We start from the raw sequence: 56,842 nt of genomic DNA, 5'->3' as shown, positions 1-56,842 counted from the left end.
GGAATATAAAGAAGACATAATGTTTAATGTTGTTTGGAGATGGCGAGATACTCCACCGTTGAGTCCGAAAGAGATAAGTGGTTTTTGTATTAATTGTCTCACTAGATTAGTTTATCAAAATGATGTCTTTGATAGTGAAACAGTCTTCATTTGCGAAATATGCAAAACACGTTCTGAAAAATTTGATGGCAATTTAAATTATGCTCTCAGTAAAGTTTGGAGACAAATTGAACGAAAAGTTAACACTGGTGAATGGAAACGAGTGGTAGAGAAGAAGAAGAGAATGAACGAGTGAATAAGAGTTATGCCCATCATCGATCGTAAACTCCGCGTCTTCCTCTGCCATTCCTCGCAGGACAAGCCCATTGTCCGCGAACTCTACCAGCGACTCAACGCCGAAGGCTGGATTGATTGACCCTTGGCTGTAGATAAGTTCGAATCTAAAATATTTTGTTTCGGAGCGTATTGGGATGTCTGGCGATAAGGAAAAGGGATAGAAGGCATGCAAGCAAAGATACTTAAGTTTATTCAAGAATATAATGATGCACACGGACAATGCCCATCTGTTGACAAAATTATGATTGAAATGGGAATGGCTTCTAGCTCCCTTGTAAATGATTATTTAGTGCAACTAGAACAAGCCGGTTATATCCAACAAAATCGCTTTGGCATAAAACTTGTAGAGCCAGTGTTATCGAAAGAAGCTTTAGATAATAGTCGCAAACTTCGTGTTTTTCTTTCTTATGCAAAAGAGGATTTTGAGGCTGTACATGAGATATACGATCTTTTAAAGAAAGAAGGGTGGATTGAGCCTTGGCAAGATAAATCTGAACTGTTGCCAGGTGAACATTGGACTGCCGCAATAAAGCGGGCAATTGATGTGGCCGATGCTGTGATTATATTTTTATCGGATCGCTCAATAAACAAAGAGGGTTTTGTTCATTTTGAAATGAACTATGCTTGGGATCGTTCTTTGCAAAAGCCACCAGGAACAATCTATCGAATTCCAATTCGGTTAGATGATTGTAAAGTGCCAGGTGATTTATACGAATTAGATGCAAGACAATGGGGTGATTATTTTGGCGAGGAGAAACAAGAGACCTACAAGAAATTGTTAAAAACTTTGCAGAATCGATTTTATCAAAAAGAGCGTATTGAAGCAAAAGAACAAGCTAATGTCGGTTTACCAAAAAATACTTTACCTAAAGGCAAAGTAAATGCATTATCGCCAGCTCAGACTCAAGACTTTATAATTGGCTTAAGTAAATTCATCAAAATTGAATCTTCGACAGATGCGAAAGTCCCCCGGCCATTTTGGATTGGGGAATATCCTGTTGCCAATGTTCAATATGAACGTTTTTTCAATTCAGCTGATTATGTAAGCTCACTATATTGGACTGAATTCCCTAAATTTGACGAGAATTGTATGCAAATAGGAGATTGGGAGCAAAAGGGATTTGAGTGGCTGCAGCGAGAACTTAAAAAACTAAAATCAACAGTGTTAAAGCCACCACTTTGGGATGATAAGAATTTTGGAGAGGTAAACCCCGATCATCCTATTGTGGGAATCTCATGGTATGAAGCTAATGCTTATTGTAAATGGTTGTTCCAGAATTGGAGTGACTTGCCAGAAAGTTTAGCCAATCCTGGATTAAAGCCTTCAGCTATTCGATTGCCTTTAGAGGCTGAGTGGGTAATTGCTGCAGGTGGCGAAATGCCCAAAGGACGTTACCCTTGGGATGAGGCTGGAATAATTACTAGTTCAATGAAAGAAGTTTTACGCCGCGCAAATACAGAAGAAAGCGTAATTGAACATACTACCCCAGTTACTGCATATCCACTTGGGAAAAGCCAATTTGGTGTGATAGATATGGCTGGTAACGTTTCGGAATGGCAAGCAAACTTTTATAGTAAGAATCATTCGAAGTTGGTTGTACGTGGTGGTTCATGGAATGACAGTCATAAGTCTAGTCGTGTGTCATCTCGTTATGCAGCTCCACCTGGATATAGTTTTTATTATGATATTGGATTTCGTGTTGTTGCCTATTTTAGTGAGTAAATTTTCGTGTTGATGTAGACTTTCTTCAGTATCGCTTCTATTAGTTTTTTCTGCTATATAAAATCGGATGCCATTTGGCATCCGATTTTATATTTACTTCCCTAGCCTCTCCCGTTCCTCTTCAACCACACTCTCCTCCAACTTCTTAAACAGCGGACCAGGTTGATTCAGCTTCTTCCCAGGTTGTAAGTCGCTGGGTTTCCATTGCAATCCTTCAATGCCTTTATATCTCAACACCTGATGCTCGCCGAGTGAGTCCTTGACTGTCTCGGTGTATTGCTCACCGAAGAGCGGAGTCTCGTAATTGAAGAAGCCGTGCAGTTTTTCGCAGGTGAAGGGTAAGAAGGGAGAGAACATCACCTTGAGCGAGTCAATGGCTTTGAGGGCGGTGTAAATGGTCTTGCCTGCTTCGGTCTTGTCCACTTTGATGGCGGACCATGGCGCATTGACATCGAGGTATTGATTGACCACTGTGGCGAGTTTCATGGCTTCGCCCAATGCAGAGCGCAGGCGCACGGCTTCGAGTTCCGCGCCAACAGTGTTGAATCCGTTTTCGATGGTCTTCAACAATTCAAGGTCTGCAGGTCGTAGGGGCGCGGTCTCCGCGCCCTTTTCTCCATCTGTGCCCTCGGGCGGGGCGACCCCGCCCCTACCCATATCTTCCAACGATGGCACGTGCCCATCCCAATTCTTATAACAAAACGCCAGCACGCGATTCGCAAGGTTGCCCCATGTGGCCACCAGTTCGTTGTTGTTGCGCGCCACGAACTCAGCCCAATCCCAATCGCTATCCTTCGCCTCAGGCATGTTGACGGTCAGGTAATATCGCAGGGCATCAGGGTCGAAGCGCGTCAACGCGTCGAGTCCCCACACGCCCCAGTTACCCGAGCCGCTGATCTTCTTGCCTTCGAGGTTCATGAACTGGTTGGCGGGCACATCGTACGGCAGGGTCAAAGGGACTTCCTCACCCGCGAAGATTTCCATGAACGCGCTGCCCGCGCCCATTAATTCAGCGGGCCACTGGGATGTGTGGAAGAAGATGTTGTCCTTGCCAATGAAGTGATATTGCTTCGCTTCGGGATTCGTCCACCAATCGCGCCAAGAATCTCGCGCAGCGTGACCTGATACCTGCGCCCACTCAATGGGGGCGGAGAGGTAGCCGATGACTGCTTCGAACCAAACGTAAATGCGCTTGCCTGCTTCCGTCCAGCCTTCGATGGGAATCGGGACTCCCCAATCCAGGTCGCGCGTGATCGAGCGGGCTTTGAGGCCTTCGCTTTCGATCTTGCGCAGCGACTCACCGATGACGGTATCGCGCATATGCGGGGCGCGTTCCTGCAAAAACTTTTTCACATCAGGCTCGAGCTTGGAAAGATCGAGATAAAAATGTTCAGTGTCGCGTAATTCCAGCGCACCGTCGCCTGTCTTCGCACGTGGATTCTTCAACTTCTCAGGTTCGAGCACATTACCGCAGTTATCGCATTGATCGGAGCGTGCGCCTTCGAAGCCGCAGATGTAGCAGGTTCCTTCAACATAACGGTCAGGCAGGAACTTGTCCGCGCTAGGGGAGTACCATTGCTTGCTGAACTGCTTGAAAAGAAAACCGTTCTTCTGCAAAGCAAGGAACATGGCCTGCGAGACCTTGAAGTGATTCTCGCTGTGCGTGGTGGTGAACATATCGTAGGTGATGCCGTATCCCTTGAAGACCTCGATAAAAGAATCGTGATATTTCTTGTAGACTTCCTCGACCGGTTTGCCTTCCTTATCCGCGGCGAGCACAACAGGCGTGCCATGTGAATCCGTCCCCGATACCACCAGGACTTTATTTCCCTTGAGGCGATGGTAGCGCGCGACAATGTCACCGGGTAAATGGGAGCCTGTGATATTCCCAACATGGATCTCGGCGTTTGAATATGGCCAGGCAATGGCGATTAATATATTTTCAGGCATGATTTCTCCTTCGGAGAGCATTCAGCCATCAGCTCTCAGCTTTTGGCTGTGGGGTTCAAGATTTCGCTGACGGCTGATAGCTAATTGCTAATCGCTGCGTCAGCTCTTACAAACAAAAAGGCCGTCCGCGAAATGGACAGCCCGTTTTCATTCAGGTGTGTAAACCTAACGTGCTTTCCACTCGGCGCGGCAGAACATCTCCATTCGCATTTGCATGGCCATGGTCATTGTCACCATTGGGAAGGCAGGTTTCAAGTTCATACTCTCAAGTTTACTATGTCCGCTGGCTGATTGCAAGTGGGTGAAAACTATTTTGTATCTGAGATCATCATAGAGATGCTTACCATGCGGGCACGATGTCGCTATGCTCAGCATGACACTCCGTAAGGTGCATTACGAATTTAATTGTCAATACGGGGAATCCCTACTGCTAAAACGTTACTTAATTGTAAGATATTCAAAACTTTCCCCATGCTATACTGAAATTAATTAAGCTAGTTAATCCGTTCTTTAGTGTCATGGAGGTACCCATGAAGTGGTATAAAAACCGCACAATGTATTTGTTCGCTTTCATGGGGTTTCTCGGAGGAGCGATATTCCTCGTTGCAGGCATCTGGCTTGAATTCAATCGTCAGCACCTGCCGCCTGCGATATGGTCCTTTTTATACCTGCACAGAACCGAACCCATGATATTCATGCTCGATTTTGCCCCGCTTATTATGGGGGTTTTGGCTGGGCTGATTGGCTTACAACGCAGCCTCTCCGCGACGATTACGCAGGCAAAACAGGAATGGGAGGTCGTTTTTGACTCCTTTTCAGACCCCATATTTGTGATCGACAGACATAATCTCATTCTTCGCTGCAACCATGCTGTTGTTGACCGCCTCAATACAAATTTCAGAAAATTGCTGGGGAAGTCCCTTCTGGATGTGATCGGCGTCGATCAGTTGGATTCCCTAAAAACTGGTTCAGAATTTCTTTGGCTGAATCGTTTATACGACGTTTCTGTTCATTCGATCCAGATTGCAGGCCTGGAACCGCAAACACTCATTATTTTTCATGATATTACCCAACAAAAAAATATCGAACTGGAGATCAAGCGCCAGAAACAGTTTTATGAGGCGCTAAATTCCAATAGCCCCGTCGCCATTGTGGTTTTGGATACCGATGAAAAGATAAATTCCTGCAACCCTGCTTTTGAAAACTTATTTGGCTACAAAAGCGACGAGATCATAGGGGTATTGCTGGATACACTGATCACAACCGATGAAACCCGATTGGAAGCTCAAAAATATACGCAGCAGGTTATGAATAGCACCGTTCATGCCTTTAGCAAACGCCGCCGTAAAGATGGCTCTTTAGTGGATGTTGAGATTTATGGTGTGCCTGTATTTGTAGAAGGGCAGAAGGTTGGCGCACTGGCGATCTACCACGACATATCCGAAATTGTCCGCGCCCAGCAGGAGGCCGAAGAGGCTAACCGCTCAAAGAGTGAATTCCTCGCCAATATGAGCCATGAGATCCGCACCCCAATGAATGGTGTGATCGGCATGTTGGAGCTGGCGCTCGATACATCTCTAACCAACGAACAACAGGATTATCTGCAAACATCCCTCAAAAGCGCAGAGGCGCTGCTTTCCCTGCTCAACGATATTTTGGATTTCTCAAAGATAGAAGCAGGCAAACTCGAACTGGAAGCCATCAACTTTAACCTTCGCAATACGATTGAGGATGTGGGTTATACCCTCGCCAAACGCGCACAGGATAAAGGCCTCGAACTCATCTGTTTGGTGCACCCGGATATTACACATTCACTGCATGGCGATGCGGGTCGTCTGCGTCAGATTTTGACCAACCTGGTTGGTAATGCAATCAAGTTCACCCATCAGGGAGAGATCGTGATCCGTGCTGAAATGCTTGAGGAAACAGATACCCATTCTCGCATCCACTTTTCTGTGCAGGATACAGGCATAGGCATCCCATCCGAAAGACAGCCAGCCGTCTTTGATCGATTTACTCAGGCTGATGGTTCCACCACCAGAAAATATGGCGGTACCGGGCTTGGCTTAACCATCTCCAAACAATTGGTTGAGGCCATGGGTGGTGTCATGGGGCTAAAGAGCGAGGCAGGCATCGGAAGCGACTTTTGGTTTGACGTCACATTCGAAAAGAGTGACGCTGAACTCGAACCAGAGATACAGGTTTCTCTTGCATCTGTCGATCTTCGCACCGCACGCATCCTGGGTGTGGACGATAACCAAACCAACCGCCTTGTCCTTTCAAAAATGGTGGAGGGATTTGGCTGCCGCATCGATACCGCTGCCAGCGGCGCGCGCGGACTCGAAATGCTTCATCACGCCATGCGCAGCGGCGACCCCTATCACGTGGTGTTGCTGGATATGCAAATGCCAGGCATGGACGGCGAGCAGACCGCACGTGCAATGAAAAGCGACCCGCTTGTCAAAGATGTCAAGATTGTCATTCTCACTTCCATGGGCAAACGCGGTGATGCTGTCCGTTTGGAAGCTTTGGGTTGTTCGGGTTATTTGCTAAAGCCAGTCAAGCAGCAAATGTTGAACGAGGCGCTGACTGCAGTGCTTAGCCGCACGATTGAAAATGATTCAAACATCGTCACGCGCCATGTCATCGCTGAAAAACATGCAGGCGATAAGCGTCTGTTACTTGCTGAGGATAATTCGATCAACCAAAAACTGGCTGTTGCCCTTCTTCAAAAAGCAGGCTATTCCGTCGATGTGGTGGACAATGGGTTACAGGCATTTGAGAAAGCCATCTCAGGCGGGTACAGTGCCATACTCATGGATGTCCAAATGCCAGAACTCGATGGATACGAGGCCACGCGCAAGATCCGCGATTGGGAGAGTGCGCATGACCAGCACATCCCCATCATCGCCATGACTGCCCATGCCATGAAAGGTGACCGCGAAAAATGCCTTGATGCGGGAATGGATGATTACGTTACCAAGCCGATTGATTCGCGCATCCTGCGCAATGTATTGGATCGCTGGCTTGAAACTATGTCAGATGAAAATAAAGACCAGCCGCAAATGGCATCTTTTGATGAACAAAAATTTTCACTCACTTCAGATGATGGACTGTTCGGAGATGAACCAGGCCCCGCCTCACAACCGACCGAAAAGCCTGCTCCAACACCCCAAACATTTACTCCCCCTGAATTTCCCATCAATCTCGAGGCAGCCCTGTTCCGTTTTGATGGAGACCGCCAGTTTATGCTCGAAATGTGCACCGATTTTCGAGACCATCTGCCTGTTCGTATTGAAGAAATTCAATCGGCATATAAAGACGGTGATATCAATCGCCTCGCACGCCATGCACATACCCTCAAAGGTGTTTCCCTGAATTTTGACGCCACCTTCCTCGCGGAACTTGCCGCACAACTGGAACAAATTTGCAAACTCGAAAACCTCACCGAGGTACAGAATTTAATAAACTACATTGAATCTGAATCCCACAGGGTTAGGGAATATCTTCTCCAGCATACTTAAGGAGATTTACCATGACACATATTTTGGTCATTGATGATGAACCTATCTATTACCAACTGATCACCAAAGCCCTCGAAGCGCTTAATTGCCAGCTCACCTTTGCAGAAGACGGTACAAGCGGCATCGCTCGCGCACGCACTCTCAAGCCTGACCTTATCATCACCGATGTAATGATGCCTGATATTACAGGCTACGAAGTAACTCATCAATTGCGGCGTGATGCTCAATTTATCTCCACGCCTATTCTTGTACTTACCGCCCAATCTGGTTTGCAGGATAAGCTGCGTGCCTTTGAGGTTGGCGCGGATGATTATCTCAGCAAGCCTTTTGAGCCAGCCGAACTCGCAGCGCGGGTAGCATCCCTTGTGCGCCGCGCAGAAAAGGCTCCAACAGTCACTTCTGCCAAAGACCCATCACAGCTTGCGCGCATGGTTGCCGTCCATAGCTTGCGAGGCGGCACGGGTTGTTCCACACTGGCGGTCAACCTTGGCTTATCCCTGCACAACCTATGGGAAAAGACCATTCTGCTTGACCTCACCATGACGGCAGGCCAGGTGGCTCTGATGCTCAATAAAACCCTGCGCCGCACCTGGGCAGATATATCCCGCTTTAACGCTGGTGAAGTGGATATCGACTCCATCAGCAGTGTGATTAGCACACATGAAAACGGGTTATCGTTTATTGCCGCTCCTACATTTCCCGATGAGGGCGAAGGTTTGCGCGGCGAAACACTCTCAACCGTTATTTCCCTGCTCAAAGAAAATTATCAATATATCATTGCCGATCTGCCGCATGATTTTAGTGAAACCGCGATCAGCGCGCTTGACTTGGCAGATACCATACTTTTGGTAAGCACCCCTGATATGGCTTCTGTCCGTGCCACTGCCGCCGCGTTGGACGCCTATAAAAAACTTGGTTATCCACCTGAAAAGATCAAGCCTTTGTTGAATGCCACCTTTCAGCGTTCCAGCCTGGCACAGGAAAAGATCGAAGCCGCCATGGGAATGGAATTTGTTGCGACTATTCCATACGTGCCAGATACTGTGGTGGAAGCCATCAACCTGGGCCGTCCGCTTGTGTTGGATAAACCGAAAGAACCCATCTCAGCCTTGCTTGAAGATTTCGCCTTCTTCCTCAGCAAGAAGGAACATAAAAAATCCAAACCTGAAAACCCGACAGAGACATGGAAACGAGTCTACAAACGATTTCAGGATAAGAAGAAATAAGATGATTACCCCCAAACTTAAGGATTCAGCCACAGATTGCACGGATGTCACGGATTTTTGAATTAAATGCCTCGAAATGAGCTGAACAATAAGCCAACACATTGGACTGTGTTGGCTTATTTTGTGTAAATCAGCGCCATCGTGCCCGAAGGGTAAATCCGTGGCTAAATGCTTGAAAGATTAAATTCAGGGTGCGCCATGTTTCAACACCTTGTTACGGTGATTATCTTCAAAACGGATAACCTGTAATATGTTGTAAGGGTGGTTACCTAAGCGCGAAATTCACGCTGGCAAACATCACGATCAGAAACAGGATGCCGAAAGACCACAGGACAATATGCCTGCCTTTTTCCATGATCTCGTATTTTTCTTTCCCATAACCCCAAATAAAGCCAGAGGTGGGTCCGAACAGTGTACGCGTGATCTGTGGGTTGAAATTGAACAGCGATAAGGATAGGCCTATTGAGATCACCAACACGGCCGTGAAAGTCACCGCAAGGTAAGAGTAAAGCGAAAAAGGATCAGCCAGCCAGAGATCGATTTGCCCAAAGTGGAGTCGAAAAGCGTTGACCAGCAGAGCCAGCGGAATGGCAAACAGCCAAAAGAGCATGATAGGTATGCGTTCGCCCGCTGGCAACCTATGGATCTGATCTTCGAACCTGTCAATATAGTCATTGGCCCATTTTCGATCTTCCGAGCTGATCCGCAGGTTGATCTTGTCGTGGAAAGCTTCCCAAAAGCCTCTCTGGCGCAGTGTGAACATCACGCGGATGTTCCAATTTTCGCGCTTTCCTGATCGGATGACATCGCCTTCGATGCGAGGCGGCTCTTCAACAAAGTCCGCTTCCATGGCGAGTTGGAGGATGCTGCGATCCTGAACTGCTGGGTCATGCAGCACATCTTCAAGCCTTTGTGTTTCGAAGTAGCGATAGTCGGAGGTGAGTACGGTATATACGATCTCAGCAGGGGCAGGGAAACGCTGGGCGGCATTTTCCATCAGCTTATGGAATTCCTTTAAGCCATCCTCTGTAAGCACAAAACTCTTGTAATATGTTTCATCCACGCCGTGTGTTAAATTCATAATTTTCTCGGTCAACAGGTATCCTCTGTATATTTGTATTAAAAAATTAATCCAGTAAGTCTTTCAACTTTGCAAACGGTGAATCGGATTGTTCTGGGCGATGGCCGCAATCCTTCTCGTTCAGGTTCTGGCCGCATTCAGGGCAAAGTCCCTTGCAATCAGGTTTGCAGACTGGGCTGATGGGGATTTCAAGCAGGGCATACTCACGCAGAAGTTCTGCAATATCCAAGTGGGCATCTTCAGGCAAAATGAGCTCTGATTCGGTTTCGGAACGTTTGTCGAAGGCGTACATCTCGGTGAAGGACCAATCCAGTGCATGATCGAAATCTGTCAGGCAGCGCACACAGTTAAGCGTGGTTTCAGCGGAGAAGTCTCCTTGCAGGATCAGTCCCTGTGGCGTTTTGCCGACATTGGCAATCCCATCAAAATTGCGCATTTCAAGATCATCAAGGATGATCTTGTCAAATGCAAACGGGAAGTCGTGGTTATAGCCGACCTCTTCATGGATGATGAAGCCGACATTAAAGCGGAAGGGTTTTTTAGGGCTTGGCATGGGGAAAGGCTCTTTACCGCCAAGAGCGCGAAGTACGCAAAGAAAAAAACAGTTTTGCTTCGCGCTCTTGGCGTGCTTTGCAGTTTAAGGAATTAAACTTTTCTATCTACGATATATCTCGCGAGGTTTTCGAGCGCTTCGCGTTCGGCGCAAGGCTCTATCGAATCGAGTCTTGCAAGGGCGCAGTCGATATGCCTTTCGGCTTCGAGCATGGCCTTTTGGGCCGCATCGCTCGCGCGGATGTTATCTACAAGGCGGGTCATGTTGTCATTATTTGTCCAACCGCCATTGGGCAGGGATAGCACGTCAACGTCATTCGGATGGGATTCAGCGTAGTAAATGGCTGGCAGGGTCACCAATCCATTCAACAGGTCAGACCCGAGCGGCTTGCCGACAGCGGATTGTTCACCGGTGAAGTCGAGGATGTCATCCACGATCTGGAAGGCCATGCCGATCTGATATCCGAAATCACGCATGGATTCAATCGTCTCTTCGCTGGAAGGGCTGACCATAGCCGCGGAACGTGATGTCATTTCAAATAAAGATGCGGTCTTTGCATAAATGCGTTTGTAATAGTTATCGCGGCTGATGAGTCCGCGAGAGGTGAACATTTGCGTGAGTTCGCCGTTGACGATGACCGCCAATGTTTCAGAAAATAATTTCATCAGGGGCAGGTGATCGGTTTCGGCGGCGAGTTTGGCCGCGCGCGCGAACAGATAGTCGCCTGTTAACACGGTGGCGGGCGGCGACCAGCGCGCGTTTAGAGTTGCCATACCTCTGCGAAGCAATGCGCCGTCGATCAAGTCATCATGCACCAATGTTGCGGTGTGAAGCAGCTCCACTGCCGCGCCGAGTGTGATGAGTTTTTCAAGGGGCGCACCCAGCATATTTCCGACGAGCAGGCCGAGGGTAGGGCGGACGCGTTTACCCCCAGCCGCGAGCAAATGCTCCAAAGCGGCACGCAGGTCAGGATGAGATTCATCCGCCTGTGCCCGCATTCGGTCTTCAACCAATTTAATTTCTTGTGTTACAGGTGAAAAAAAAGTTACCGCGCTCAAATCAGTCTCCCCATGCAAAGAGCCGCGCCGCATTGGCGGTTGTAATGGCGGCGATCTCCGCAGGGCTTTTGGAATGGATTTCTGCTATTTTATCAGCAATATGATGAACAAAGGCAGGTTCGTTTCTTTTGCCACGAAACGGCACGGGAGAAAGAAATGGAGCATCAGTTTCGATGAGAATTTTGTCAAGTGGAAATTGTCTGATGATTTCGCGCTTTTCATCCGCTTTTTTGTAGGTTACAGGGCCTGTGATGCCAAGATAAAAATTGAGCTCCAGTGCCTTTTGCGCGGTTTCGAGATTGCCGTTGAAGGAATGAAGCACACCAGGTCTTTCTGCGAGTGCGCCTTGCAAACCGTTTTTCCATTCTTCTAAAATTTTCAGCAAATCTACAGAAGCCTCGCCAAACCAGGCATCGTTTTCCTCGCGCATATGGATGATGACAGGCTTGTTGATCTCTTTTGCGAATTGCAACTGCTGTTTTAGAACTTCACGTTGAAATGCCCGCTGGTCACTTTCCTTCACCCAGTAATAGTCAATCCCAATTTCGCCGATGGCAACCACTTTTGGATGCTTCGCCAACTCTTTGACCTCTTGAAAAGTGCTTTTGGAGAATTCCTCCAGATCAGTTGGATGGAAGCCGACCGCCGCATACACGCTGGTGTTTGTCTCTGCCAACCGCACCGCCTCTTTGCTGGATCTGTGATGGAGTCCCGGCACGAGAATCCGAATCAACCCTGAATCATTTGCGCGCTGGATCACATCCGCGCGGTCAGAGTCGAATTTGTTGTAATCGAGGTGACAGTGGGTGTCGGTAAGTTGCATGATTTTCATAAATGATATACTATTTTACTGATCTTGTTCAACGAGATTTAAGCGCATTTCAAGGAGTGTGAGTTATGTCTAACCATCGAAAATTATCGACGCTGGCTGCTGCATTTTTATTGGTTGCCATGCTTGCCTGCGGCTTTCCAAGTGGAACAAACCCTGAAAGCGAAACTCAACCAACCGTACAGGCCCTTGCAAATGCCAGTGGAATTGGTGCAGCATGTGACAACGCTCTTTATCCCGTTGTTGTCGGCGCAACCTGGAATTACTCAATGAGCGGTGCGGCGCCCGGAAACTTTACCCGATCCATCACGGCCATAACGGCAGATGGTTTTACCGATCAGGATGTTTTTGATAGTGGCGTTACCCGAACGGGCCAATGGAAATGCGATGCAGGGACGTTGATCGCCCTGGACCCGGGTGCAGGGGCGGGCGCATCTGCAAGTGTACAAACCACCAGCACTGATGCAAATTTCCAGACGACAACCATGGATGGAATTTCTTATCCCGCAGTTGTAAACCCTGGAACAACGTGGACTCAGAACTTTACCATTGAAGGCATCCAATCCATCAATGGACAGGATATTCCCTCAAAGAACCAGACTTCCTTTAATTGCACTGCCGGCGGGACAGAATCAATTACGGTTCCAGCAGGAACATTTAACGCGGTGCGCATTGATTGCCAGATAAATATGCTTATCACAATAACAATGAATGGGGTGGATATTCCAACCGATGTCAGCTTCACTTCCACAGCCTGGCACGCACCGGGAGTTGGAATGGTAAAAACAGACTCTGTACTAACCGACGGCTCAACGACCAGTATTGAATTGATAGCTTACAATATTCCCTAATTCACAAATATGACAAGGTGAAGATGTGATGAAAAGAATAATTCCATTTTTGGCTGCTGTCTTAATTCTCGTATCTGCATTTCCATCCCAATCAGTCCATGCAGATGTTGCGCCGCCTGAGGCGCCCCCTGGCACAAACCTGATTCCTGGGAATGAGACAACCCAGGTCCGCATGGTGGCTGAGACGGTGACACTGACCATCTCCAAAGACCCAGCGGATGCTAACGGTGCAATCGCCAGAACCGAAGCAATTTTCACCATGCGGAATCTCGGCACAACCGAAGAGAAAATGCAGGTACGCTTTCCGCTCTCATTCTTCAACGGCAATTCGGACGGGTTCGGAAATTACCCCGAGATTGCGTCCATTACTGCGAAGGTAAATGGCAAAACCGTTTCCACCAGGCGCGAGATTCAGCCGTTTTATGATAGCGAATTTTCCTATCAGGAACGCGATGATCTTCCCTGGGCTGTGTTCGATGTGAGTTTTCCTCCATCGCAGGATGTGATCATCGAGGTGGCTTATACCGTCAATGGATATGGATATTATCCCTACGAGACCTTCAAATATATTTTGGAAACTGGTGCAGGCTGGAATGGCACAATTGGCAGCGCCGATATCATCGTCCACATGCCGTATGAGGCGAACGACAAAAATATTTGGGTGAGCGGTGAATCCGGGTATGGCGAAACAACTCCGGGCGGAGTCCTGAGCGGGAATGAAATCCGCTGGCGTTTTGATGATTTTGAACCGACCCGGGAGAATAACATCCAGATCGTGCTCGTCACACCTTCTTTGTGGGAATCTGCTTTGAAGGAAACAGACACAGTCACAAAAGATCCAAATGATGGCGAGGCATGGGGCAGGCTTGCGAAGGCATATAAGGAAATTGCTCGCCAATCAAAGGGGTGGCTGCGAGATGATCCCGCTGGTCGCGAAATATACGAGTTGAGCGCGAACGCATACAAAAAATGTCTTGAGTTGTTGCCAAACGATTCACTCTGGCATTATGGCTACGCCGACTTATTATGGTCGCATTATTATTCTGATATTCATGGGGTAAGCAAAGGTGACACCGAGGGCATCCTGCCGACTCTTTTAACTGAGCTTCAAACCGCCCTTGCGCTCAACCCAAATAATCAACAAGCAAAGGATCTGCTGCTGGAGATAAGTTATGCAGTTCCAGAAGCTGTTCAAGTGGATGGAGATGATTACATGTTGTTGGGTTTGACGGCTACGCCGATTCCGCCTACCCCATACCTGTTTCCGTCCGAGACGTCTACATTGACGCCGACAGAAGTTATCCCAACAGGACAAGCCACCATCCTGCCAACGGATACTTCATCATCGCAGCCCGCTGCGGAAAATCCGCTTTGTGGAAGTGCATTTCTATTGCCTGCCTTGTTTGGCGTAGTTTTAGCTCTGAAACGTAGAAGATAAAAAAGTATTATTTCTCAATGATGCTGGCAAATTAAAAAGTTAACAGGTTGGAACGTTCAAACGTTCCAACCTGTTAACGTGTAAACGATTATTTTATCCCCGCTACCTTCAAACCATCTTCCAAAATCGCCTTTACTTTATCGCCATGTCGCGTCTCGCAGTACACACGCAGGATGGGTTCTGTTCCACTAAAGCGGATCAACATCCAGCCGCCATCTTCGAGTTTGAATTGAAAGCCATCCACGGTGACAAGCTCGGTCACTTTCAAACCGCCAAGAGTTTTGGGGTTGTTGTCCATGATGATCTTCTTGCGTGCTTCAGGGTCGCCGCTGAATGGACTATCCACACGGTCGTAGAAATATTCTCCGCCAACTTTTGCGAATAGATCTTTCAACAACTCAGTGGGTTTCTTGCCCGTCTTCACCATGAAATCGAGCATATACAGGCCAGCCAAAATCCCATCACGCTCTGGGACGTTCCCACGGAAGGCATAGCCGCCGCTTTCCTCACCGCCGATGAGCGCATTGGTCTCGGTCATCTTTGGAGCGACATATTTGAATCCCACACCCGTTTCATGAACGGGCACGCCATAAATCTCGCCAAGTTTATTAAGCATGTTGGTTGTGGAGAGAGTCTTCACAATATCGCCACGTTCGCCGCGAACTTCAAGCAGATAATATGCAAGCAGAGCGTACACGCGCAATTGATTGATAAACTCGCCATTCTCATCGCCGATGCCACAGCGGTCTGCGTCACCATCAGTAATCAGGAGCACATCGGCTTTGTTATCCACAGTAGCTTTCAAGCCAACATCAATATTCGGCTGAATGGGTTCAGGCCGCTTCATTTCTGGGAAGGATGGATTGCGTTCGTTATGAATTTCGATTACACGAGTTTTTCCGCCCGCTAGCAGGCGAGGGAACCAGCCCGCGCCATTACCCCACATCACATCAACCATCACGGTCAGACCAGCATCCTTTATCGGTTTTAAGTCAATCAAACCATCGCGCGTTAAGTGTTCAATGTACGGAGTCGCTGCATCGAATTTAACGATCTCGCCAGCGGCTTCCGCTTCTTTATAAGTTTTTCGCTTCACATCTTTAATATCATCGGGGATTCCGCCTTCGATCTGCTTCAACCCTTCAGGGTCGATTGCGCCACCCGTCTCATTGCGGACTTTGAATCCATTATCAGTGGGTGGGTTGTGGCTGGCAGTGATGTTCACTGCACCTGCTGCTTTTTTATCCACAACCGCGTAGGCGATAACGGGCGTAGGCGTGGCACCATCAGTTAAGTAAACTTTCAGCCCGTTGCCAGCCAACACTTCCGCAACTGCGGCGGCGAAGTGCTCACTGCTAAAACGCTTGTCGTGGCCGACGACGATCCATTGTCCCTTTTTGCCGACCGAAAGCATATAGGATGCAAATCCCTGCGCGCAGCGGCGTACGTTATCGAAAGTGTAATCTTCGGCGATGACCCCACGCCAGCCATCCGTGCCGAATTTAATTTTCTGTGCCATTGAATCTTCTCCTATAAAATGATGACTGGCAAAATTATATCATTCGAAAAAAAGAGGCTGTCCGTTTGCTGGCAACCTCAAAATGTTGCTTATCTTAATCCGAGTATTTTGCTTAATGTATTCAGGAAATTGAGCATAAAAACTGTGCCATTATGGGGTATTGCAAGAAGGACGTTGGCTGTGATGCTGATAACGGCAAGCAGAATAACCGTAGTAATCAGAATTTTCCTTGCCCCTTGATTCTGACCTAACAAATCATATTCTTTACCGATGTGAGTTGTTGTGAGGATCATCAATGTTGGCACAAAGTCTTCCATAAACCTCATTGCCACAAAATAATATGAAAGGATAATGGATGTTGAGAGAAACCCTGCACCAGTTAAAGCAAAAAATATCCAGTTTTCAGAGGGACTTTTGTTGACATCCTGAGCAAATAATTTTTTGGATGACCAAAGATTCTTGATCAAGCGGAATAAAGGTATCAAGAGCAGGAGCAGTAAATAGGGCGCTATGTAAATCAACCCCGCGAGCCTGTCATTTGAAGGCAAATATTCAATACGTGATATGAATGGAAACTTGGAACCAATTTTGATGGGATGAAAAAAATACAAAGAGATGTTGAGAGGAATCCTCTGCAGGGTAAAAATATTCTGAAAATTAGTGTAATCTATGTTCGCAAGCTGATACGTCAACCCGAATTCAAATATCGAATCATAACGAGCCCAGTTATACCAGGCTAGGCCGAGGCCAACTAAAACCAATGGCGCTGCTACTATGATCGATATGGTCAAGCGAGTTTTGAGGGTGGTGGTTCTGTAAGCCCTCAAGATGTGTATGATTGTGAATAGGGCACAAAAAAGAACGGCTGGCAAAACGATGATCCTTGTGCCTACAGCAAAAGCCCAGTGGATGGAGGCAAGGGCGAGTTTCCACGGCACAGGTTCATTCTCTTTGATAGATGAGTAGGCCCAATAACAACCTCCTATGAAGAAAAACTGACAACCAAATATGGCGGCTTCATAAATTCTGGCGCCCTTCAGCATAATTGTCACAGGGGCGGATATTCCAACAACAATCAGTAGGATACCAAGCAACCATGCAGGCGCATTGTGGAGAGACCTCCGCCAGAAACCCGCGATCAATAATGCAGAATAGATGAATAGGCCAGATGCAAATACGAGCGCCAAATGAAAATCACCAATGCGTGAAAGTTGCTCCTTGTTAAAAAAAATTAATACGAGCAGGGCGGGAACAGGTCCCCAATAAATATAGAATTTGTCTTTGTAAAGGGATACATCCCATGGGAAATCATCAATATTGCTTTCCCTGCGTAGGAAATAATCATAAGGGTTGGCCAGCGATAATAGCGCAGGCGAAGGCTCGTCTGCGAGATATAAATGTCCCTCCTTAAAGCCTCTCGCTAGTTCGATATAGTAATCGTATTCCTGGCTTGCGTTCCTCTGACTTAACTGAATAAACCAAAAGTATGAAGATAAAACTATGGTCGCAGCAAAAAGCGAGGCAATCGCGATACGAAGTGAACGGCTGAATGTATTGTCGATTAAAGAGGATATCTTGTTAAGATAATTTTCTAGTGTCTCGCCAATAAAATGCAAGATTGTCCCAGCCAGAACGAGGATGACCCCCACTTCCAAAATGAGTCTTCTGCCTCCACCCCAGCCACCATCGTTATCTATTCCGAGTTGCCTGGCAAAAATTGCGAGAACGACAAATATTATCCCAAAAATAACCAAGAATTTCTTCAATACTATTTCTCCCGGTGAAGGCGATTCGTGCCTCGATGATCATGAATGTGAAAAACAAACTTATGGTGTTGCTGTCGCTTCAACAGTTGGCGGAGGGAAGGGGCTTGGCGTGAATGTTTCCAGCGGAGTTGGTGTGGGGGTGAACGTAGGTGTGGGGTTGGCTGGGACGTTTCCAGAAATCAAAATTTGCCATGCGATTTCCAAATCTCCAGCGGCGATTACAGGGAATGAGGGCAGGTTCCCTAATGCCAAATCCAAACGATCAACCACATCATCAAGCACATCATCATCTGTTTCAGTTTCTAATTCAAATAGCAGATCGCGCGCCGATTGCACATCCACTTTTGCCAGGCCAAAATTACTTTGCGCCAGGTACAAACGCGCACGCCCAAGCATATCCAAAGCACGGGTCATCATCACTTCATGTTTCAACTCAAGCAAAACCTTACTGTTGTTTGTCTCCAACTCCGATTCGAGCGTGGCTTGCATCTTCTCCAGTTTTTGAATCGCAAGCGTATGTGTTTCAATGGAATTTTCCAACGCTTCCACGCGGCTGTTCATTTCAGTCAATTGCGTTTGCAAAGTGGAAATATCCGATTCGAGTTGATTGATCTGCGCGGTGTTCTTTTCCACTGGTGCGATCAATGTTCGGTTGAGATAGGGCAGGCCATAATACAAAGCTGCGCCGATGCTCCCGATCAATAACACGATCAGAATTAATTTTAACAATGCACGCAGGAAATTGCCGAATGCCCGACCCAGACGCGACAGGAAGGATTCCTGCTCTTTTACGGATTCCTTTGCAGGCTGACTCTCCCACACGGGCACAGACATCGCCTCTTGTTCAACGGGGATCATGGCTCTGTTTTCTGTTTCATCTCCCTGCGCTTGAACGTACTCCTGCATCCGAAAGAGAAGGTTTTTTCCCATGCCAGGCACAAGCAGACAATCGTCCACATAGTCAAACGGACGGGCTGCGATAATATGCTCCGCCAGTTTATTTGAAACGCCTGGAACTTTTCTTAATGTTTGCTGATCTGCAGTATTGAGAAAGGTGAGGAAGTCAGTCATGGTGTCTCCTGTGGTGTCATTGTACAACAAAAGGCGTCGGGTGCGAATCTGCTTGTGAGGCGGAATCAAGCATCAGTTTAAGAATGAGGCATGCATCAGGCGCTCGGAATTTCAACGGGTTGGGAATCCTGAATTTTGAATTTCCACCACGCAATGGGAATCGAGATGATGATCGCGGCAACCGCAAACCAAAATGGAGTTTGAGGTGATATACGTTCCCATAGCTGCGCGCCGATCCACGGCATGGGCAGGGAGAGGATGCCAAGCGTGGTGCCGAAGAGACCGAAGGCGAGGCCGCGTTTGGATTCTGGCACAACTTTGGAAATGAGCGATTCATAGGCGGGCATGAGGCTGCCGTTGCCGAGGCCGAAGAAACACATGGCCAGGATGAAGCCTGTGAAACTGCTGGCGTTCAATAAGGTCAATAAACCCAATCCATTCAAAGCAAAACCTGTGACGATGGCAGCGCGTTCGCTGATCCGATCCACTAGCGTGCCTGCGAGCGGCGCGGCGATGATGGCTGCACCGCCAATGGCAGCATTGACAATACCGATCTGCCCGATATTGAGCCTGCCTATATCTGAAAGGAAGATGGGGAAGAGTTGACCGACCAGATTGGATGAGGTATCGCCAACTGCATCAGTGACCCAGATCCAGGTGAGGATTCCGCCTGCGAATAGCAAAGTGAACATGGCCGTGAGTTGTTCTTTGAAACCGCTTAAGGTGGGTATGGATGCGTCTTTATGAGGCGAGAAGCGTTCGTTGGTTGCCATCCAAACGCGGAGGATGGTGGCAGTGAGGTAAAAGCTGAATGCCACACGCATCATGACATGGAAACCGAATTGATAAGCTAAGAAGCCTGCTAATGCAGGCCCAATGATGGTGACCGTTTGGTAAATACCCGAAGTCAAGCCGAAGACTCGTCCGCGTGCTTCCTCGGACGATTGCTCAGAAATATAAGCGCCAAAACTCGGCCCCACAACGGAGTTGGATACATATTCCACGCTCAAGCCGATGAGCACCCACTGCCAGTTTGGTGCAAAGGCAAAGACCAGATATCCGAAGACCGCAACAGAACTTCCCATGGCGATCACGCGCAAACGCCCAATCGTATCTGAAAGCCAGCCACCGAAAATTTGCAAGACCATAGGTACCAGGGATGCCAATGTAAAGACCATGCCGACCTGCGCCACGCTCGCGCCGAGGCTGAGCATATAAAGGGACAAGGTGCTGTACGCCATTTGTCCTGCAATGTTGGCGAAGATCATACCTGCCAGGAACCAGCGTAAGTTTGGATTGAGGATGGGTTTGTTTTGCATTCTGTTATTTAATTAGTGGATTGAATGTCCGTGCAAGCTGATAGAGTAATTCAGGATTGAATACTCTGTATGCCTCCAGATGCCCAGACATGGTGAGCACTAAACTTATGGCAATTGAATAAATACATAAGGTGATACCAAACAGCATGAAAAATGACCTGGCAACGGGGCGAGTCTTGAGTGAGATGAGTCCCTGCCAGAAGCCGATGACAGCCAAAATAGACAGAGCAGGTATCAGATCTAGAAGGTAACGCATGGTCGTGAAGAAAAAAGTCTGTAATGTGAAAAATAATAGGATGGATGAGCCCGCCAGGGAGATCCATATCCAGCGAAAATCTTTGTCCTTGTTAAGCCCTGCAAGGAATGCAAAGATCATGAATGGACTTGCAATCAGAATACCTGTGATTCCTTCGGCGAGCAGTAAATAGAATTCTGGGTGATTTCCCTCAAGCCATGATGGCCCCACCCAGCGAGTAGGGAAGATGTGTGGAAAGGTTATTCGCCATTCAAATGGATTGAGAATGGTTTTGTATAGGTTAGATGGAATATATGAAAGTGAAAAGGTTTTGTCGAGGGATTCGTACAGGTTGTAGCTTGTAAGTTGATAGCGATAGCCAAATTCAGTGATCGAGTCAAAGCGCGCGTAGTTGTACCAGGCATAGCCTATCGCGCCGAGAACCAAAGGCAAGGCGAATGCTGTGATGAATGCAAAGGCTCTTGTTTGTTGTGATTTGATAGCCCAAATGAGAACGATGAGCGCGAGGAATGCAATGGCCGCGGCTAATGTTGTGCGAGAGCCTACTGCAAGCGCGAAAAATAATCCCGCCAACGTGAGACGCCAGGGCGATGGACGATTGAATGCAGCGATCAACCAATATAAACCGCCGACCAGAAAGAACTGTCCGCCGATGATCGCAGCTTCGTAAATGCGGCCCTCAATTAAGATATAGAGCATGGGGTTGACCAGACCTGCGAATGCAATTCCCAATAAAACTGCCCAGCGTGGTGTTTCGAGAAAATATTTATTCCATAACTCCAGGATCAGGAGAGTCAAGAATATGAATGTGCCTGCCACAAATACAAAAGTTATGGCCTTGTCACCTATCTCGGGCTCGTAGAGTAACTTGATGATTGCCAGGAACAATGCAGGTGCAGGCCCCCAGTAAAGATAGTATTTGCCTTTATAAAGCGTGGCATCCCATAATACGGAAAGACCTTCGCGACTAGCTGGCTCGTAAAGGTTTTCAAGTGTTAGCAGCGCAGGATCGGGTTTGACCTCCAACGCAATTTGACCATGACTGAATGCAGTTGCGAGCAGATCATAGTAGCTCGTTTCATTCGGCCAGGTTGTCCATAGTCCGATTGAGATGACCCAGATGTAAATGATAATGATGGCAGCGCTTAAAATTCCCACAGCGAGGTAAAGCTGACCTGTGTGAGTCTGAAATGCCTGACCGATGAAATTATCTTCGCGGTAGAGCAGGGATATGGTAAGGATAAATACGCCAATGAATAATAGAATATAGCGTTTTGCCCCCCAGACAGGGTCCTTATCCAAACCTACTTGGTTTGCAAAGAGCATGGCAAGGATAATAAACGACCCGATGATTCCGCTTGCTGTTTTAACCCAATATTTCATCATTACCCGATTTTATCATCGGCCACAATTTGTTTGCTATAATCCCTTTCATGATTTACCTTGATTATGCCGCCACTACACCTGTTGACCAGCGCGTTTTAGACGCCATGCTGCCGTATTTCCGTGAAAACTATGGGAATCCATCTTCTGTGCATCGATTAGGGCAAAAAGCTGAATCCGCAGTGGATGAAGCGCGGGAGAAGGTCGCGTCCGTCTTGCATTGCAAGCCTGATGAGATCATCTTCACTTCCTGTGGCTCGGAATCGGACAACCTGGCTCTGCGCGGAGCAGCCATCGCAAGGCGCAACGCTTCAGGCGAAAAATGGATACTAACCGCCAAGACCGAACATCATGCTGTTAGCAAAACCGCCGAGCAGCTTGAAAAGGAATATGGCTTCTTGCTTGAATGGCTGGATATAAACGAATATGGCGCAGTTACGCCCGAGTCTTTGAGCAAAGCAGCTTGCAATAATACGGCGCTTGCCTCGGTGATGTACGCAAATAACGAGATAGGCACGATCAATCCGATCCCTGAATTGGCTGAAATTGCGAAGGCAAACAACATTCTCTTTCATACTGATGCAGTTCAGGCTGCTGCCTATTTAGATGTAAACGTGGAAAAACTAGGCGTGGATTTAATGTCACTCGGTGGGCATAAATTTTACGGGCCCAAAGGTGTAGGTGCGTTGTACATTCGCAAAGGGACGAAGCTTGTTCCTCATCTTACAGGTGGGGGGCAGGAATATGGTCTGCGGGCGGGGACGCAGAATGTTCCATATATCGTTGGCTTTGCAGAAGCCCTGCGGCTTGCGGCAGAAGAACTCGAAGCACGAACAGCTCATGTGAGACCGTTGCGCGACCATATCATTGGACAGGTTCTTGAAACGATTTCTGATTCTCAATTAACTGGGCATCCCGATTCCCGACTCCCGAATCACGCTTCTTTCGTCTTCAAAGATGTAGACGGCAACCTGTTATTGCAGATGCTTGATTCCGCTGGCTTTGCCTGCTCTTCTGGTTCCGCTTGCAAAACAGGAAATCCTGAACCAAGTGAAGTGATCACCGCCTTGGGTCACTCACGCGATTGGGCTTTGGGCTCTTTGCGAATCACGCTTGGCGTCGATTCCACACCTGAACATGTGGATTCATTTTTAAAGTCCCTGCCTGGATTGGTTGAAAAGGCTAGAGCTTTGAACCAGAGATGAACGGGGATGAACAGAGATTTCTTGATGGGTTGATTAGGTGAGGTGTTGCATGGCTGATTTGGAACTTGATAAGATCACAGAAAGAATTATTGGCTGTGCTTACAAGGTTAGCAATACACTTGGGATCGGCTTTATCGGAAAAGTTTATGAAAACGCTCATATCCATGAAATGAAAAAAGATGGTTCGAAAATTGTCTAGCAGCATTTCATAAAAGTTAATTATGACGGTGTAGTAGTTGGTGAGTTTTATTTAGATATGCTTGTGAATGATCTTGTGATCGTGGAGTTGAAAGCGGTCTCTACTCTTACAAATGAGCATCTGGCACAAGCGTTCAATTACCTCCGTGCAACAGGTTTGCCTGCTTGCCTACTTATCAACTTTGGACAACCAAAAATCCAAATCCGCCGTTTGTATCCATCACCAACATGGAAATCATCAAAACTATAAATCGCCTTTAATTATCACTGTTCATCTTTGTTCATCAAGGTTTATTTTTGAAAACAAAAATCATCACCCTAGAATCTCACGATGACCTCATCTCCGTCCGCGATAAATTATCATGGGCGAAGACGCCGCGCATTCTGTTGGTGTGGCCGAAGTATGAAAAGGTCACGTTGCGCTTGTTGGATTTGAAAGTCCTCCAGCGCCACGCGGATTCGCTTGGGGCTCAATTGGGCTTGGTGACTCGCCGTGCAAATGTGAGACGAGATGCGGAGTCGCTTGGTATTCCTGTTTTCATTTCAACAGCCTCGGCTCAAAAGGACCTGTGGTCTGATTCTGCTCCGAGGACTCAGCGTATCCCGAAGCCTCCACAACGTGACCTGCGTCAGATGCGGGGTGAGGTGCATATAAAAGAACCCGCATGGCGGACATCGCTGGTTGGGCGCGTGGTCACATTTACAGCGGGGGTAATGGCCGTTTTAGCAGTAGCAGGCATCTTTGTCCCACGTGCCGCGGTGACTTTGTATCCCGAATCGCAGACTCAATCCATCATCATTCCAGTGAACGCGAGCCCGTCATTCGAATCCGTCTCCTTAACTGGTGACATCCCCGCGCAGACTTTATCTGTTATTGTAGAGGCAGAGCAATCATTGGCGGTGACCAGTACAATCACGTTGCCAAAGGCAAAGTCAGCGGGCGTTGCGCGCTTCACGAATTTGGGGCAGGATGAAATTGAGATCCCCGCAGGTACGAACATTTCCACCGTTGATTTGATTCGCTTTGTAACTTTGAACGATGTGCGATTGCCTGCTGGTGTGGATGAATTTGTGGAAGTAAAAATTGAGGCAGTTGAGGCAGGCTCGCAGGGAAACGTTGAACCAGATTCGATTTCAATTGTTGAAGGCCCGCTGGGGCTTTTGGTAATAGTGACCAACCCAGATGCAACCACTGGAGGCACGGATACAAAAGTGATTGGCGCAAGCGATGAAGACCGTGCCGAATTGCGGGATGTAATGCTTGAAAATTTACGCCGTTCTGCCGAAACGCAAATGCGTGCGCAGATCGGCGCCGATGATCTTCTGCTGCTGGATACATTTGAAATCACTGAAACCTTGCTGGAGGAATTTTCCCCACCAGAAGGCGAGCTAGGTAAAACACTCGTGTTAAAAATGAAAGTGGAATTCTCTGCCCGTTACATTTCAAGTGGTGATCTGAGTCAATTGGCAGTTTCCACATTGAGTGCATCCATTCCCCATGGATTTTCTCCTTTCGGCGAAGTGACATTCAAGCCGCTAGCTGGCCCTGTAACCGACTCTTCTGGAGTCACACATTTTGAATTGGAAGCAACTCAAATTACACTGCGCGATATCGACGAAGCTAAAGTGTTTTCCATGGTTCGTGGATTAAACTCAGCACGCGCACAAATCGAATTGATGAATACGTTTGAATTAAGAGATGAACCTCAGATCACGATCCGCCCAGCCTGGTGGAAGTGGATGCCTCTGGTCCCGTTCAATATTTCTGTGGAACTTAAATAAAAATGCCACAGAGTCGCAGAGACACAGAGCTTTTCTCTGAGCCCCTGTGGCTAGGAATTCAACCATGAGAATCCTCGCAGTTGACCACGGCGAAAAGCGGATCGGCATTGCATTAAGCGATTCCACTGGAACCATCGCCAGCCCTTTGAAAGTCATTCAGCATGTTTCGCGTATTGTCGATGCGGCACAGGTGGCTGAGCTCGCCATGCAAAACGAGGTTGCTCTCATTATCATTGGTCAATCCTTTGACGAAGATGGAAACCCCAATCTCGCAGGCCGCCGCGCTGCACGTTTTGCGGATGAACTAAAGAATCAAACGGATATTCCCGTTAAAATGTGGGATGAATCTTTTAGCACACAAATTGCCCGCGGTGCCCGCATAGAACTTGGTGTTTCTCGTAAAAAACGAGCAGGCCATCAGGATGCCTTCGCGGCAGTGGTCATTTTGCAATCTTATCTTGAGGCGCAACGGGATACGTGATCCGTAATTTGTGATGCGTAAATTGTGGTCTCGACACCGTACTGCGCTCGGTGCAGTGTACGGCCTCGAAAAACACTCAGCCTATGTCTCGACAGGCTCGACAACCGCTCGACCACCACCAATAAGAAATCGTAAATCAAAAATGGTAAATCGTAAATTTAATCCTCGTCGTTATCAACTTCATTTTATTCTTGCTTTTATCGTCATCAGCATTCTTGCCTGTGTATATTTTGCTTTTGGCTATATCCCCGGGCGTGCATCGTTGTTGTATGGCCCGCCCGCGCGCGCGCTTTCCATCGCGCAACGTATCGATTATTCGCGGCGATTGCTTTCGCATGGCGATCTGCTCACCATACCCCTCGACCCGAACGGCACCGAGCAACGCTTTACCATTGACCAGGGTGAGTCGGTTGCCTCCATTGTGCTTCGACTGGAAGAGGCTGGTCTCATACTTAATTCGCAAGCCCTGCTTGATTATCTAATTTACACAGGCCTCGACCTCACCATTCAATCTGGCGATTATGTCCTCAGCCCCGCGCTTTCGATCATTGACGTGGCCCGCGAAGTGCAGGATGCGACTCCAACAGACATCACCCTGGTCATCATCCCAGGCTGGCGGATGGAAGAGATCGCCGCTTCTCTCCCAACCTCAGGCCTGGATATTTCTCCCGAAGATTTTCTCTCCGCTGCAAACACTCCGCCTCAAGTCCTTGACTTTGTATCTCCCTCCACCATGGAAGGATTCTTCCTCCCCGATACCTACATCCTGCCGCGCACCACAACAGTGGATCAATTGCTCGATACCGTTGCGCGCAATTTTGCAGTCCATATCACGGATGAAATGCGCGCGGGCTTTGAAGCTCAGGGACTAAACGTCTACGAGGCAGTTACCCTTGCTTCCATCGTGGAACGCGAATCGATTGAGATCGAAGAGATGACATTGATCGCATCCGTTTTCATTAACCGCCTGAACATCGGCATGACCCTCGGCAGTGACCCGACCATCCAATACGCCCTCGGCTATGATCCCTTTGAAAATACCTGGTGGAAAAATCCTCTCAGCCTGGCTGACTTGCAATTCGACTCCCCGTACAACACCTATCTTTATCCCGGACTGCCACCAACGCCCATTTCCAACCCCAGCTTGGATGCGTTACAGGCCGTGGCATTCCCTGAAATCTCGCCCTATTATTATTTTCAAGCCGCTTGTGATAACCCAGGCTATCACACCTTCGCAGTCACTTTTGAAGAACATCTGGAGAATGGATGTCCGTAAAAAATTGATAACTATAACTAGACGCACAGGGTATCTAAGTCGTCAGAAGGGGTAAAATATGGCGGGAGACTGGTATATGGAAATAGATGAAACCACCACAGCAATTATGCAAACAATTAAGTATATAAGGATGGTTTTGATTTCTACATTAAAAGCCATTTTGCGATGGGCTAAGCCGATGAAGTTTCTTTTCGGTTTTTTAATACTGCTATTGATGTTTGATTGTTTGGTATTCGCTGCTTTGATTGGCGCATTTCCACCCTTTATCATGACGTTAGTGAATGATTTTAGTGCTGAAATAAGACTCGATTTGACAAGAGCAACCATCGCCATCTTGTTTTTGGTTTTTATATTTCCATTTCTTTTTATTCATGAGGCATCTAAGATTCATGTCGGGCAAGCGAAAATAATCGCGGAAAGAATTCCGGGTCAGTTTGCTTTGAGCATAGAACGCCTTCCTAGCGAATCATTCATAGATGGGAAAAATATAAATCTTGCCGCTATTAATGTCAAGAATCTGGAGAAAAAGAAGATCATTGAATTTCAAGCATTGATACATTATGAACACTTCGATTACACTCCTGAAACAAACCGTGTGTCTCAAGCCTCCATCGAAGATAATGCTTTACTATTTTGGATCGGACAAAGTGGAACGAGTGCAGAAAAAATGATCGAACTACGACCTGATATTCCCAGAACCTTATTAATATGCGATATTGCCTCAACCAAGACAGAGAATGGCGATGATATAAATCTTGCTCGAATGGGAAGCGATATAGTTCGATATGGAATGAGCTACACCAGAGAATCTATATTCCAAATCAATATAATGTTTCAGGGAAAACTTGAAGGAGAATATGAGTTTAAAACTTTTCACTACAGCGATTTGATCTATGGAAAACCCTCCGAAAATAGAATATTATTATCGGATCACCCTGAACAGATCTATAATGACATACCAGCTAAATTGTTAAATCGCGGAAAAACTAAAATTGAATATTTTGAGATAAAGATTAGAATATAAAAATGGATGGGGATAAGTAAGTTATGCGTCAAGTATATGGTTGCCATAAAAATAACGCGGATTATTCCGCGTTATTTTTTATATCATAATGATTTTGTTTCTCTCCATTTGATGAAAAAGTAAACCGCTATCATCACCATACCAACGAGCGTCAACCCCAGCCCCTGCCACATAACGGGACTAAGCAAAGCCTGCACCATCACCGCAGCAAGGTCGCTGGCGTAATCCAGCAGAATAGTGGGGAGGTAGATGGACATGCGGCTGATGAGTATCTGTTGGAAGATTGCGCCCAATACAGGTGCGCCGAGCAGGCTCATCACAAAGGCAATCGAACCTGTGATAAAAAATGGAATTCCCCACCAACTCAACCAATTTTTCAGCGACCTGACCCCAAAGATCGTTAATCCTAATAGAAAGGCCAGCGGCAAAATGGGACTAAGCCGCATGACGAGCCTGGCAGTTTTTAATCTTGGGCGCGGGTCGTTTTGAGACGGCGCACTGATGATGGTCACCTGGTCTGGGAGCACCGAGGCCGTAAACTGCAATTGACCTTGTATCACAGGCGTCAGCGCTGAAAGTAATTCTGCGGGCGGTTTACAAAATGCAACTTCCTCGCCTGAAAGCAGACCAATGGTCATCTGGGCAATCTGGATGAAGGTGCAATCAGGTTGCGTGCCCAATAATGTCAATACGGCTTGCACACCCGCATCACCTGCCATGTTTGTTTTCAATGGAACGAGATTAAGCTGCGCTGAATCCGTTTGCATGTTGAGGTAGGCAAAGGTTGAGTTAAGCAGATCATCGCCCATCACCTTCAATGACTCGGGCGGGAGCAGGCCGCGGAAGAAAGCCTCCCATCCCTCTTTGCCCAGGCCACGCAGCATCACCGGAAACTGGCTTGAGTCTGCATTTGAGGATGTCATCGCATCTGCCATCACGGAGGGCAGCTTGTTGTAAAAATCCTCGCGCGCAAATGCTTTTTGATAAGTCTCCGCGGTAAAGGCTCTTTGGTCAAAGTTAAACAGGAAGAGCGCGACGATACCAGTAAATATGAATGAGATCGCGCAAAACACGGCAATGCTTTTTCTGATGGTTTCCATATTATATTTCTCCCGTCATTGCGAGGGCTGGTGGTCGAGTAGACCGAGTGCTCTTCGAGGTTGTATCGAGACCCAGCCCGAAGCAATCTCCTCGTAGTTGGGGATTGCTTCGTCGCCAAAGTACAAGAGCGGCTCCTCGCAATGACATTGTCATGCCTCAGTCAAAATTTCGATCAAGTCCTGAGTCACCGCCTCGGCATCGCCCACACCGAGCAGGTTCAATAATTCACTTGCCAGTTCCGCTTTGCGGTCTGCATCCTTGCGGCTCCAAGTGCGGCTCTTGATCTCAAGGAAGTACCCCATTTGCGGCGCGTTCACTTCATCAAGGTTGACAAAAAATTCCGTATTCTTATAACGGATGTGCCAGCGCAGGCGGTTCTTCTCCACCGACACTTCCTGTTTCGGCTTGAAGTATTCGCGATAGAAACGGGATGTATGTACAGCCGGGGCAAGGAAGCGGCTGCGTGAAAGCAGCACATCATGCACGATCTCGCCTTCACGTTTTTGTCCGAGCAGGGTCAAACGCGAACGTACATTTTGCACATCACCTTTTTCGTTGATCAGGTTATCTTCACGGAAGCGCAGCCGTCCCTGGGCTGGATCGTCGAACAGGAAATAATCGTCATATTGATGATAGTGTTTATAGGCCGTGATCTCGATCTCGGGCCGCTTCAATTTCTGGACCAGTTGGTCTGGTTCCGTTACCTTGACCTTTACCTGCACCTCAAATGACTCCTGTTCCATCGAGCCGCCCAGTGCGATCAGCTTTGAAAGCACAGACTGTTCACGTTCGATCAGGAAGGCATCGATCTTCGTCGCCAATTCACGAGCCTGCTTAAGCAATTCTTCTTCATTCAAAGTAAGAAGTTTATGATCCCGCATTAGCCATTTTCCATTGACCATTACATCCGTCACATCGGTGGATTTGGAAGCGAAGACCAATTGAGCATAGGCATTGTTCGGGTCACGGCGGAAGCGGGGAGAGTTATGCAATGGCGATGTGTCGACAAGGATCAGGTCTGCGCGTTTGCCCGGTTCGAGCGACCCCGTCAAATGTCCGATGTGAAGCGCTTGTGCTCCCATCCGAGTTGCCATTAAGAGCGCAGTCGCAGCAGGGAGGATGGTCGGGTCATTGGAAGAAGCCTTCGCCACGAAGGAAGCGAGGCGCACTTCCTCGAACATGTCGAGGTCATTATTGGAAGCGGGGCCGTCTGTGCCGATGCCCACGTTGAGTCCGTTATCCAGCATTTTTTGCACAGGCGCAAACCCAGAAGCAAGTTTGAGATTTGACGACGGATTATGCGCCACGCCAGCATTGACATGCTGCAAAGTTTTTATTTCACCAATATCAATATGGACACAATGCGCGGCAATCACTTTCGCTTCAAGCAGGCCCTGCTTTTTGACGTATGGCACAACGGGCATCCCTTGTTCATTGCGCATGGTTTGAACTTCAAATGCGGTTTCAGAAATATGAATATGCAAAGGCACATCGAATTCTTTGGCAAGTTCGGCGCAGGTGCGCAGAATTTCAGGCGTGGTGGAGTAAGGTGCGTGCGGCGCAACCGCAGGGACGATCAGCGGATGGTTTTTCCATTTCTTAATAAACTCACGTGCGTATGCCAGCGAATCTTCATAAGCCGCCGCATCCGGCGCAGGATATTTCATAATAGATTGCCCGCAGACCGCACGCATGCCCGCATCGGCTGTGGCCTGGGCAATATCATCTTCAAAGTAATACATATCGTTAAACGTTGTCACCCCGCTGCGGATCTGCTCGGCACAGGCGATGGATGTGCCCAACCGAACAAATTCAGGTGAGACGAATTCGCGTTCAACGGGCAGCATGTAACCCATCAGCCAAACATCCAGCCTCAGGTCATCGGCCAGGCCGCGCAGGAGAGTCATGGGCACATGGGTGTGCGCGTTGACCAGGCCCGGCATCAATACCTTGCCGCTGCAATCAATAATTTCATTTGCTGAATATTCTTTTTTGATATCTGTTTCGAGTCCCACCGCAACAATCGAATCCCCTTTGACAGCGACTGCGCCGCGATCATATTGGTTTAATTTGCCATCCATAGTTAGGACGATGGCGTTCGTGAATAATGTATCTGCTTTTTGAGTCATTCAATCTCCTTTTTTAATCTGGACTCCAACGTCTCTGACGTTGGATCTCGAAAATCGGGAGATTTTCGAGTCCACAAGTGATTATTATTTCCAATTCAACAAAACTTCCAGCGCTTTCAAATTTTGTTTGAAGTCTGTAGATTTATGCGTTGAGAGTTCCATATCTACCGAGACTGCGCCGAGTTCAACGGCATAATCTGCAAGTGTGCCTGTGAAGGCACAACCCGTGTCTATGGGTGGGAAGGGATAATTAGTAACTTTGGCGAGTGCCTTCGCAAACTCAATTGAGTTTTTTTCCCAGGGTTCGCCACCAGGGAAAACACCCAGCGCGGCGCTGTGATAACTGATCAGCGTTTCCACATTATGGGTTTGCAAGAAGTACATCATGGCGCGTGTCTCTGGCTCCGAGCCTGGGCCTGCGCCGCCCGTTGTAGGGCCGTAGCTCCAGCATCCGTCACGATCCCAATCTGCGGCCCAGTTGGTGGGGAAGTTGCGATTCAAGTCCACGCCGTGGTCGTTGATGCGCCCGTCAATGCCGTGGTCGCGTGCATCGCCATCGGGGTTTAGATTTCGCAGTATGTATAGTGTTACATCGGTGGGGATCACATCTGGGTTTTCGGAGATATGGGTGATCAATTCATCTGCCAGCGCTATCGTATTCCATTCGTAGCCACCATGAATGCCTGCCACGATCATGCGTTCATTTTCACCGTTTCCGAAGGTATAAACTTCAATCGGGCGGCCCGAGACGGAGTACCCAATGATCGTCCGGCGAGTATCACCTTCAAGCAATACGAATGGAGTTGCGGTCTGCACCACGATCATTGTGGAACGCGGATTTGGTGTAACGGTTGGCAGATATAGCGATAAAGGGTCTGCGGTGTATGTGGCGGGAAGTGTGGCCGTGTACATTGGGTTTTTAGCCTGAGGTGCAGCAAGTGCGGGCTGGAGGGCCCAGTATGCTATCAGTACCAGCGCAATCGCGCCCAGGCCGATTATGTTCAATGCCCAGGCAAGTGCTACCCAGGGTGTGTCTTTGCGTCGTTTAGGCGCAGGCATTAATCCATTTCCTCCAATGTCATGCGCAGCCAGTTCAGCGCCAGGTTCATGCTCCAGCGCGGCAAACTGCGCGGCGGGCCGCCATAGGTGATGCGATGCGTCTTTTCGCCTTTGTGTGTGATCATTGCCATCTCGGCGGCGCGCTCATCCATATAAACGGAAACACCGAGCGCAAGGTCTGCTTTTGAATCGGCTCGGGCGGCGCGTAAGACCTCCATCAGGGAAGCAGGATTCAGATTAGGGAATGAAGCGGTGTGAGGTACTTTTCGCGCCAGCAGTCCATCGAGTCCAGATTCGATGGCAGTGAGAGTCAAGCCGCGTTTTGCGATCAGATCCAGCAGGACGTTTTCGAGCTTATCTTCATCCACACCAAAAACGATATTGCCGAGTCTTTCGCGTATATCAGTTTCGATCTTCGCGATCATTTCATTGGCTTCGATTTCGTTTTTCGCTTTTGCAGCGATACGAATATCCACAACGCCTGTGTGCGCCGCGAGACCGACGGTTGGGTTGTTGAGGGTTTCAAGGTCTGCGATCTTTTCATCGATCATGCCTTCGCCGAGGCCCGCACAATGCAAAATGCGCACCTTGATGATTTGATCGAGGTTGAATCTTTCCTGCAAATACGGGATGACCGACTCATGCAGAACATGTTCCATTTCATGCGGCACGCCGGGCAGGGAGATGACTACCCTCATCCCTGCGCCCCTCTCCCCATTTGGGAGCGGGGATGGGGATGAGGGTTTTTCAACAATGAAACAGGGCGCAGTGCCGACGGGGTTTTTAAGACCGAGCGCGCCCTTTGGAACATAGGCCTGCCGCTTTTGATTTTCAGATGGTTTGCGCCCATAGCGCGCTATCGTTTCAACGACTTGCTGCCAAAGGTCTTCGCGAAATTCGGTTTCCACACCGAGGGCTTTTGCAACAGCATCACGCGTGGGGTCATCAATGGTGGGACCCAACCCGCCCGTGGTGATAACAATATCTGCGCGTTCCATTGAGTTGTGAATTGCACTTGCAATACGATCCACGTTATCGCCGATGGTGATGGTGCGATACAAATCCACGCCCATGCTGCGCAATATCCGCGCGATGTGGCGTGTGTTGGTGTCTACAATTTCACCGAGTAATATTTCCGTTCCAATTGTGATGATCTCTGCTGATGTCATGGTCTCATATCTCAGACCTGACAGGTTTCATAGGGACATAAGTTAATCGGGATGTTTGTGAATCAAAATCTGTTTGGTTATTAGAGCTGTGTAGAAACCTGTCAGGTCTATTGAATTTAAACTACATTGTACTCTTGAATCAAACGGCCCTCTTCAAAACGTTTTAAGTCCAGCATGGAAACATCCACGCTTGAAAATTTTCCATCCAGGATAAACTCGCTCATTAATTTTCCAGAGATCGGCCCGTGCATAAAGCCATGCCCTGAAAAACCTGTGCAAAGCATTAGGCCTTTTACATTTGTATTTCCAAGGATCGGGTGCGCATCTGGTGTCACTTCGTAAAGCCCAGCCCAATGTGAGGCGCGGCCCGCTTTTTCAACCAAGGGCATTCTTTCAATCGCAGCTTCCAGATTTATCAACTCAAAATCTTCATCCACACTTTGATCGTAGCCAGGCTTTTCATTCTGATTGCTCATCCCAATCAACAAGCCTTCACCTTCGCGATGAAAATAAAGTGACTTCGCAAAATCGATCACGAACGGAAAATCTTCTGGGACATCTTTCAATGCAGTTGTCGTGAGCATCTGCCTGCGGAGGGGGATGACCGGGATATCAACACCCGCCATCTGACCGATTTGACTCGCCCAGGGGCCTGCCGCATTTAGGATCAACCGCGTCTTCACCGCGCCCAGGCTTGTTTGCACCTCTTCAACCTCGCTTCCGCTGACGGTGATTCCAAATACCTCCGCGCCGTTGACGGCTTTCACTCCCATCTTCTGCGCCGCGCTGATATACCCCATCACCACGCTGTTCGGGTCAACGACGCCATCCTTTTGATTAAATGTCCCCGCAATGGCGTCCTCGAATTTCATCAAAGGCAATCGCGCACGGATTTCGTCTCCGCTCAATAGTTGGGTTGGCACACCGAGTCTGTTTTGCAGTTGGACATTGCGCTTGAAACTGCTGGCATCTTTTTCATTGGTTGCCACGAGCAAATATCCGCATTGTTTGTAACCAACATCCTGCCCGATTTCATCCTTAAAGCGTTCGATCATCGGCAGGCTTTCAAGCGACAACTTGATGTTGATCTCCGTAGAGAATTGATAACGCACACCGCCCGCGCACCTGCCTGTGGCACCCTGCCCGAAGAAATTCTCTTTCTCAAGCAGGACGATATTATTCAGGCCGCACTTTGCTAGATGATAGGCCGCGCTGGCTCCCATTACGCCGCCGCCGATGATGACAATGTCTGCTGTTTTAGGTATGTTCATGGTATTTTGCGAAGAGACCCGCTTTCATGCCTGTGGCCGAAAACGGGTCTCACTTAATTTGTGTTAGTTCAGGTAGTTAGTCAATACCCAGGTATGTCTTTTGCACCATCTCGTTTTTCTTGAGCTTTGCGGCGTCATCGGTTAAGACGATACTGCCCGTTTGAAGTACGTATCCACGGTGTGCCACAGAGAGCGCCATCAAAGCGTTTTGCTCCACAAGCAAAATCGTGGTGCCCTGCTCGTTCAACTTTCTGATGGTATCAAAGATTACATCCACCAGCACAGGCGCCAGCCCCATGGATGGCTCATCGAGCATCAGGATGCGCGGATTCTGCATGAGGCCGCGTCCAATAGCGAGCATCTGCTGTTCACCACCGGAAAGGGTGCCACCAAACTGGCTGATACGTTCCTTTAGACGTGGGAACAATTCAAAGACCAATGCGCTGCGCTCGTCGATTAGTTTCTGATCATTGACGGTGAAAGCGCCCATATCCAAATTTTCCTGAACGGTCAACTTTGGAAAGATACCGCGTCCCTCAGGCACATGCCCAACGCCCAGGCTGACTACGTTATGTGGTTCGGTGTGGGTGATGTCATTCCCCGAAAGTAGAATTTTTCCTTCGCGGGCGTGGATGATGCCAGAAATGGTGCGCAGGGTGGTGCTTTTTCCAGCGCCATTGGAACCGATCAAACTTACGATCTCGCCCTCTTCCACATAAAGCGAAATGCCTTTCAGGGCGTGGATGTGTCCGTAATAGGAATGGACATTTGTGAGTTCAAGTAATTTTCCCATGCGGATTCTCCTAGTCCTTCGATGCGGCAGCTTCCCTGCCAAGATATGCTTCGATCACGCGTTGGTTCTTGCGGATCTCCAGGGGCGTGCCCTCGGCAATCTTTTCGCCGTAGTCCATTACGCTGATGCGTTCCGATATACCCATCACCACACGCATGTCATGCTCGATCAAAAGGATGGTGATTCCCTTGTCATCACGAATTCGTCGGAATAATTTGATTGCGGATTCAGTCTCATTCGGGTTCATCCCAGCTGTGGGTTCATCGAGCAGCAACAATGTCGGGTTGGCGGCGAGGGCGCGGGCAATTTCGATGCGGCGCTGGCCTCCGTAAGGCAGGTTATGTGCCACTTCATTCCCTACATTTTTCAATCCAACATATTCCATAAGGGCGCTGGCTTTTTGTTCCGCTTCTTTTTCCTCTTCGTTGAATTTTTTCGAACGGAAGAGTGCATCGACTGCGCCTTGCTGCAATTGGTTATGCATTCCGACAAGGATGTTCTCGATCACGGTCATACTTCCGAATAGGCGGATATTTTGGAAGGTACGGGAGATGCCGCGGGATGAGACCTGGTCTGGCCGCAGCCCGAGCAGTGAATGGCCCTTGAACATGATTTCGCCCTCTTCCGGCCGATAGATGCCAGTGAGGCTGTTGAAGAAAGTTGTCTTTCCTGCGCCGTTCGGACCGATAATGCTGACAATGTGTCCTTCGTCTACGGAGAAGTTCATTTTGTTGACGGCAACCAGGCCGCCGAAGCGTTTTACAACGTCAGTTGTTTGGAGGAGGCTCATAGGTCACTTCCACTTATTCTTTGTCTTCAACGAGTTCGCGTTTACGGCGCTCGGCTGGGATAAGGCCTGATGGACGGAAGATCATCATCACAACCAGAATGACCCCGAACACAAGCTTTTGATATTTGGCTGGGTCCAACTGATTGGAAAGATCCTTCCAGGCAAAGTTTATGATCGGGATGACAGCGTCACTTTGGCGCAGGGCGCTCAGGTAAAGAGAGAAATTTTGCAGAACCTGAATATTGAGAATGACGACTGCTGATGCACCGAAGATCACGCCGGGAATACTGCCAAGGCCGCCAAGAATAACCATGGTCAACACGCCAATGGATTGCAGGAAGTTGAAGGTCTCAGGGCTCACAAAGGTGCGGTTGGCTGCGTACAATACTCCCATGCAACCTGCAAATGATGCTCCTGCGGCGAAGGCAGCAAGTTTCATCTTTACAAGTGGAATGCCCATGGCAATAGCTGCGGTTTCATCTTCTCGGATGGCTGTCCAGGCGCGCCCGACGCGTGAATCTTCCAGACGGGTTGCCACTCCAATGGCGATCATGATCACGACGAGCGCCAGCAGATAGAAAAATACATTATAGAATTCCGCATCTGTTGGAGAATGCCCCACGAGCGGTGTAAGAAGGCTGCGAATGGGATCCATAACGAAATCGGGAGGTAGGGGAGGGCGTTGAATTGGTGTAATGCCTTGCGGCCCATTGGTTAGATTGATTGGCTTATCCAGGTTTAGCGCCAGCACGCGGATTACTTCACCAAAGCCAAGTGTAACGATGGCAAGGTAGTCACCACGCAGGCGAAGCACCGGCAGGCCAAGCAAAATACCTGCCAGGGCGGCAAGGCCGATCCCAAGAAATAGGAAGAACCAGAACCATGCAGGTGCAAGTGCGAATTCCGCGCCAGCCGGAGCCGCGCCTGGAACTGAATGCAATAAGGAGAGCTGCTTCGAGCCGAAGATCGCCCACGTATAAGCTCCTACAGCATAGAACGCAACGTATCCAAGATCCAACAGCCCCGCCATACCGATTACGATATTCAACCCAAGTGCCAGGGCCGCGAAGACGGCCATTTGAAAGATCACCTCAAGGTAAAAGATGTTGCGGATACCCAGCACCGGAATAATTACGATGGTGAGCAAAATCCCAATAAAGATTTTTACTTTTGGATTCATTTTCAAAAAGTAAACCATCATGGGGCAAAGCATCAACGTAAGAAATGCTGACAATGATCTGGGGCTTTGATATACCATTACGCTGCCAAGAGCTAAAAGCCCGAACGTAATGATATACGGCCATGGACCCTGATTGGCTTTCTTGTACAGTTCAATGAAGAATGTTTTCATGGGGTTTGCCTTTTCCTGAAAACGGATTATGCCTTCTGCGCGACGGTTTGACCAAGCAAACCAGACGGGCGAAGAATAAGCACAAGGATCAAAATGGCGAAGGCGAGAATATCTTTATATTCCGCACCGAATGCGCCATTCGTGAATGTGGAAAGATAGGATGCGCCGAAAGATTCAAGCAGGCCCAGGATCAATCCCCCAAGCAAGGCACCTGTTAAATTTCCGATACCGCCCAGTACCGCAGCAGTGAAGGCCTTCAAGCCTGGGAAGAAGCCAACGAATGGATCAAGACGGGTGGCTTTGAGCGCAAAAAGCACTCCAGCCGCACCGCCCAGGGCGCCGCCAATCAAGAAGGTGATCGAGATGATCATATTGACGTTAATACCCATCAGACTCGCAGATGGACGATCCTGCGCAACTGCGCGGATCGCCTTGCCAATTTTGGTGCCATTCACCAGGTAATTCAATCCCACCAGCATAACCACGGTTACGCCAACCAGAAGAATGGATTTTATTTGAAAGCGCAGAGGGGTTGCTATACCGGGTACCGCCAGGACCATGAATTCATCGAAGGTCCCAAAGCTTGGCAGAATTACATTGAACTCGCCCGTTGTCAGGCTGAGGATAAGGCGGACCGCGTCCTGCAAAAAGAATGACATGCCAATGGCTGAAATGAGCGGTACCAGGCGGGGAGCGCCGCGCAATGGCTTATAAGCAACCCGCTCAACGGATACAGCTAGTGCGCTGGAGACGATCATACCAAGCAGAATTGCGAGCCCAATGAGCACATATTGATTCATTGTATGCAAAGCGCCCGTATGATCGAAATAAGCCAATAATTCAACACCAACTACACCCCCAACCATGAAAATCTCACTATGTGAAAAATTGATAAATTCCAAAACGCCATAAACCATTGTGTATCCCAATGCAATGGTGGCATAGACGAAACCGATGGTTAATCCATTGATCACAACCTGTGGAAGGATTGCCAGGGTGCGTTCCACGAGATCAAATTCTGTCATGGCAGAGCGAAACACAAATGCGAGCAGCACGATAAAAAGAGACAGGACCAGACTTGCTCCCAATGCAAAAACAATAATTTGCCCGATTGGAAAGATGATGAATTTGTAAAAGGGGTTTGATGTGAATTGTTTCATTTCTTCAATACCTGTCCTTTTATATTAATGAACCTCTCTCCCTAAAAGGGAGAGAGGTTTTCGTGCAATAGCTAAACTTTATTTGCCGGGGGATGGCAGGTCGAAGGAAGCGATGATCTCGTTCGAGGCCCACGTATCTTTCGAGGTGGCGTTAACCTTGATGATGAAGTACTTGGCAACGGGAAGATCGCCGATATCGTCGAAGGCAATGGTGCTGGTGAGACCTTCGTAGGTTGAAGCGCGAATGGCTTCAGCAACCTGGGTGCGGGTGGGTGTACCACCAGCGGCTTCAGCAGCCACTTTGATCGCGTTCAAGCAGACACCCATGGCATCATAGCCCTGAGCAGCATATGCTTCAGGAGCAGCGCCGAATTTGGCGGTGTAGTCTTCAACGAATTGAGCAGCAGCCGGGTAGGCGCTGGCAGGGCCGGCAACGGTGGTGTAAGCCATACCGCCACCGCTGGTTAAAGCATCACCAGCCAAATCGGCCAGATCGCTTGAATCCATACCGTCTGTGCCGAGGAAGGTGCCTTCGTAACCGGCTTCGCGAGCCTGTTTGAAGAACACACCAGCCTGGTTGTAGATACCGGCAAAGAACACTACGTCAGGATTCGCAGCAACCAGCGGGGTCACGATAGCATCAAAGTTGGAAGTTTCTTCAGTGCCTTCAAAGGCCACTACTTCGATGCCATCTTCTTCAGCAGCGGTGCGGAAGAATTCAGCTACGCCCTGGCCGTAAGCGGTCTTGTCGTGAATAACGTAGACGGTTGTCGCGCCAAGTGTGCTGAAAGCATATTCTTCAGCAGCAGGAGCCTGGACATCGTCACGACCCACAACACGGTTAACTTCGAGGTAACCACGGGTGGTCACAACAGGGTTGGTGTTGGCAGGGGAAACAAAGGCCAAACCAGCGGTGTGATATTCCTCAGAAGAGGGGATCATAACGCCGGAGTTCAAGTGACCAACACCGCAAAGGATCTCGGGATCAGCAACAATGTTCTTAGCATTCGCGACACCGACATCAGGGGTGGCCTGGTCATCATACGGGGCCAACTCAACATCATAGCCCATGGCAGCCAAATCGCCACCCAATTGTTCAAGCGCCAATTCAGCGCCTTGCTTGATGGCAACGCCGAGCAAGGACTGACCACCAGAGAGCGGGCTCTGAGTTGCGATCTTAATCGTGCCCATGGAAGTAGCGGGGGCTTCGGTAGCGGCAGGGGCCTCAGTAGCGGCGGGGGCCTCAGTAGCGGCAGGCGCTTCAGTGGCGGCAGGCGCTTCAGTGGCGGGAGCGCCACAAGCGGCAAGCACCATGCTGGCGAGAACCAACACGGATAGTAAAGCGAGCAAACGCTTATTCATTTCTGTACTCCTCCAAAATCTTGTTAGGTGAATTCAATCTCCCGCAGGTGCGGGGTGATAACGAACAGTAGACAATACTTGCTGTGTCGGCCTCACCTCCTTTTGGTGGAAGCTATATAAAAATAAAGCCTAAAAAACCTGTGATTTTGGATTTTTTAGGCCCAATCCCATAACAGTAAAAATATGGATAGCCTTAAATTTATTTAATAATGAATAATAAGGCGCTTTTTGTTCTAGGTCAAGAGTTCGTGTCTAGACTTTTAACACAGTCTTATTTTTTCTCGTGGGGTTTATATAAAAGCTGCTCGCGGATGCGCAGGTCTGTGTTGCGAATTTTCATCGCTAGGTCTGCGGCAAGGTTATACATCAAACGGTAGCCCAGTTGTGGATACGTCTCACACAGCATGACGATCTTATCGCGTTGGATAACCAGCAGGCGTGTATCCTTTTGGGCGGCGCGCGCAGAAGCGGATCGCAGCCCTTCATCTACTAAAGCTACCTCCCCAAAAGATTGCCCCCGCCGAAGGCGTGCCACCGCAGTCTCTTTCTTCCCTAGTTCGCCCGTTGTGTCGCGGTTGATCAAAATATCCACCTCACCTTGCATGATCACATATAATTCCTTGCTGCCGCTATTCTCCTGGAAGATCAGTTCGCCCGAATTAAAAACAACTTCCTGGCATAAATTTCCGACCAACTCCAATTGGGTTGGCGTGAACTGATAAAAAATGTCGCTTTGTTTCAGGAAGTTGACAAGGTTATTCATCGGCGAAATCCTTTGCAAAAGTGTAGCATATTCATGGATAGAGTGCAACGCTTCATGACTACGGGTAGGTTTGGATCAGCCAATCGAGCGGATCCACCTGTATGCCGTTTACCCACAACTCCCAATGCAGATGCGCACCAGTTACGCGCCCCGTCCCGCCCACAAGACCGATCACCTGGTTTTGTTCCACCATATCGCCTACCTGCACCTGAATCGCGGATTGATGCCAGAAGCCGCTGTAAACTCCCCAGCCGTGATCGATGATCGTTGCGTTGCCGCGTACAGTCCATGGGCTTGCAAACACCACTCGTCCAGCCGCGGGAGCCGTGATTGCTAAACCATCTCCGCCGCCGAAATCCAGGCCGGTGTGAAAGCCCGGCACTTGCAATTCAGTGCCTTGACCAATATACATGCGACGATTGCCATAGCGCGATGTGAAGTAGGTCGAGTCGGCGTATGCAATGGCGGGGGAAATAAAATCTCCAGACCAAAGTTTTGTAGGAGTGGCTGGGGTTGTGATCTCGATCAATTGTTGTAATTCAGGTTCAGTAGAGGCCGGGTCGATTGTGGCAGGGTCTACATAAAGCAGTGGGTCATCAGGGTAGTTCCCTGAGATGATCAATATGAATTGTTCGTAGGATTGATTGCTTCCATCGGGGAGAGTGGCCTCCAACCGCAGGGGATAGACGCCCGGTTCGAGTAAAGCATGCACACCTTGCAAGGCAATCTGTGTACCATCTTCATTTAGAAAGAAATTCAAGGGATGGTCAACCAACAAACCTCCCAGTTTAACGCCGGGGATGGTCTGTACTTTAATAACCCCAGTCCCACCTTGTTTGATGGGCAGGTCGCGTATCTCTGCGCTCAAAAATTCGGATGGTAAGCCAGTTGAATTTGTTCCATTACTTTCGCCGGGAGCAAATAATGTATCACCGGGCAGGCCATCCCATGAACCTTGTAGATCATTAATATCTGCCAGCGACCATACATCTGTGTTGTTTTTTATTGCAACTTCAAGCAATGACTCACCAGCGCCTGGTGAAGTTCGTTTGTTGTTCTGGCTCTCGCCCTGCCCTGTGAGAATCATACTCACGCCCACATAAAATTCACTAGGGCTCACTACATGATTAAGTTTCTTGAACAAATCTTCAGACACTTGCGTCTGCCGCATAAGGCTGCGATATGAATCGCCGAAATTGATGACCTCGGTGCTCAAGACCCCTGTAACACCTTCGAGATCTGGTATCACAAGCTCTTGACCCGCGGATAATTGATTTGGGTCGGTAATTCCATTTGCAGCCATAAGATCGTTCAGGCTTACATTGAATCGAGATGCAATAGTTGAAAGGCTGTCGCCGGGCTGCACGATGTAAATAGGGCCGCTTGAATCCTGGGCATGAACGGGTTGGGCTGAAATTATTAAGCTGGCTAGAACAAGCAGAAAAACAATAATGCGTTTATACATTCTTGAATTCAACCTTGTCACCGATTTCGTAATCTCCCCAGCGATCTGGGTGTATCTCCAGCGTGTATTTTGCATCTGCTTTAGGAAAATAGGCCGGGCGCCAGGATTTCGCGATGACTTTGTCCACCACGGTCATTTCAGAGTTGATCCAAAAGACAGCCAGGTCAAATGGCACGAAGAACATATGAATGGAAGTGTCGAGGCGTGAATCCCGCTTTTCGACCAGGAGCAGGCCTTCGTCAAGCGCGAGGCGGTTGCGAAACATGAGTCCTCGCAGTTTGCAGAGGAATGAGTCGCAATATCCCACACGGGCGGGGTGATCAATTTTTTTGCTCAAGTTGTTTATGGTAATGGGACGGGGCATCTGTATCATAAAACCGAGCGGCTGTTTTGCCGCCCGGTGGATAAGAAATTGATTTCAGGATGATCGTTGGCTGAATACTTTTTCCACACTATCCATCAGCTCTTGCGGGCCGAAGGGCTTGGCGATGTAATCATCCACCTTTGCAATATGCAAGCCCAACACTTTATCGATGTTCTGCGCTTTTGCAGTGACCACGATAACAGGGATGTCGCGAGTGGCTGCTTCTGCTTTCATTTGTTGGTATACTTCCCAGCCATCCATGTCAGGCATCATTAGATCAAGCAGAACCAGATCTGGGAGCAATTCGCGAACCAGCTTGATGCCTTCCACACCGCCCGCTGCACCATGAACATCAAACCCACGACGACCCAGAATAAGCCTGATCAAATCTATCATCTCGGGTTCGTCTTCGATACAAAGTATCGTTTTGACAGTTGTATTATCCATAATTCTCCTGTCTTCAAAGCAAGTTTACCATAAAACAAATATAGGCTTAAAGATGAAGATCATCACATGGAACGTGAATGGCATTCGTGCCGCGCTTGGTAAAAACGCATTGGATTGGGCCTTTGCACAAACGCCCGATGCCCTGTGTTTGCAGGAAGTAAAGGCGCGCGAAGAGCAATTAAATGAAACACAGCGTGCTGTATTGAAATCTCCATTTGTGTGGAATGCGGCAGAACGCCCCGGTTACAGCGGTGTGACGACTTTCTATAATCAAAAACCTGATGAGATCGTGATGGGCATGGGCGAGCCAAGGTTTGACGTGGAGGGACGCGTCATTCAAACGGCCTGGGCTGGTCTGCGTCTCTTCAACATTTACTTCCCGAATGGCCAGCGCGGACAACAACGCGTAGACTATAAACTCGAGTTTTACGCCCATCTGCTTGAATTATGTGGTGCGCTTCATAAGAAAGGGGAGAACATCATTATTACGGGAGATTTCAACACCTCCCATATGCCGATTGATTTGAAAAATGCAAAGGCCAATCAGAAGACATCAGGCTTTCTGCCCGAAGAGCGCGAATGGGTGCAGAAATTTTTGGATAATGGTTTTGTGGATATATACCGTCATTTGTACCCTGATAAAGTTCAATACACCTGGTGGACGTATCGCCTGAACGCACGGGAACGCGGCATTGGCTGGCGTTTAGATTATTTCCTGGTTTCAAAGTCACTCCTTCCGCGAGTGAAGGATGTGGTCATTCACGAGAATGTGCTGGGGTCGGATCATTGTCCGGTGGAGTTATTGTTGGATTAGGTGAGTGTCCTAATCGTTAGCGAGGATCAGGCTGATTGTTTTTGCAAGCAGGTTTCAGGTAGAAAAGAAGCGTATTAGAGAATCATATAATAATCTGCCGAGTGACCGCGTCTATGGTGTGGGCTTGGTATAATCCCGTTGCAAGTCAAATTTGGAGGATTCCGTGAATTCCCGTAGTCAATCGTTTTTTGTGTATTTCCTTCTGCTTGTTGCCATTGGTGCAATGCTCTATATGGGTTTTAACCAAAATGCCAGTGCAGAAGAACCGCTTACCATTAGTAAAGTGGCGCAACAAGTACAAGCTGGAGAACTGGCTCGTATTATCGTTCAGAGCAATGACACCATCCGTGTGGTGAAGATCAATGGCACCGAGGAAGATGCCGCTGAATCTCGGATTGAATCCGATACAACCCTGGTGGATCAGCTTCGCAGCTTTGGGGTGACACCCGAACAGCTTGCCGAGGTTGATATTGAAGTCAGTGCGCCTTCAGTTTGGGGAGGTGTGTTAAGTGGTGCTTTGTATCTTCTGCCTGTTATCTTTATGGGCGGTTTATTGTGGTTCATTTTCCGTCAGGCACAGGGCAGTAATAATGCAGCCATGTCCTTTGGGAAGAGCCGCGCCCGTATGTTCAGCGGTGAACATCCCACTGTGACATTTTCCGACGTGGCTGGCGCCGATGAATCAAAACAGGAACTGGCCGAAGTGGTTGAGTTCCTGAAAGAACCCCAGAAGTTCATTCAACTCGGTGCGCGCATCCCGAAGGGCGTTTTATTAGTTGGCCCTCCTGGAACGGGTAAGACTTTGCTTGCGAAAGCTGTTTCGGGCGAAGCTGGCGTGCCCTTCTTCTCGATCTCTGGTTCTGAATTCGTTGAGATGTTCGTGGGCGTAGGCGCAAGCCGCGTACGTGACCTTTTCGAGCAGGCCAAGAGACATTCCCCCTGTATTATTTTCGTAGATGAAATTGATGCCGTAGGTCGCCAGCGCGGCGCTGGACTCGGCGGTTCACACGATGAACGTGAGCAGACCCTTAATCAAATGCTGGTTGAAATGGACGGTTTCGACACCGATACTAATGTCATCATTATTGCCGCAACCAACCGCCCCGATATCCTTGACCCTGCACTCTTGCGCCCTGGTCGCTTTGACCGCCGCGTGACGCTTGATCGCCCGGATGTAAAGGGACGCGAAGCTATTCTCAAAGTTCATGTTAAAGGCAAGCCATTGGATCCGCAGGCTGACCTCGCCTCAGTTGCGCGTGGCACGCCTGGTTTTGTCGGTGCAGATTTGGAAAACCTGGTTAATGAAAGCGCCATCCTGGCCGCCCGCCGCAATAAAAAATCCATCGGCCAATCTGAGTTGGAAGAAGCGATTGAACGCGTGGTAATGGGACCTGAGCGCAAATCACGCCTCATTTCTGATGAAGAGAAGCGCATCATTGCCTTCCATGAAGCTGGTCATGCGGTAGTAGCCAATGCCATCGCTGAAGCCGACCCCGTCCAAAAAGTGACCATTGTTGGCCGCGGACAAGCTGGCGGTGTGACCTGGTTCCGTCCTGACGAAGATCGCATTCTCATGTCTCGCAAGAAAATGCTCGCCACACTCGCTATGGCCTTAGGCGGACGTGCCGCCGAAGAATTGATCTTCGATGACATCACTTCAGGCGCATCCAACGATATCGAGCAGGTGACGCGCATGGCGCGCGCCATGGTGACCCGCATGGGAATGAGTGTCGAACTTGGCACCATGACCTATGGTCAAAAGGAAGAATTGATCTTCCTCGGGCGTGAGATTTCAGAACAGCGCGATTACTCTGAAGCAGTCGCCGAACAAATTGACCGCGAAGTCCGCAAGATCGTGGAAGAATCCTACAAACTGGCAAAAGCCACAGTCAAAAAATATCGCAAGCAACTGGATATCGTTGCAGCGAAATTGCTCGAGGTCGAGTCCATCACTCGTGAAGAGTTCGAAAAGCTCTTCCCGCCTCCATCAGGCAAGAAAAGCGGAACACCCCAGGTTATTTTGTCGTAATCAGTACAACATAAAGAGCCTCCCGATCAATCGGGAGGCTCTTCTTATTTCCAGCAATTACTATCACTCAGATTACGACGGATTCGCTTCCTTATGCTGCCTAACCAACTCGCGGCGCAAAATTTTACCAACAGTGGTCTTCGGTAGTTCATCTCTGAACTCGATGTGAGTGGGGACTTTGTATGCGGCCAGTCTTTCCTTGCAGAAAGCCTTGAGCTCTTCTATTGTCACAGTTTCACCGGGCTTTACAACTACCCAAGCTTTCACTGTTTCACCACGATACGGGTCTGGGATGCCGGCCACGCCCACATCCATCACTTTTGGATGGGCGGCAACTACTTCTTCCACTTCACGCGGCCAGACCTGATAACCACCGGGCTTGATGAGTTCCTTCTTACGGTCAACGATATAGAAGTAGCCATCTTCATCCACGCGGGCAATGTCACCAGTGAAGAGCCATACCTTGCCATCACTCATCTTTCTGAGCGTGTTGACAGTTTCCGTTGGCATGTTGTGATAGCCCTTCATCACCTGTGGACCGTGGATGACGATCTCGCCGATCTCGCCTTGCGCCAGTTCAGTCTCACCATCGTCAAGGCTGATGATCTTCACTTCCACATCAGGCAAAGGCATTCCAATGGAACCAGTCTTGTTTACACCTTCCAGCGGATTGCAGTGTGTGGCCGTCGGTGCTTCAGAGAGACCGTAGCCTTCAAACACTTTGCCGCCCGTTAGTTTTTCGAATTGTTCCTTGGTCTCACGCAATAAGGCGGCAGACCCGGAGATACAGGCCTTAATGGAAGACAGGTCATATTTGCCTGCCTTCACATCCGCATGATTGTTGATGCCGTTATATAAGGCAGGTACCCCGGGGAAAATGGTCGCCTTGTATTCCGAGATGTTATCGAGCACGTCTTTCAGGTCACGCGGATTGGGAACCATCACCATGCTCGCGCCATTTGCCATGGCAAAGTTCATGCCTGCCACCATACCATATACATGGAAGAGCGGGATGGCCATCAATACCACTTCATTGCCTGGGTCGAGCCCTGGCATCCATGATTTGATCTGGAGTGTATTGGCAACTACATTGCGGTGCATGGCAACTGCACCCTTTGAAACGCCCGTGGTCCCGCCCGAATATTGAAATAATGCCGTATCGTCAGGGCCAACTTCAACGTTAGGCCGCGAAGCGTCTTTGTATTTTGCGAGTACATCCTGGAACCACAAGTCGCCGTCTCGCAGGCCGCCCTCGACTCTGAATCCGCCTTTCTTCTCGCGCAGCAAAGTAAACAGCACACGCATAATGGGCGGCAAACTTTCTTTTAAGTTCGTCACGATCAATTTCTTGATCTTGGTCTTAGGCTGGGCCTTTTTGATGGTCTCATAGAAATTCGTCATCACGAACATGTATTCAATGCCGGCGTCACTGGCCTGATGTTCGATCTCGGGAGGAGTGTAGAGTGGATTGGTGGCAACTACTGCGCCGCCTGCTTTGAGAATACCGTAATATGCCATTACAAACTGCGGCGAATTTGGCATGAAGATACCCACCCGGTCGCCCTTCTTCACGCCCATATCCACGAGCGCAGCGGCTACTTTGTCCGAGATCTCGTTCATCTCTTTATAAGTAACAACCGCGCCTTTGAAGATCGTGCAGGCGCGGTCGGGATATTTGCGCGCGGCATCCTCTAAAAATGTGAACAACGGCGCTTTTGGATATTCAATTGTAGTTGGCACCCCTTTATCGTAATTCCTTTGCCACAACTTACTGTCCATACTTCCTCCTCCATTTGGTTGTTGAGTGAAGATGATTCGAGGCAAGTATATACTTGAAGATATTAAAAGTCAATTACAACACTTGATATTACAACGAGTTACGGATGAATTGCTCGATCTCATCGCTCACATTTTTTTGATTTGGATCGAACCATTTAATTTGCGGGTCGGACTCTTTGAACCAATTGGACTGTCTGCGTACGAAGATGCGAGTGATGCGCTTCATTTCCGCTTTTGCCTGCTCAATCGTCAATTCACCTTTGATCACTCTGATGCATTCCCGATATCCAATGGCAGACATGCTTGGTAAAGTGGGGGAGTAACCTTTGTTGAGCAAGCCTTGGACTTCGTCAATAAACCCGCTCGCGAACATCATGTCAATACGTTCATCCACGCGTTGATAAAGTTCCGCACGCGGACGGATCAGCCCGACTGAAATTAAATGATAAGGTGAGTCGCTTTGCCCGCGCTGTTCGGAGAATTTTCTACCTGTTGTGAAAATCACTTCCAAAGCGCGGATGGTTCTCCTAAAATTCCGCGCGTCAATTTTCTCAGCCGCCTGCGGATCAAGAAACTTCAATTTGTCGTGTAGCCAATCTGTGCCTCTTGCCTCTTTTATCTTTTCAAGTACGCCTCGTAATTGCTCGTCAGGCACAACCTCAGGCGGACTCCATCCCTCCGTCACCGCGCGGATGTACTGCCCTGTACCGCCAACCAAAAATGGAAGTTTACCGCGGGCGTGAATATCTGCGATGATCTCTTGTGCTTTTTGTTGAAAGACTGCCAGACTCAAAGTCTCATCTGGGTTGACGATGTCTATCAAATGATGAGGCACACGGGCCAATTCATCGTGCGAAGGCTTGGCAGTGCCAATATCCATGCCACGATAAAAGAGACGCGAATCTGCAGAGATGATCTCGCCATTTAATTTTTCTGCAAGTTGAATAGCGAGTTCCGTTTTGCCAACCGCTGTTGGGCCGACAATGAGAATGAGGGATGGCTTGCGCATGGATGGGATATTATTTCCCGAGCTGGGTTCGGCCAGCGATAAATCCGCAAAGGAACGCAAACCCGAATCCTGCTAGGGCATCCACAAATAATATGGGGAGGTTGAAGATGCGTATAGAGGCGAATCCGCCTTCTCCATGGAAAGTGCGCTGGAAGCCAGTGCGGGCAATATCGTCAGTGCAGGAAGCTAATCCAAATAGGGCTGGCAGTCCGCAGTCTGAGAGCAGATGCGCGGCAAGCAAATTGGTGGACAGAAAAATAAGGAGTCCGACCAAAAATCCGTTAAGGAAGGCGCGGCTGAATGTCATATCAAAATAATTTCCTTTTATTTCATTTTATTATCTTTCTGGTAAACTCCTGGAAATTTAATCGTGAATTCATTTTAACACCTAGGGAGCAGGTATGATCAACTGGCAGGAACTTACAATCGATATGTTCGTTCAGCAATTGCGGACTGTATATCAGCGCACGTATGGGGATATTAACAGTGACTACGGACGCTTGGTCGCGTGGTGTGGAAGACTGGTACTTGAAAATATCTCAAACTCGGATGCGCTGTATCATGATATCGATCATACGATCATGGTCTCGTTAGCAGGGCAGGCGATCATTGAGGGGAAACATCTGCGTGAGGGAGGCATAACACCGCGCGATTGGATGCATTTTATGATCGCAGTACTTTGCCATGACATTGGTTATGTCAAAGGGGTGTGTAAAAATGATAGCGGAGATATGTTTGCCACGGGTGTGGGGGATGAGATGGTTCATATTTCGCCTGATGGCACGGATGTTGCGTTGACCCCGTATCACGTCAACCGCAGTAAGTTATTTGTCCGTGAGCGTTTTGGGATTAACCTGCTTGAAGGCATGACCAAATATTTGGATGCGGAGTTAATCGCTTCTTATATTGAAATGACGCGCTTTCCCTCACCAAAAGATGAGATGTATAAGGATACCAAAGGCTTTGGCGGCTTGGTGCGCGCAGCAGATTTTATCGGTCAATTGGGTGACCCTGATTATTTGCGGAAAACCCCGGCCTTATTCTATGAATTCCAGGAATTGGGCTTAAATGAAAAATTCGGATATAAAGCGCCGAATGATTTGAGAAAAAGTTATGCAAGTTTTTATTGGGAGATGGTGAATCCCTTTATTCAGGATGCCCAGGTTTATTTGCGACTGACCGAGGACGGCAAGCAATGGATCGCGAACATGCATTCCCATATATTCGACGCTGAACATGGAACTGGCTGATTCTCAATTGCTACTCACCTATGACTCACCCGAGATCAACTTTCGTCGATGAGTTTGTTTTTAAAGACAAAACGGGACGCTGAAAAATGCAGAAAACGCTGATTTCGCTTTTTGTCAGCGAAGATCAGCGTTCATCTGCGTCCGAATTTAGCTTCGGTTTTGTAATTATTGGACTTTTCGATAAATGCGATGCCAGTTCCTTTGATTGCAAGTAGGGCATTTCCGAAATACTTTGGGGTTGCCAGCCGCTTTCCAGCGGATGCCTCCAATTTCCCAGATCGAACGTTCATGATTGCAGTTGGAACATTGCACCAGCCACGATCTTGACTCTCTTTCAATATCTTCAAATGTGCTTTTCGAAGAGATAACCTTGAAGAATCTTTGCCAGAACGAGAGGGAATTCGAACCGTTCATTTCTTATCCTTTTGAATATTCGCGGATGTTATCTGTGGCTTCATCTAATTTCGCCACTTCTTCCTCGGTCAATTGCCAGCCCGCACCGCCCGCATTCTCCTCTGCTTGCTGCAGATTTTTCGCACCGGGGATGGGCAGCGCTCCTTTATGGATCAGCCAGTTCAATGAAACTTGCGCAGCAGTTTTGCCTGCATGATTTTGACCAATTTCTTGTAGCAGCCTTAAGACAGGCGGCAGTCTCTTGAGTAATTCTGCATACTGTGAGGCACGCACACCAGGCGGTGGATTCTCTGTTGAGTACTTGCCTGTCAGTAAACCTTTTTCAAGCGGGGAATATGCGATCAAACGAATGCCAAGTTCCTTGCAGCGCGCAAGTGTGCCGTTCTTTTCAACCTCGCGGCTCAATAAACTGTAGTGTACCTGGTTGGATGCCAGCGGAATGCCATGCTGTGCCAGCGTGGAATATGCCCGCAGCATACGCTTCTGCCCGAAATTGGAAACACCTACTGTTCTCGCCAAGCCCTGCTTCACACATTCAACCATTCCCTCCATCATAGTTTCAGGAGTTAAAATTGGAGAAGGCCAGTGGATTTGATATAGATCCACAGATTCCAATTCCAACCTTTCCAAACTTACTTTTAAAGCACGGGGAAGAAAACCTTTTGTCAATCTCCAGGGCCAGGGGAAGAACTTGGTTGCCACTAATACGGGCTGGTCCGTTTCTTTCAGGAATTTGCCCAGCAATCTTTCAGATTGACCCGAGCCGTAAATTTCAGCCGTATCCACAAACCGAATTCCTAAATTAAGCGAAACGTTAAATGCCTCACGGATATCTTTCTCTGTGTGTGTCTGCCTATATCCCCAAATTACCCGGTCACCCCATTGCCATGCGCCCAACCCCATTTGGATGGCGTGCAAAAAGCGTGTTTCACCACTCACTTCGGTCATTGACGGCTCCTTCGATGAATTGGCTGATTCTATCTTAAAAAATCGCCCTCACAATAAATTCAGGTTACAATTCAAACCACTAAAATTTTATTGGAACTAATGGACCGATATTTCCTAACCGGTGGGTAGGGGAATATCGCTCCCTGAGTTCTGGGAGGTTCCCGTGACATCTAATCCATTAAAGCGGGATATGGAACCCGCCTCCAGCCTTAACGAAAGGCTGGGTCTGTCCTTTTCAAACCTGGCATTGCTGACGCGTGCTCTCACGCACCGTTCCTACGCCAACGAAAACTCTGAAGCAGTGGAGGACAACGAACGCCTTGAATTTCTTGGCGATGCCGTGCTGGATTTTACCGTGGGGGAGTGGGCGTATAACCGCTTCCCTGAATTAAAGGAAGGTAATCTAACCAAGATCCGTTCATCTCTTGTGCGGAATGAACGACTCGCTGTTCTTTCCCGCCGCCTCGAACTCGGTTCCGCTCTTCGGCTTGGACGCGGCGAGAAATCATCTGGCGGTCACCTTCGGGATAATTTACTTGGCTCGGCCTTCGAGGCGCTGATCGGCGCCTTGTATCTTGACTCAGGGCTCGATGCCGTCAGGCAATTCATGAAACCTCTGCTTGATTGGATGGCTCCCACCATCCTGGATGAACTCCACGACCCGAAAAGCCAGTTGCAAGAGGTCACGCAATCGAAAAAGTTGGGAACACCGGTTTATCGTGTTGTCAAAACCAGCGGCCCAGACCACGCTCGTGTATATGAAGTGGAAGTGCAAGTTGCAGGCGAGGTTAAAGGTTGTGGCACAGGGTCAAGTAAAAGCACTGCCGAACACGCCGCTGCAAAGGATGCACTGGAAAAATTTATTTCATAATCAGGACTCTGGAGTCCATCAGCTTGCTGATGGGAATTACGGCCGGCAAGCTGGCCGACTCCAGAATTTTCGTAAAGCATCTAAAATCCAAAATCAAAAAATGAGCCCATGCCCCTTCGTCTAAAGTCCCTCGAACTGCAAGGATATAAAACATTCGCCTCACGCACCGTATTTGAATTTGCGAGCGGAATTACAGCCATCGTCGGCCCCAATGGCTCAGGCAAATCGAACATCGCCGATTCCCTGCGTTGGGTATTGGGTGAACAATCCTATCTTCTCCTGCGGGGCAAAAAGACCGAAGACATGATCTTCTCCGGTTCCGAGCATCGCGCCCGCGCGGGCATGGCACAAGCCACCATAGTCTTCGATAATTCAGAGCAATGGCTTCCTATCGATTTTTCGGAAGTTGCCATGGCGCGTTACGCCCATCGTGATGGACGCAATGAATATCTGATCAACTCACAACACGTCCGTCTGCGTGACATGAACGAACTGCTCTCGCAAGCCGGTTTGAGTGAGCGCACGTACACCATCCTTGGCCAGGGTTTGGTGGACGCCTCTCTGGCTTTGAAAGCGGATGAACGCCGCCGCTTGTTTGAAGAAGCCGCGGGAGTTGGTTTATATCGTGCCCGCCGTGATGATGCGTTGAAGCGTCTCGAAAATACCGAAAGAAACCTTGAACGCGTTCTGGATATCATGGCAGAGCTTGAACCGCGTATTAAAAGTTTGGAGCGGCAGGCAAAACGCGCCATCGATTTTGCCCGTGCCCAAGCCGACTTGAAAGGGGTATTGCGTGAGTGGTACGGTTTTCACTGGCACCGAGCTCAACGCGATCTGACCGACGTTCGCGAAACCATCCGCGCACAGGAGAATCGCGTGCAGGAAGCGCATAAGGCTCACGAAAAAACTGAGCAAGCCTATGCCGCCTTTCGTGAACGCCTTTCTGGCTTGCGTGCGCAATTAAATGGATGGCATCGCCAGTCTGCGGAGCTGCATAACCAGCGCGAATCCATCAGCCGTGAACTGGCCGTGCTCGAAGAACGCCGCCGCGCGTTGACCTCTACTCAGGCCTCCATTCTTTCCGACCGCGAGCAGGCAATGGATGAACTGCATCTTGCCAATGAACGCTACGGTGAATCTGAACAGGAACTCGCCCGCGTTCAAGCCGAATATGAAGAGGCAAAATCGCAGTTTGCAAACGCGCAAAATGCCTTGCAAACCTGTGTAGGTGAACGAACCAGTCTTGAAGAACAGCTTGCCCTTACCAGAAATCAAATTGAATTTCTCAGCCAGCAGCGTGCCGAGAATAATGCGCGTCTGGATGATTTGAAATTACGGATCGAATCACACAGCCAAAAAATTGAACAAACTAAAACTTCCATTGCCAATGCCGAAAACCTCACAGCTACTGCAAAGGCGCAATATGAATCTGCAAGCAAGGCGCGTGAGCAGGCTGCTCACGTTTTGCAGGAAGCCGAAGAAAAAGTTACTGCAAAAAGAAACGAAGTCGATTCAATTGAAAGCGCACGTCGCGAAGCTCTCGAACGACGTGCAAAAGAAGAAGCCGATCATTCGCGTTTGAAAGCCCAAATTGAAGTGCTGGAACAATCTGAGCAATCACTTGCGGGTTATGCCGAAGGCGCTCGTTATTTGCTGGATGCTGCCCGCCACGCTTCACGAAACTTTACAGCCGCGCGTGGTGCACTCAGCGCCGCGTTGGACGTTCCTGCTGAACTTGAAGTTGCCATTGCCGCCGCCCTCGGTGATACCCTCGATGCAGTGTTGCTGGATGCCGATCAACTTGAAGATGCGTTGAGTTTGCTTGAGTCTGATGAGGCTGGCCGTGCGGCTTTGCTGCCCATCACGCAGACTTCCGAAGTCTTTAAGACTTCAGAAGTCTCTGATGTCTTCCTCGGCGTCGCCTCTGAACTGGTCAATGTTTCTGATGAGCTTCGCGGCGCGGTGCGGTTGATGTTGGGCCAAACCCTGATCGTGCGAGATCGTTCAACCGCTCGCAATCTTCTTAAGGATTTACCGACTCACGCGCGCGTGGTGACTCTGCGCGGAGAAGTCTTCCGCGGTGACGGTTTGGTCATCGCTGGAAAAACCGCTTCTTCCTCGACGTTGGGCAGGTCACGTCAAAAACGAGAATTTGAATCCACCTTGAGCGGACTCCTCCTGCGCCTTGCGGAATCAAATGAATCCGTTGAACAGTTATCGAATCAACTAGCCGCAGCGCAACGTGAGTTGGCGCAAGCTGAGACTGATGCACGCGAAGCCCGCGTCAGATTGGGAGAGGCCCAGGAGACCGAGCAGCAGGCCGGTCTTGAGTCTGAATCGATGACACGTCAGCTTGAGTGGCAGAAAAATCAATTCGTACAGTTGGAAGCCGAGGCGGGTGAGTCGGCTTCGATCCAGGGTAAATTGATCGAATCTCAATCTGAAGTTGAAACACGTTCATCCGAAGCGCAATTGCAATTGAAGGAACTCAGCGCGAAGTTAAAGGAAATTTCTGCGGACGAGTTGCAGGAGCAGGCTTCGTATTGGAGTACGCGCGTAGCGGTGGCTGAGCAAAGTGTGGCGGGCGCGCTCGCGAAGAAGGAAGAACGCGAAAAAGAGATCATGCGTTTGGATGTGCGCCGTGTGGAACTTGCTTCCCGTTTGCAGGAAGCGCAGAATTCTCTGAATGTTTTGGATAAAGAAAAGATAAGCCTGCGTGAGCGTGAAAGCGGCTTGCACGGACAGATCGAAACTCTGCGAATTCAAATTGAGCCTGCTGAAAAAGACCTTGAAACCGCGGAACAGGAAGAAATACGTTTGCAGGAAGCAGAAGGGAATGCGCAAAAGATATTTGCAAATGTCGAGCGTGCGTATGGACAGGTTCAATTGGAGCATATGCGCAAAGTGGAAGCGCTCAGTAACTTGCGCGAAAAGATCAGCGATGACTTTGGCCTGGTGATGTTCGATTACGCAGAAGATGTTTCCGGGCCCGTGCCTTTACCCCTGGATGGCATGGTGGAACAGTTGCCAATCGTCACAGAACTTGCACCTGAGATTGAAGAGCAATTGACCCATCACCGTGTCGTTCTGCGCCGCATGGGGCCGATCAACCCGGAGGCCAAGCAGGAATACGATCAGGAAAAAGAACGCTATGAGTTCATGAAGACTCAGGTGGAAGACCTGCACAAAGCCGAAGTGGACTTAAGGCAGGTGGTCGCTGAATTGGATGAAGTGACCAAACGTGAATTCATCCGCACCTTCGATGCGGTGGATAAGCAATTCCGCGAGACCTTTGTGCGTCTTTTCGGCGGAGGTTCAGCACGTCTTGCATTGACTGATCCTGAAAATTTGGTGGATACCGGTATCGAGATCGAAGCCCGTTTGCCCGGTAGGCGTGAGCAAGGTCTTGCCTTGCTTTCAGGCGGTGAAAGAAGCCTGACCGCCATTGCTTTGGTGTTTGCCTTGCTGAAAGTTTCGCCTACACCAGTATGCGTGATGGATGAAGTGGATGCAATGCTCGACGAAGCCAACGTGGGGCGCTTCCGTGACCTGCTGGTGGACTTAAGCAAGGACACACAATTCATTATCATCACCCATAACCGTAGTACGGTTCAAGCCGCGGACGTGATCTACGGCGTGACCATGGGCCGCGACTCGGCCAGCCAGATCATTAGCCTGCGTTTGGACCAAGTGACGGATGATATGTTGAAGAGGGGATAGCACTAAGAAATTTGGAAGAAATTGAGGAATACTGGAATCTGATGACTTGGGATAATCCAAACCGTGATCACTTTTTATAAAACATATCCAGACCAGAAATCATCTTATGGAAGACCTGCTCGAAAGATTGATGATCCTCCCATTTCGAATAATCTAGGATATTGTATTCCTTGATTTGTTCTATAAGGCGTGCTGGCCATTTGGCAGTCTTCCAACTGTCATCCAAAGCAATAGGACATAAAACGTCCCTCCCGATTTCCTTCTCAAGTCCCCTTGCCAAGCGGGCTTCGTACTCGACCCAATCACTGGCCGTTGAGTTTTTGGAGAGGATCAACAAGACAGTTGGGTTTTGACGCATTGCGAGGTCTATCTGTTTTTCCAAACGACCTGCTTTGGCATGGTGTACATCCCGCCAGAACCTAATGCCTTTGTCAACAAGATAAGTTTCAAGCTTGTTTACGAATGAGGAATCGGCATGACTGTAAGATATGAAAAGCGGGGAGATTTGAATAGATTGTTGGGCGCGAAGATCAAATATTTTGTAAATTATGCTACTTATTTCTTCATTACGTAATTCTGGCTTAAATAGCTTCGCAGATTCAATCTCCCAATCGCTAAGGCCGCAACCTCGCAGGAACACTTCTGGAATTGCACCTTGCGAGAGTTGAATTGTGTTGGTACTAATATGCGAACGATAACGATGACTAATTTTTTCAAGTCCGGGGGTCTGGCTTAAGTCTGTTTCAGAAAAAAATGTAGACCCTAAGATAACTCCAGAAAGATTTGTATCAATTAGGTAGGTATTAATGAGCCTAGTGGTGTGTTTGAAAAGTAATTCAACATAGTCGTGACAGCTTGACAACCTTATACTTCTCATACAGTTTCTTTTGCGGAGTTGAGTATGAGAAGACGGAAACCAAAAACCATACGGCTGA

Annotated in this window: 46 protein-coding genes and 1 pseudogene; 17 read left to right on the top strand and 30 right to left on the bottom strand. The window is 48.7% G+C overall.

The features are described 5' to 3' along the window. Positions 1-295: hypothetical protein (locus tag AC14M5_RS02975; RefSeq protein ID WP_484028138.1), on the top strand; the 295-nt coding region annotated here is incomplete at its 5' end. 207 nt (positions 296-502) lie between these two features. Then, entirely contained in the window at positions 503-2,059 is a 1,557-nt protein-coding gene (locus tag AC14M5_RS02970; RefSeq protein ID WP_484028137.1) for an SUMF1/EgtB/PvdO family nonheme iron enzyme, read from the top strand. A 93-nt stretch (positions 2,060-2,152) separates the two neighbouring features. On the opposite strand, the gene metG is transcribed toward AC14M5_RS02970, so the two are convergent. Beyond that, positions 2,153-4,009, bottom strand: coding sequence for a methionine--tRNA ligase (metG, locus tag AC14M5_RS02965; RefSeq protein ID WP_484028136.1), 1,857 nt, complete (start codon positions 4,007-4,009; stop codon positions 2,153-2,155). 530 nt (positions 4,010-4,539) lie between these two features. Here metG and AC14M5_RS02960 point away from each other — a divergent pair. Together AC14M5_RS02960 and AC14M5_RS02955 are read left to right on the top strand one after the other, a co-directional pair. Beyond that, a complete protein-coding gene (locus AC14M5_RS02960) occupies positions 4,540-7,533 on the top strand; it encodes a PAS domain-containing hybrid sensor histidine kinase/response regulator (protein ID WP_484028135.1) in 2,994 nt (997 codons plus the stop codon). Positions 7,534-7,544: 11 nt separating this feature from the next. Next, complete coding sequence (locus AC14M5_RS02955) at positions 7,545-8,759, top strand: CpaE/TadZ family protein (protein WP_484028134.1); 1,215 nt, start codon at positions 7,545-7,547, stop codon at positions 8,757-8,759. Between the two features lie 265 nt (positions 8,760-9,024). Here the strand turns inward: AC14M5_RS02955 and AC14M5_RS02950 are convergent, their stop codons facing one another. The 4 genes from AC14M5_RS02950 to AC14M5_RS02935 all read right to left on the bottom strand — a co-directional run bounded on the left by AC14M5_RS02950 (position 9,025) and on the right by AC14M5_RS02935 (position 12,283). Beyond that, complete coding sequence (locus tag AC14M5_RS02950) at positions 9,025-9,840, bottom strand: hypothetical protein (RefSeq protein ID WP_484028133.1); 816 nt, start codon at positions 9,838-9,840, stop codon at positions 9,025-9,027. A gap of 46 nt (positions 9,841-9,886) precedes the next feature. Continuing rightward, the gene (locus tag AC14M5_RS02945; protein WP_484028132.1) at positions 9,887-10,393 is read right to left on the bottom strand and encodes a YceD family protein; all 507 of its coding nucleotides are present in this window, start codon (positions 10,391-10,393) and stop codon (positions 9,887-9,889) included. Positions 10,394-10,485: 92 nt separating this feature from the next. Beyond that, a complete protein-coding gene (locus AC14M5_RS02940; protein ID WP_484028131.1) occupies positions 10,486-11,451 on the bottom strand; it encodes a polyprenyl synthetase family protein in 966 nt (321 codons plus the stop codon). 1 nt (position 11,452) lies between these two features. Next, complete coding sequence (locus tag AC14M5_RS02935; protein ID WP_484028130.1) at positions 11,453-12,283, bottom strand: TatD family hydrolase; 831 nt, start codon at positions 12,281-12,283, stop codon at positions 11,453-11,455. Between the two features lie 65 nt (positions 12,284-12,348). Between AC14M5_RS02935 and AC14M5_RS02930 the strand changes: the two genes are divergently transcribed. Together AC14M5_RS02930 and AC14M5_RS02925 are read left to right on the top strand one after the other, a co-directional pair. Then, positions 12,349-13,131: a TapB family protein gene (locus AC14M5_RS02930; RefSeq protein ID WP_484028129.1), complete on the top strand. Its 783-nt coding sequence runs from the start codon at positions 12,349-12,351 to the stop codon at positions 13,129-13,131. Between the two features lie 28 nt (positions 13,132-13,159). Further along, positions 13,160-14,569, top strand: a complete 1,410-nt coding sequence (locus AC14M5_RS02925) for a tetratricopeptide repeat protein (RefSeq protein ID WP_484028128.1) — start codon at positions 13,160-13,162, stop codon at positions 14,567-14,569. A gap of 88 nt (positions 14,570-14,657) precedes the next feature. Here AC14M5_RS02925 and AC14M5_RS02920 read toward each other — a convergent pair whose 3' ends face one another. The 5 genes from AC14M5_RS02920 to AC14M5_RS02900 all read right to left on the bottom strand — a co-directional run bounded on the left by AC14M5_RS02920 (position 14,658) and on the right by AC14M5_RS02900 (position 21,886). Beyond that, positions 14,658-16,088, bottom strand: coding sequence for a phosphoglucomutase/phosphomannomutase family protein (locus AC14M5_RS02920; protein ID WP_484028127.1), 1,431 nt, complete (start codon positions 16,086-16,088; stop codon positions 14,658-14,660). Positions 16,089-16,177: 89 nt separating this feature from the next. Then, positions 16,178-17,854, bottom strand: coding sequence for a hypothetical protein (locus tag AC14M5_RS02915; protein ID WP_484028126.1), 1,677 nt, complete (start codon positions 17,852-17,854; stop codon positions 16,178-16,180). 60 nt (positions 17,855-17,914) lie between these two features. Beyond that, positions 17,915-18,925 carry a ComEA family DNA-binding protein gene (locus tag AC14M5_RS02910; RefSeq protein WP_484028125.1) on the bottom strand — a complete coding sequence of 337 codons (1,011 nt, stop codon included), beginning with the start codon at positions 18,923-18,925 and terminating at the stop codon, positions 17,915-17,917. 95 nt (positions 18,926-19,020) lie between these two features. Beyond that, on the bottom strand, positions 19,021-20,244 hold the full coding sequence (locus tag AC14M5_RS02905) for an MFS transporter (protein WP_484028124.1): 1,224 nt from the start codon (positions 20,242-20,244) through the stop codon (positions 19,021-19,023). A gap of 4 nt (positions 20,245-20,248) precedes the next feature. Beyond that, the gene (locus AC14M5_RS02900; RefSeq protein ID WP_484028123.1) at positions 20,249-21,886 is read right to left on the bottom strand and encodes a hypothetical protein; all 1,638 of its coding nucleotides are present in this window, start codon (positions 21,884-21,886) and stop codon (positions 20,249-20,251) included. Between the two features lie 47 nt (positions 21,887-21,933). Between AC14M5_RS02900 and AC14M5_RS02895 the strand changes: the two genes are divergently transcribed. The 6 genes and pseudogenes from AC14M5_RS02895 (at position 21,934) to AC14M5_RS02870 (ending at position 27,849) form a co-directional block, all read left to right on the top strand. Continuing rightward, positions 21,934-23,088: a cysteine desulfurase family protein gene (locus tag AC14M5_RS02895; RefSeq protein ID WP_484028122.1), complete on the top strand. Its 1,155-nt coding sequence runs from the start codon at positions 21,934-21,936 to the stop codon at positions 23,086-23,088. 49 nt (positions 23,089-23,137) lie between these two features. Continuing rightward, positions 23,138-23,536 (top strand): annotated as a pseudogene (locus AC14M5_RS02890) (GxxExxY protein). Between the two features lie 47 nt (positions 23,537-23,583). Continuing rightward, positions 23,584-25,068, top strand: a complete 1,485-nt coding sequence (locus AC14M5_RS02885; RefSeq protein ID WP_484028121.1) for a baseplate J/gp47 family protein — start codon at positions 23,584-23,586, stop codon at positions 25,066-25,068. Positions 25,069-25,132: 64 nt separating this feature from the next. Then, positions 25,133-25,549 (top strand): Holliday junction resolvase RuvX, encoded by a 417-nt coding sequence (ruvX, locus tag AC14M5_RS02880; protein WP_484028120.1) that lies wholly within the window; start codon positions 25,133-25,135, stop codon positions 25,547-25,549. 142 nt (positions 25,550-25,691) lie between these two features. Next, positions 25,692-26,825, top strand: coding sequence for an endolytic transglycosylase MltG (gene mltG, locus AC14M5_RS02875; RefSeq protein ID WP_484028119.1), 1,134 nt, complete (start codon positions 25,692-25,694; stop codon positions 26,823-26,825). Between the two features lie 76 nt (positions 26,826-26,901). After that, on the top strand, positions 26,902-27,849 hold the full coding sequence (locus tag AC14M5_RS02870) for a hypothetical protein (protein WP_484028118.1): 948 nt from the start codon (positions 26,902-26,904) through the stop codon (positions 27,847-27,849). Between the two features lie 83 nt (positions 27,850-27,932). Here AC14M5_RS02870 and AC14M5_RS02865 read toward each other — a convergent pair whose 3' ends face one another. The 14 genes from AC14M5_RS02865 to AC14M5_RS02800 all read right to left on the bottom strand — a co-directional run bounded on the left by AC14M5_RS02865 (position 27,933) and on the right by AC14M5_RS02800 (position 43,073). After that, complete coding sequence (locus AC14M5_RS02865; RefSeq protein ID WP_484028117.1) at positions 27,933-28,949, bottom strand: hypothetical protein; 1,017 nt, start codon at positions 28,947-28,949, stop codon at positions 27,933-27,935. A gap of 150 nt (positions 28,950-29,099) precedes the next feature. Then, positions 29,100-31,079, bottom strand: a complete 1,980-nt coding sequence (locus AC14M5_RS02860) for an amidohydrolase family protein (protein ID WP_484028116.1) — start codon at positions 31,077-31,079, stop codon at positions 29,100-29,102. Positions 31,080-31,163: 84 nt separating this feature from the next. Next, the gene (locus tag AC14M5_RS02855) at positions 31,164-32,138 is read right to left on the bottom strand and encodes a M14 family metallopeptidase (RefSeq protein ID WP_484028115.1); all 975 of its coding nucleotides are present in this window, start codon (positions 32,136-32,138) and stop codon (positions 31,164-31,166) included. Then, positions 32,138-33,307: a competence/damage-inducible protein A gene (locus tag AC14M5_RS02850; RefSeq protein WP_484028114.1), complete on the bottom strand. Its 1,170-nt coding sequence runs from the start codon at positions 33,305-33,307 to the stop codon at positions 32,138-32,140. Before AC14M5_RS02850 ends, AC14M5_RS02855 begins: the two co-directional genes overlap by 1 nt. A gap of 116 nt (positions 33,308-33,423) precedes the next feature. Beyond that, positions 33,424-34,578 (bottom strand): NAD(P)/FAD-dependent oxidoreductase, encoded by a 1,155-nt coding sequence (locus AC14M5_RS02845; protein ID WP_484028113.1) that lies wholly within the window; start codon positions 34,576-34,578, stop codon positions 33,424-33,426. A gap of 76 nt (positions 34,579-34,654) precedes the next feature. Beyond that, positions 34,655-35,371: an ABC transporter ATP-binding protein gene (locus tag AC14M5_RS02840; RefSeq protein WP_484028112.1), complete on the bottom strand. Its 717-nt coding sequence runs from the start codon at positions 35,369-35,371 to the stop codon at positions 34,655-34,657. A gap of 10 nt (positions 35,372-35,381) precedes the next feature. After that, positions 35,382-36,161 (bottom strand): ABC transporter ATP-binding protein, encoded by a 780-nt coding sequence (locus AC14M5_RS02835; RefSeq protein WP_484028111.1) that lies wholly within the window; start codon positions 36,159-36,161, stop codon positions 35,382-35,384. 13 nt (positions 36,162-36,174) lie between these two features. After that, positions 36,175-37,512, bottom strand: coding sequence for a branched-chain amino acid ABC transporter permease (locus tag AC14M5_RS02830; RefSeq protein ID WP_484028110.1), 1,338 nt, complete (start codon positions 37,510-37,512; stop codon positions 36,175-36,177). A gap of 26 nt (positions 37,513-37,538) precedes the next feature. Next, positions 37,539-38,537, bottom strand: a complete 999-nt coding sequence (locus tag AC14M5_RS02825; protein ID WP_484028140.1) for a branched-chain amino acid ABC transporter permease — start codon at positions 38,535-38,537, stop codon at positions 37,539-37,541. A gap of 213 nt (positions 38,538-38,750) precedes the next feature. Continuing rightward, the gene (locus tag AC14M5_RS02820; RefSeq protein ID WP_484028109.1) at positions 38,751-40,034 is read right to left on the bottom strand and encodes a branched-chain amino acid ABC transporter substrate-binding protein; all 1,284 of its coding nucleotides are present in this window, start codon (positions 40,032-40,034) and stop codon (positions 38,751-38,753) included. Positions 40,035-40,305: 271 nt separating this feature from the next. After that, positions 40,306-40,797, bottom strand: a complete 492-nt coding sequence (locus AC14M5_RS02815) for a cyclic nucleotide-binding domain-containing protein (protein ID WP_484028108.1) — start codon at positions 40,795-40,797, stop codon at positions 40,306-40,308. Between the two features lie 58 nt (positions 40,798-40,855). Beyond that, positions 40,856-42,262 carry a peptidoglycan DD-metalloendopeptidase family protein gene (locus AC14M5_RS02810; RefSeq protein WP_484028107.1) on the bottom strand — a complete coding sequence of 469 codons (1,407 nt, stop codon included), beginning with the start codon at positions 42,260-42,262 and terminating at the stop codon, positions 40,856-40,858. Next, positions 42,255-42,626 (bottom strand): DUF192 domain-containing protein, encoded by a 372-nt coding sequence (locus AC14M5_RS02805; protein WP_484028106.1) that lies wholly within the window; start codon positions 42,624-42,626, stop codon positions 42,255-42,257. Before AC14M5_RS02805 ends, AC14M5_RS02810 begins: the two co-directional genes overlap by 8 nt. Positions 42,627-42,680: 54 nt before the next feature. Then, on the bottom strand, positions 42,681-43,073 hold the full coding sequence (locus AC14M5_RS02800) for a response regulator transcription factor (RefSeq protein ID WP_484028105.1): 393 nt from the start codon (positions 43,071-43,073) through the stop codon (positions 42,681-42,683). A gap of 52 nt (positions 43,074-43,125) precedes the next feature. On the opposite strand from AC14M5_RS02800, the gene AC14M5_RS02795 reads away from it, so the two are divergent. Beyond that, the gene (locus AC14M5_RS02795; RefSeq protein WP_484028104.1) at positions 43,126-43,887 is read left to right on the top strand and encodes an exodeoxyribonuclease III; all 762 of its coding nucleotides are present in this window, start codon (positions 43,126-43,128) and stop codon (positions 43,885-43,887) included. A 223-nt stretch (positions 43,888-44,110) separates the two neighbouring features. After that, positions 44,111-45,916 carry an ATP-dependent zinc metalloprotease FtsH gene (ftsH, locus tag AC14M5_RS02790; protein ID WP_484028139.1) on the top strand — a complete coding sequence of 602 codons (1,806 nt, stop codon included), beginning with the start codon at positions 44,111-44,113 and terminating at the stop codon, positions 45,914-45,916. Positions 45,917-45,988: 72 nt separating this feature from the next. On the opposite strand, the gene AC14M5_RS02785 is transcribed toward ftsH, so the two are convergent. From AC14M5_RS02785 to AC14M5_RS02775, 3 genes are all read right to left on the bottom strand, one after another. Further along, positions 45,989-47,695, bottom strand: a complete 1,707-nt coding sequence (locus AC14M5_RS02785) for a long-chain-fatty-acid--CoA ligase (protein ID WP_484028103.1) — start codon at positions 47,693-47,695, stop codon at positions 45,989-45,991. An 88-nt stretch (positions 47,696-47,783) separates the two neighbouring features. Beyond that, positions 47,784-48,764 carry a tRNA (adenosine(37)-N6)-dimethylallyltransferase MiaA gene (gene miaA / locus AC14M5_RS02780; protein WP_484028102.1) on the bottom strand — a complete coding sequence of 327 codons (981 nt, stop codon included), beginning with the start codon at positions 48,762-48,764 and terminating at the stop codon, positions 47,784-47,786. Beyond that, entirely contained in the window at positions 48,715-49,011 is a 297-nt protein-coding gene (locus AC14M5_RS02775) for a hypothetical protein (protein WP_484028101.1), read from the bottom strand. Before AC14M5_RS02775 ends, miaA begins: the two co-directional genes overlap by 50 nt. 94 nt (positions 49,012-49,105) lie before the next feature. Between AC14M5_RS02775 and AC14M5_RS02770 the strand changes: the two genes are divergently transcribed. Further along, positions 49,106-49,954, top strand: coding sequence for a metal-dependent phosphohydrolase (locus AC14M5_RS02770; protein WP_484028100.1), 849 nt, complete (start codon positions 49,106-49,108; stop codon positions 49,952-49,954). Between the two features lie 165 nt (positions 49,955-50,119). On the opposite strand, the gene AC14M5_RS02765 is transcribed toward AC14M5_RS02770, so the two are convergent. Further along, the gene (locus tag AC14M5_RS02765) at positions 50,120-50,368 is read right to left on the bottom strand and encodes a hypothetical protein (RefSeq protein ID WP_484028099.1); all 249 of its coding nucleotides are present in this window, start codon (positions 50,366-50,368) and stop codon (positions 50,120-50,122) included. Between the two features lie 3 nt (positions 50,369-50,371). Beyond that, a complete protein-coding gene (locus AC14M5_RS02760; protein ID WP_484028098.1) occupies positions 50,372-51,316 on the bottom strand; it encodes an aldo/keto reductase in 945 nt (314 codons plus the stop codon). A 163-nt stretch (positions 51,317-51,479) separates the two neighbouring features. On the opposite strand from AC14M5_RS02760, the gene rnc reads away from it, so the two are divergent. Continuing rightward, on the top strand, positions 51,480-52,187 hold the full coding sequence (rnc, locus tag AC14M5_RS02755; protein ID WP_484028097.1) for a ribonuclease III: 708 nt from the start codon (positions 51,480-51,482) through the stop codon (positions 52,185-52,187). Between the two features lie 108 nt (positions 52,188-52,295). Continuing rightward, positions 52,296-55,907, top strand: a complete 3,612-nt coding sequence (gene smc / locus AC14M5_RS02750; protein WP_484028096.1) for a chromosome segregation protein SMC — start codon at positions 52,296-52,298, stop codon at positions 55,905-55,907. A gap of 67 nt (positions 55,908-55,974) precedes the next feature. Here the strand turns inward: smc and AC14M5_RS02745 are convergent. Beyond that, positions 55,975-56,842 (bottom strand): toll/interleukin-1 receptor domain-containing protein (locus AC14M5_RS02745; protein ID WP_484028095.1); only part of this gene is annotated, 868 nt, incomplete at its 5' end.

This window comes from Candidatus Villigracilis sp. (assembly GCF_057083605.1).
The sequence above is the reverse complement of the archived record's forward strand: the minus strand, read 5'-3'. Positions and strand labels throughout refer to the sequence as shown.

Bases quoted from the DNA above. Each gene is read 5' to 3' on its own strand.
- AC14M5_RS02905 (WP_484028124.1), bottom strand. From the start codon at position 20,244: ATGCAAAACAAACCCATCCTCAATCCAAACTTACGCTGGTTCCTGGCA.
- AC14M5_RS02945 (WP_484028132.1), bottom strand. From the start codon at position 10,393: ATGCCAAGCCCTAAAAAACCCTTCCGCTTTAATGTCGGCTTCATCATC.
- AC14M5_RS02950 (WP_484028133.1), bottom strand. From the start codon at position 9,840: ATGAATTTAACACACGGCGTGGATGAAACATATTACAAGAGTTTTGTG.
- AC14M5_RS02785 (WP_484028103.1), bottom strand. From the start codon at position 47,695: ATGGACAGTAAGTTGTGGCAAAGGAATTACGATAAAGGGGTGCCAACT.
- mltG (WP_484028119.1), top strand. From the start codon at position 25,692: ATGGTAAATCGTAAATTTAATCCTCGTCGTTATCAACTTCATTTTATT.
- ruvX (WP_484028120.1), top strand. From the start codon at position 25,133: ATGAGAATCCTCGCAGTTGACCACGGCGAAAAGCGGATCGGCATTGCA.
- AC14M5_RS02835 (WP_484028111.1), bottom strand. From the start codon at position 36,161: ATGAGCCTCCTCCAAACAACTGACGTTGTAAAACGCTTCGGCGGCCTG.
- AC14M5_RS02820 (WP_484028109.1), bottom strand. From the start codon at position 40,034: ATGAATAAGCGTTTGCTCGCTTTACTATCCGTGTTGGTTCTCGCCAGC.
- AC14M5_RS02970 (WP_484028137.1), top strand. From the start codon at position 503: ATGCAAGCAAAGATACTTAAGTTTATTCAAGAATATAATGATGCACAC.
- AC14M5_RS02825 (WP_484028140.1), bottom strand. From the start codon at position 38,537: ATGACAGAATTTGATCTCGTGGAACGCACCCTGGCAATCCTTCCACAG.
- AC14M5_RS02775 (WP_484028101.1), bottom strand. From the start codon at position 49,011: ATGACATTCAGCCGCGCCTTCCTTAACGGATTTTTGGTCGGACTCCTT.
- AC14M5_RS02895 (WP_484028122.1), top strand. From the start codon at position 21,934: ATGATTTACCTTGATTATGCCGCCACTACACCTGTTGACCAGCGCGTT.
- AC14M5_RS02795 (WP_484028104.1), top strand. From the start codon at position 43,126: ATGAAGATCATCACATGGAACGTGAATGGCATTCGTGCCGCGCTTGGT.
- AC14M5_RS02955 (WP_484028134.1), top strand. From the start codon at position 7,545: ATGACACATATTTTGGTCATTGATGATGAACCTATCTATTACCAACTG.
- ftsH (WP_484028139.1), top strand. From the start codon at position 44,111: ATGCTCTATATGGGTTTTAACCAAAATGCCAGTGCAGAAGAACCGCTT.
- AC14M5_RS02830 (WP_484028110.1), bottom strand. From the start codon at position 37,512: ATGAAAACATTCTTCATTGAACTGTACAAGAAAGCCAATCAGGGTCCA.
- AC14M5_RS02815 (WP_484028108.1), bottom strand. From the start codon at position 40,797: ATGAATAACCTTGTCAACTTCCTGAAACAAAGCGACATTTTTTATCAG.
- AC14M5_RS02910 (WP_484028125.1), bottom strand. From the start codon at position 18,925: ATGACTGACTTCCTCACCTTTCTCAATACTGCAGATCAGCAAACATTA.
- AC14M5_RS02850 (WP_484028114.1), bottom strand. From the start codon at position 33,307: ATGACATCAGCAGAGATCATCACAATTGGAACGGAAATATTACTCGGT.
- metG (WP_484028136.1), bottom strand. From the start codon at position 4,009: ATGCCTGAAAATATATTAATCGCCATTGCCTGGCCATATTCAAACGCC.
- smc (WP_484028096.1), top strand. From the start codon at position 52,296: ATGCCCCTTCGTCTAAAGTCCCTCGAACTGCAAGGATATAAAACATTC.
- AC14M5_RS02765 (WP_484028099.1), bottom strand. From the start codon at position 50,368: ATGAACGGTTCGAATTCCCTCTCGTTCTGGCAAAGATTCTTCAAGGTT.
- AC14M5_RS02760 (WP_484028098.1), bottom strand. From the start codon at position 51,316: ATGACCGAAGTGAGTGGTGAAACACGCTTTTTGCACGCCATCCAAATG.
- AC14M5_RS02865 (WP_484028117.1), bottom strand. From the start codon at position 28,949: ATGGAAACCATCAGAAAAAGCATTGCCGTGTTTTGCGCGATCTCATTC.
- AC14M5_RS02925 (WP_484028128.1), top strand. From the start codon at position 13,160: ATGAAAAGAATAATTCCATTTTTGGCTGCTGTCTTAATTCTCGTATCT.
- AC14M5_RS02770 (WP_484028100.1), top strand. From the start codon at position 49,106: ATGATCAACTGGCAGGAACTTACAATCGATATGTTCGTTCAGCAATTG.
- AC14M5_RS02800 (WP_484028105.1), bottom strand. From the start codon at position 43,073: ATGGATAATACAACTGTCAAAACGATACTTTGTATCGAAGACGAACCC.
- AC14M5_RS02845 (WP_484028113.1), bottom strand. From the start codon at position 34,578: ATGAACATACCTAAAACAGCAGACATTGTCATCATCGGCGGCGGCGTA.
- AC14M5_RS02810 (WP_484028107.1), bottom strand. From the start codon at position 42,262: ATGTATAAACGCATTATTGTTTTTCTGCTTGTTCTAGCCAGCTTAATA.
- AC14M5_RS02855 (WP_484028115.1), bottom strand. From the start codon at position 32,138: ATGCCTGCGCCTAAACGACGCAAAGACACACCCTGGGTAGCACTTGCC.
- AC14M5_RS02960 (WP_484028135.1), top strand. From the start codon at position 4,540: ATGAAGTGGTATAAAAACCGCACAATGTATTTGTTCGCTTTCATGGGG.
- AC14M5_RS02900 (WP_484028123.1), bottom strand. From the start codon at position 21,886: ATGATGAAATATTGGGTTAAAACAGCAAGCGGAATCATCGGGTCGTTT.
- AC14M5_RS02930 (WP_484028129.1), top strand. From the start codon at position 12,349: ATGTCTAACCATCGAAAATTATCGACGCTGGCTGCTGCATTTTTATTG.
- AC14M5_RS02805 (WP_484028106.1), bottom strand. From the start codon at position 42,626: ATGCCCCGTCCCATTACCATAAACAACTTGAGCAAAAAAATTGATCAC.
- AC14M5_RS02935 (WP_484028130.1), bottom strand. From the start codon at position 12,283: ATGAAAATCATGCAACTTACCGACACCCACTGTCACCTCGATTACAAC.
- AC14M5_RS02920 (WP_484028127.1), bottom strand. From the start codon at position 16,088: ATGGCACAGAAAATTAAATTCGGCACGGATGGCTGGCGTGGGGTCATC.
- AC14M5_RS02840 (WP_484028112.1), bottom strand. From the start codon at position 35,371: ATGGGAAAATTACTTGAACTCACAAATGTCCATTCCTATTACGGACAC.
- AC14M5_RS02870 (WP_484028118.1), top strand. From the start codon at position 26,902: ATGGAAATAGATGAAACCACCACAGCAATTATGCAAACAATTAAGTAT.
- AC14M5_RS02860 (WP_484028116.1), bottom strand. From the start codon at position 31,079: ATGACTCAAAAAGCAGATACATTATTCACGAACGCCATCGTCCTAACT.